At 70.9% G+C, this 55,502-nt stretch carries 53 protein-coding genes, 1 tRNA gene and 1 riboswitch (1 of these 55 running past the window's edge); of the genes, 31 read left to right on the top strand and 23 right to left on the bottom strand.

Translation table 11 applies throughout. From position 1 onward, the window contains the following. The first annotated feature begins 282 nt into the window (after positions 1–282). Positions 283–1,137 (top strand): collagen-like protein, encoded by an 855-nt coding sequence (locus ABZT49_RS26045; RefSeq protein ID WP_355290373.1) that lies wholly within the window; start codon positions 283–285, stop codon positions 1,135–1,137. Positions 1,138–1,364: 227 nt separating this feature from the next. On the opposite strand, the gene ABZT49_RS26050 is transcribed toward ABZT49_RS26045, so the two are convergent. Continuing rightward, a complete protein-coding gene (locus ABZT49_RS26050) occupies positions 1,365–2,594 on the bottom strand; it encodes a TIGR03862 family flavoprotein (protein WP_355290375.1) in 1,230 nt (409 codons plus the stop codon). A 219-nt stretch (positions 2,595–2,813) separates the two neighbouring features. Here ABZT49_RS26050 and ABZT49_RS26055 point away from each other — a divergent pair, with 219 nt between their 5' ends. After that, complete coding sequence (locus tag ABZT49_RS26055; RefSeq protein ID WP_355290377.1) at positions 2,814–3,860, top strand: TerC family protein; 1,047 nt, start codon at positions 2,814–2,816, stop codon at positions 3,858–3,860. A gap of 313 nt (positions 3,861–4,173) precedes the next feature. Here the strand turns inward: ABZT49_RS26055 and mgtE are convergent, their stop codons facing one another. Beyond that, positions 4,174–5,541 carry a magnesium transporter gene (gene mgtE, locus ABZT49_RS26060; RefSeq protein ID WP_355290379.1) on the bottom strand — a complete coding sequence of 456 codons (1,368 nt, stop codon included), beginning with the start codon at positions 5,539–5,541 and terminating at the stop codon, positions 4,174–4,176. 327 nt (positions 5,542–5,868) lie between these two features. On the opposite strand from mgtE, the gene ABZT49_RS26065 reads away from it, so the two are divergent. After that, positions 5,869–6,315, top strand: coding sequence for a low affinity iron permease family protein (locus ABZT49_RS26065; RefSeq protein ID WP_355290381.1), 447 nt, complete (start codon positions 5,869–5,871; stop codon positions 6,313–6,315). Positions 6,316–6,321: 6 nt separating this feature from the next. Here the strand turns inward: ABZT49_RS26065 and ABZT49_RS26070 are convergent, their stop codons facing one another. Further along, positions 6,322–6,765, bottom strand: a complete 444-nt coding sequence (locus tag ABZT49_RS26070) for a response regulator (protein WP_355290383.1) — start codon at positions 6,763–6,765, stop codon at positions 6,322–6,324. A gap of 379 nt (positions 6,766–7,144) precedes the next feature. Between ABZT49_RS26070 and pal the strand changes: the two genes are divergently transcribed. The 9 genes from pal to ABZT49_RS26115 all read left to right on the top strand — a co-directional run bounded on the left by pal (position 7,145) and on the right by ABZT49_RS26115 (position 18,360). Continuing rightward, positions 7,145–7,681: a peptidoglycan-associated lipoprotein Pal gene (pal, locus tag ABZT49_RS26075; RefSeq protein ID WP_355290385.1), complete on the top strand. Its 537-nt coding sequence runs from the start codon at positions 7,145–7,147 to the stop codon at positions 7,679–7,681. 208 nt (positions 7,682–7,889) lie between these two features. Beyond that, positions 7,890–8,846: a tol-pal system protein YbgF gene (gene ybgF, locus ABZT49_RS26080; RefSeq protein WP_355290481.1), complete on the top strand. Its 957-nt coding sequence runs from the start codon at positions 7,890–7,892 to the stop codon at positions 8,844–8,846. Between the two features lie 31 nt (positions 8,847–8,877). After that, positions 8,878–9,951 (top strand): tRNA lysidine(34) synthetase TilS, encoded by a 1,074-nt coding sequence (tilS, locus tag ABZT49_RS26085; RefSeq protein WP_355290482.1) that lies wholly within the window; start codon positions 8,878–8,880, stop codon positions 9,949–9,951. A gap of 147 nt (positions 9,952–10,098) precedes the next feature. Then, positions 10,099–12,021 (top strand): ATP-dependent zinc metalloprotease FtsH, encoded by a 1,923-nt coding sequence (gene ftsH, locus ABZT49_RS26090; RefSeq protein ID WP_355290387.1) that lies wholly within the window; start codon positions 10,099–10,101, stop codon positions 12,019–12,021. 200 nt (positions 12,022–12,221) lie between these two features. Then, entirely contained in the window at positions 12,222–13,565 is a 1,344-nt protein-coding gene (gene glmM, locus ABZT49_RS26095) for a phosphoglucosamine mutase (RefSeq protein ID WP_355290389.1), read from the top strand. 270 nt (positions 13,566–13,835) lie between these two features. After that, entirely contained in the window at positions 13,836–14,768 is a 933-nt protein-coding gene (locus ABZT49_RS26100) for an outer membrane beta-barrel protein (protein ID WP_355290391.1), read from the top strand. A gap of 173 nt (positions 14,769–14,941) precedes the next feature. Beyond that, complete coding sequence (locus tag ABZT49_RS26105; protein ID WP_355290393.1) at positions 14,942–15,781, top strand: outer membrane beta-barrel protein; 840 nt, start codon at positions 14,942–14,944, stop codon at positions 15,779–15,781. 374 nt (positions 15,782–16,155) lie between these two features. Further along, complete coding sequence (locus ABZT49_RS26110) at positions 16,156–17,544, top strand: M20/M25/M40 family metallo-hydrolase (RefSeq protein ID WP_355290395.1); 1,389 nt, start codon at positions 16,156–16,158, stop codon at positions 17,542–17,544. 111 nt (positions 17,545–17,655) lie between these two features. Then, on the top strand, positions 17,656–18,360 hold the full coding sequence (locus ABZT49_RS26115) for an aspartate/glutamate racemase family protein (protein ID WP_355290397.1): 705 nt from the start codon (positions 17,656–17,658) through the stop codon (positions 18,358–18,360). A 6-nt stretch (positions 18,361–18,366) separates the two neighbouring features. On the opposite strand, the gene ABZT49_RS26120 is transcribed toward ABZT49_RS26115, so the two are convergent. Then, positions 18,367–19,722 (bottom strand): 8-oxoguanine deaminase, encoded by a 1,356-nt coding sequence (locus ABZT49_RS26120; RefSeq protein ID WP_355290399.1) that lies wholly within the window; start codon positions 19,720–19,722, stop codon positions 18,367–18,369. 152 nt (positions 19,723–19,874) lie between these two features. On the opposite strand from ABZT49_RS26120, the gene uraH reads away from it, so the two are divergent. Next, entirely contained in the window at positions 19,875–20,258 is a 384-nt protein-coding gene (gene uraH / locus ABZT49_RS26125) for a hydroxyisourate hydrolase (protein ID WP_407943573.1), read from the top strand. A gap of 43 nt (positions 20,259–20,301) precedes the next feature. On the opposite strand, the gene ABZT49_RS26130 is transcribed toward uraH, so the two are convergent. Beyond that, positions 20,302–20,601 (bottom strand): hypothetical protein, encoded by a 300-nt coding sequence (locus ABZT49_RS26130; RefSeq protein WP_355290403.1) that lies wholly within the window; start codon positions 20,599–20,601, stop codon positions 20,302–20,304. A 395-nt stretch (positions 20,602–20,996) separates the two neighbouring features. Between ABZT49_RS26130 and ABZT49_RS26135 the strand changes: the two genes are divergently transcribed. From ABZT49_RS26135 to ABZT49_RS26145, 3 genes are all read left to right on the top strand, one after another. Continuing rightward, complete coding sequence (locus ABZT49_RS26135; RefSeq protein WP_355290405.1) at positions 20,997–21,305, top strand: DUF6894 family protein; 309 nt, start codon at positions 20,997–20,999, stop codon at positions 21,303–21,305. Between the two features lie 186 nt (positions 21,306–21,491). After that, positions 21,492–21,734: a hypothetical protein gene (locus tag ABZT49_RS26140; RefSeq protein ID WP_355290407.1), complete on the top strand. Its 243-nt coding sequence runs from the start codon at positions 21,492–21,494 to the stop codon at positions 21,732–21,734. 514 nt (positions 21,735–22,248) lie between these two features. Continuing rightward, positions 22,249–23,949, top strand: a complete 1,701-nt coding sequence (locus ABZT49_RS26145; protein WP_355290409.1) for a Cache 3/Cache 2 fusion domain-containing protein — start codon at positions 22,249–22,251, stop codon at positions 23,947–23,949. Positions 23,950–23,958: 9 nt separating this feature from the next. Here the strand turns inward: ABZT49_RS26145 and ABZT49_RS26150 are convergent, their stop codons facing one another. Genes ABZT49_RS26150 through ABZT49_RS26160 form a run of 3 tightly spaced genes read right to left on the bottom strand, consistent with a single transcriptional unit; the run spans position 23,959 to position 27,948 of the window. Further along, on the bottom strand, positions 23,959–26,148 hold the full coding sequence (locus tag ABZT49_RS26150) for a molybdopterin cofactor-binding domain-containing protein (RefSeq protein WP_355290411.1): 2,190 nt from the start codon (positions 26,146–26,148) through the stop codon (positions 23,959–23,961). Beyond that, the gene (locus ABZT49_RS26155) at positions 26,145–26,621 is read right to left on the bottom strand and encodes a (2Fe-2S)-binding protein (RefSeq protein WP_355290413.1); all 477 of its coding nucleotides are present in this window, start codon (positions 26,619–26,621) and stop codon (positions 26,145–26,147) included. The genes ABZT49_RS26150 and ABZT49_RS26155 overlap by 4 nt, the downstream gene beginning before the upstream one ends. A gap of 13 nt (positions 26,622–26,634) precedes the next feature. Further along, on the bottom strand, positions 26,635–27,948 hold the full coding sequence (locus tag ABZT49_RS26160) for a cytochrome c (RefSeq protein ID WP_355290415.1): 1,314 nt from the start codon (positions 27,946–27,948) through the stop codon (positions 26,635–26,637). Positions 27,949–28,317: 369 nt separating this feature from the next. On the opposite strand from ABZT49_RS26160, the gene ABZT49_RS26165 reads away from it, so the two are divergent. Together ABZT49_RS26165 and ABZT49_RS26170 are read left to right on the top strand one after the other, a co-directional pair. Beyond that, a complete protein-coding gene (locus ABZT49_RS26165) occupies positions 28,318–28,566 on the top strand; it encodes a hypothetical protein (protein ID WP_244539383.1) in 249 nt (82 codons plus the stop codon). Positions 28,567–28,635: 69 nt separating this feature from the next. After that, a complete protein-coding gene (locus tag ABZT49_RS26170; RefSeq protein WP_355290417.1) occupies positions 28,636–29,109 on the top strand; it encodes a GNAT family N-acetyltransferase in 474 nt (157 codons plus the stop codon). A 242-nt stretch (positions 29,110–29,351) separates the two neighbouring features. Here ABZT49_RS26170 and ABZT49_RS26175 read toward each other — a convergent pair whose 3' ends face one another. The 5 genes from ABZT49_RS26175 to ABZT49_RS26195 form a co-directional block, all read right to left on the bottom strand. Continuing rightward, positions 29,352–31,379, bottom strand: coding sequence for a TonB-dependent receptor (locus ABZT49_RS26175; RefSeq protein ID WP_407943574.1), 2,028 nt, complete (start codon positions 31,377–31,379; stop codon positions 29,352–29,354). Between the two features lie 143 nt (positions 31,380–31,522). After that, positions 31,523–31,710, bottom strand: a riboswitch (cobalamin riboswitch). A 107-nt stretch (positions 31,711–31,817) separates the two neighbouring features. After that, a complete protein-coding gene (locus ABZT49_RS26180) occupies positions 31,818–32,021 on the bottom strand; it encodes a Trm112 family protein (protein ID WP_093566809.1) in 204 nt (67 codons plus the stop codon). 49 nt (positions 32,022–32,070) lie between these two features. Next, positions 32,071–32,739, bottom strand: a complete 669-nt coding sequence (locus tag ABZT49_RS26185) for an LON peptidase substrate-binding domain-containing protein (protein ID WP_093566808.1) — start codon at positions 32,737–32,739, stop codon at positions 32,071–32,073. 156 nt (positions 32,740–32,895) lie between these two features. Continuing rightward, the gene (gene trxA, locus ABZT49_RS26190) at positions 32,896–33,804 is read right to left on the bottom strand and encodes a thioredoxin (protein WP_355290419.1); all 909 of its coding nucleotides are present in this window, start codon (positions 33,802–33,804) and stop codon (positions 32,896–32,898) included. A gap of 166 nt (positions 33,805–33,970) precedes the next feature. Further along, positions 33,971–35,278: an MFS transporter gene (locus ABZT49_RS26195; protein ID WP_355290421.1), complete on the bottom strand. Its 1,308-nt coding sequence runs from the start codon at positions 35,276–35,278 to the stop codon at positions 33,971–33,973. Positions 35,279–35,348: 70 nt separating this feature from the next. Here ABZT49_RS26195 and ABZT49_RS26200 point away from each other — a divergent pair, with 70 nt between their 5' ends. Together ABZT49_RS26200 and ABZT49_RS26205 are read left to right on the top strand one after the other, a co-directional pair. After that, entirely contained in the window at positions 35,349–35,963 is a 615-nt protein-coding gene (locus ABZT49_RS26200; RefSeq protein WP_355290423.1) for a TetR/AcrR family transcriptional regulator, read from the top strand. A 143-nt stretch (positions 35,964–36,106) separates the two neighbouring features. Beyond that, positions 36,107–36,979, top strand: a complete 873-nt coding sequence (locus ABZT49_RS26205) for a hypothetical protein (RefSeq protein WP_355290425.1) — start codon at positions 36,107–36,109, stop codon at positions 36,977–36,979. A gap of 60 nt (positions 36,980–37,039) precedes the next feature. Here ABZT49_RS26205 and ABZT49_RS26210 read toward each other — a convergent pair whose 3' ends face one another. Further along, on the bottom strand, positions 37,040–38,143 hold the full coding sequence (locus ABZT49_RS26210) for a lipase family protein (RefSeq protein WP_355290427.1): 1,104 nt from the start codon (positions 38,141–38,143) through the stop codon (positions 37,040–37,042). 768 nt (positions 38,144–38,911) lie between these two features. Between ABZT49_RS26210 and ABZT49_RS26215 the strand changes: the two genes are divergently transcribed. Genes ABZT49_RS26215 through ABZT49_RS26225 form a run of 3 tightly spaced genes read left to right on the top strand, consistent with a single transcriptional unit; the run spans position 38,912 to position 41,729 of the window. Continuing rightward, entirely contained in the window at positions 38,912–40,258 is a 1,347-nt protein-coding gene (locus ABZT49_RS26215; protein WP_355290429.1) for a dicarboxylate/amino acid:cation symporter, read from the top strand. A 7-nt stretch (positions 40,259–40,265) separates the two neighbouring features. After that, positions 40,266–41,189, top strand: coding sequence for an ROK family protein (locus ABZT49_RS26220; RefSeq protein ID WP_355290430.1), 924 nt, complete (start codon positions 40,266–40,268; stop codon positions 41,187–41,189). Positions 41,190–41,240: 51 nt separating this feature from the next. After that, positions 41,241–41,729: an Lrp/AsnC family transcriptional regulator gene (locus tag ABZT49_RS26225; protein ID WP_093566801.1), complete on the top strand. Its 489-nt coding sequence runs from the start codon at positions 41,241–41,243 to the stop codon at positions 41,727–41,729. 195 nt (positions 41,730–41,924) lie between these two features. Here the strand turns inward: ABZT49_RS26225 and ABZT49_RS26230 are convergent, their stop codons facing one another. Next, on the bottom strand, positions 41,925–43,712 hold the full coding sequence (locus ABZT49_RS26230) for a chloride channel protein (RefSeq protein ID WP_355290432.1): 1,788 nt from the start codon (positions 43,710–43,712) through the stop codon (positions 41,925–41,927). Between the two features lie 78 nt (positions 43,713–43,790). Between ABZT49_RS26230 and ABZT49_RS26235 the strand changes: the two genes are divergently transcribed. Then, positions 43,791–44,222 carry a helix-turn-helix domain-containing protein gene (locus ABZT49_RS26235; RefSeq protein WP_355290434.1) on the top strand — a complete coding sequence of 144 codons (432 nt, stop codon included), beginning with the start codon at positions 43,791–43,793 and terminating at the stop codon, positions 44,220–44,222. Between the two features lie 3 nt (positions 44,223–44,225). Here the strand turns inward: ABZT49_RS26235 and ABZT49_RS26240 are convergent, their stop codons facing one another. From ABZT49_RS26240 to ABZT49_RS26270, 7 genes are all read right to left on the bottom strand, one after another. Continuing rightward, the gene (locus ABZT49_RS26240) at positions 44,226–44,633 is read right to left on the bottom strand and encodes a DUF2000 domain-containing protein (RefSeq protein WP_355290436.1); all 408 of its coding nucleotides are present in this window, start codon (positions 44,631–44,633) and stop codon (positions 44,226–44,228) included. A gap of 33 nt (positions 44,634–44,666) precedes the next feature. After that, on the bottom strand, positions 44,667–45,536 hold the full coding sequence (locus ABZT49_RS26245) for an AraC family transcriptional regulator (RefSeq protein WP_355290438.1): 870 nt from the start codon (positions 45,534–45,536) through the stop codon (positions 44,667–44,669). A 280-nt stretch (positions 45,537–45,816) separates the two neighbouring features. After that, on the bottom strand, positions 45,817–46,857 hold the full coding sequence (gene trpS, locus ABZT49_RS26250; protein WP_355290440.1) for a tryptophan--tRNA ligase: 1,041 nt from the start codon (positions 46,855–46,857) through the stop codon (positions 45,817–45,819). Between the two features lie 106 nt (positions 46,858–46,963). Continuing rightward, on the bottom strand, positions 46,964–47,743 hold the full coding sequence (nth, locus tag ABZT49_RS26255; protein WP_355290442.1) for a Fe-S cluster assembly protein HesB: 780 nt from the start codon (positions 47,741–47,743) through the stop codon (positions 46,964–46,966). A gap of 116 nt (positions 47,744–47,859) precedes the next feature. Further along, entirely contained in the window at positions 47,860–48,483 is a 624-nt protein-coding gene (locus tag ABZT49_RS26260) for a septation protein A (protein WP_355290443.1), read from the bottom strand. Positions 48,484–48,643: 160 nt separating this feature from the next. Beyond that, the gene (locus ABZT49_RS26265; RefSeq protein ID WP_355290445.1) at positions 48,644–48,889 is read right to left on the bottom strand and encodes a hypothetical protein; all 246 of its coding nucleotides are present in this window, start codon (positions 48,887–48,889) and stop codon (positions 48,644–48,646) included. Between the two features lie 158 nt (positions 48,890–49,047). After that, the gene (locus ABZT49_RS26270; protein WP_355290447.1) at positions 49,048–50,097 is read right to left on the bottom strand and encodes a helix-turn-helix domain-containing protein; all 1,050 of its coding nucleotides are present in this window, start codon (positions 50,095–50,097) and stop codon (positions 49,048–49,050) included. A 260-nt stretch (positions 50,098–50,357) separates the two neighbouring features. On the opposite strand from ABZT49_RS26270, the gene ABZT49_RS26275 reads away from it, so the two are divergent. Continuing rightward, complete coding sequence (locus ABZT49_RS26275) at positions 50,358–51,026, top strand: metallophosphoesterase family protein (RefSeq protein WP_355290449.1); 669 nt, start codon at positions 50,358–50,360, stop codon at positions 51,024–51,026. 55 nt (positions 51,027–51,081) lie between these two features. Here the strand turns inward: ABZT49_RS26275 and ABZT49_RS26280 are convergent, their stop codons facing one another. After that, complete coding sequence (locus tag ABZT49_RS26280; protein ID WP_355290451.1) at positions 51,082–51,498, bottom strand: hypothetical protein; 417 nt, start codon at positions 51,496–51,498, stop codon at positions 51,082–51,084. An 88-nt stretch (positions 51,499–51,586) separates the two neighbouring features. Between ABZT49_RS26280 and ABZT49_RS26285 the strand changes: the two genes are divergently transcribed. The 6 genes from ABZT49_RS26285 to tsaA all read left to right on the top strand — a co-directional run. Beyond that, positions 51,587–52,342 carry a LuxR family transcriptional regulator gene (locus tag ABZT49_RS26285; protein ID WP_355290453.1) on the top strand — a complete coding sequence of 252 codons (756 nt, stop codon included), beginning with the start codon at positions 51,587–51,589 and terminating at the stop codon, positions 52,340–52,342. Positions 52,343–52,417: 75 nt separating this feature from the next. After that, positions 52,418–53,074: an acyl-homoserine-lactone synthase gene (locus ABZT49_RS26290; protein WP_355290455.1), complete on the top strand. Its 657-nt coding sequence runs from the start codon at positions 52,418–52,420 to the stop codon at positions 53,072–53,074. Positions 53,075–53,114: 40 nt separating this feature from the next. Continuing rightward, positions 53,115–53,396 carry a hypothetical protein gene (locus ABZT49_RS26295; protein WP_355290457.1) on the top strand — a complete coding sequence of 94 codons (282 nt, stop codon included), beginning with the start codon at positions 53,115–53,117 and terminating at the stop codon, positions 53,394–53,396. A 230-nt stretch (positions 53,397–53,626) separates the two neighbouring features. Then, a tRNA-Thr gene (locus ABZT49_RS26300) sits at positions 53,627–53,701 on the top strand. A gap of 158 nt (positions 53,702–53,859) precedes the next feature. Continuing rightward, positions 53,860–54,861, top strand: a complete 1,002-nt coding sequence (locus tag ABZT49_RS26305) for an asparaginase (protein ID WP_355290458.1) — start codon at positions 53,860–53,862, stop codon at positions 54,859–54,861. A 217-nt stretch (positions 54,862–55,078) separates the two neighbouring features. Continuing rightward, positions 55,079–55,502 carry the 5' portion of a tRNA (N6-threonylcarbamoyladenosine(37)-N6)-methyltransferase TrmO gene (gene tsaA / locus ABZT49_RS26310; RefSeq protein WP_355290460.1) on the top strand. 74 nt of this gene lie beyond the right edge of the window, so 424 of the gene's 498 nt are visible here — the first part of the coding sequence; its start codon is at positions 55,079–55,081; its stop codon lies beyond the right edge, outside the window.

Here is a 55,502-nt window from a genome sequence, read left to right on the forward strand (position 1 = left end):
CCCCCCCCCCCCCCCCCCCCCCCCCCCCCCCCCCCCCCCCCCCCCCCCCCCCCCCCCCCCCCCCCCCCCCCCCCCCCCCCCCCCCCCCCCCCGCCGCTCTAGGTGTCTGATTGTGCCGCATTTTCTGCGACGAACCGGTGTCCACTTCGTCGGAAAATGCTCTAACAAGTCGTTTACGGCGGGCATCTGCGCAGTTGACCGCAGCTTGACAGCGCCGCAAGGTGCGCCGCCCGCCACCTCTGCCCTGCGCGCGGGCCGTCCATCACGCCTCGAGGCTGAACGATGCGTCCATTCCGCGCCGCGTTGATCCTGTCCGCCTGCGCCGTCCTGTCCGGCCCGGCTCTCGCGCAGCCGCAGACACCGGCGGGGGGGCGCGCGGCCGCCCCGGCGCAGCAGGCCATCACGGTCTGGGACGCCCGGATCGAGGCCGGCGACCTGACCGTCTCCGGCAGCGTCGGCAAGGCCGGGGTGGTCGTCACCCTCGACGACGACATCCCGGTCACCTCGGACAAGCGCGGGCGCTTCACCCTGAAGGTGCCGTACGTGCCGCAGAACTGCGTCGCGACGCTCAAGGCCGGCGAGGCCTCGCGCGAGATCGCGGTGGCGAATTGCGGCGCCACCGGCGCGCCGGGGCCGAAGGGCGAGCCCGGCCCAACCGGGCCCCAGGGCATGGCCGGCCTCGCCGGGCCCCCCGGCCCGAAGGGCGAGACCGGTCCCAAGGGGGATCCGGGGGCCAAGGGCGAGGCAGGGCCGAAGGGCGACGCCGGACCCAAGGGAGAGACCGGGCCGAGGGGAGAGGCGGGCCCGAAGGGTGAGCCGGGGGCCCGCGGCGAGGCCGGGGCGAAGGGCGGGGCGGGTCCCGCCGGACCTCAAGGGCCGGCAGGGCCGCAGGGGCCGGCCGGATCGGCGGGAGCGACGGCCGCCACGGCCACTGCCGCCCTGCCGTTCCGGATGCTGCGCACCGACGGCTGCGCGAAGCCGCATTGCGAGCTCGTCTGCGACGAGGGCGAGACCTTCGTGTCGGCCTATTGCCTGCGTGGCGGCAACCCGAACTTCACCCGCCGCGAGAGCGGCGAGGCCGTGGCTTTGTGCCCGTCGGACAGCTCGGGCATGGTCGGCTTCTGCGCGAAGCTGTAAGTCTTCGTTGATCCCTCCAGCGGTTTTCCAACCCTCCGAGTCATCCCGGGGCTCGGCGAAGCCGAGAACCCGGGATCCATAACCGCTGACGGTTCAGTGAGAAGCGGAACGTTGGTCGCCTCATCCTGAATCGTCGGCGTTTATGGATCCCGGGTTCCGCTGCGCGGCCCCGGGATGACGTGGAGGATGTCAAAGGCCGTAGATACTTGCGAATGAGCGCCGCTCCGTCAGCGCTCGCCCAGCCACGCGATCACCCCCTGAGCCGCCGCCCGGCCGCTGGCGAAGCTCGCCTGGAGCAGGTAGCCGCCGGTCGGCGCTTCCCAGTCCAGCATCTCGCCGGCGAGGAACGTGCCGGGTCGGCTGCGCAGCATGAAGCGCGCGTCGAGATCCGCGAAGGCGACGCCGCCGGCGCTGGAGATCGCCCGCTCGATTGGCCGCAAGCCGGTGAGCCGCAGCGGCACCGCCTTGATCAGGGCGGCGAGCGCGCCGGCCTCCGCCGGCAGGTCGCGCGCCGCCTCGCGCAGGAGGCCGGCCGCCGGCGGGCTCAAGGATGCCGCCTTGCGCAGGATCGTGGCGCGGGATTCCTTCGGCCGCGCCCCGGCGATCCGGCGGGCGAGGGTGGCCTCGTCGAGGTCCGGCCGCAGGTCGAGGACGACCACAGCCTCGCCCGTCGCCTCGATCGTCTCGCGGATCGGCCGCGACAGGGCGTAGATCGCGCCGCCCTCGATCCCGTCGCGCGTGATCACCGCCTCGCCCCGCACCTGGTCGGCGCCGAGGCGCAACGCGATGCGCTTGAGCGGCGCGCCGGCGAAGCGCTCGGCGAAGACCGGCGACCATGCCGCGGTGAAGCCCGCATTGGCCGGGCGCAGCGGGCGCACCGAGATTCCTTGCGCTTCCAGCACCGGCACCCAGGCGCCGTCGGAGCCGAGACGCGGCCAGCTCGCGCCGCCGAGCGCCAGAACCGCCGCCTCCGCCGTCACGCGCTCCGGCCCGTGCTCGCCCGCGAGAGTCAGCGCGCCGTCGTCGTCCCAGCCGGTCCAGCGGGTGCGCGTGCGCAAGGTCACGCCGAGCCCGTCGAGCCGGGCGAGCCAGGCCCGCAGCAGCGGCGAGGCCTTGAAAGCCTGCGGAAACACCCGGCCGCTCGACCCGACGAAGGTCGGCTGGCCCAAGGCTTCGCACCAGTCGCGCAGGGCCTGCGGCGGGAACTCCCGGATCGCTGCGTCAAGGCGTCGCTCCGGCGGGGCGTAGCGGGCGAGGAAGCGCTCCAGCGGCTCGCTATGGGTGAGGTTGAGGCCGCCGCGCCCGGCGATCAGCAGCTTGCGGGCCGGCGACGGCATCCGCTCGATCACGGTGACCCGCAGGCCCGCTCCGGCCATGATCTCGGCGGCGGCGAGCCCCGCGGGCCCGGCCCCGATCACCGCGACGGTCGCGGCCCCTCGCGCACTCGGTGTCGTCATGCGCGCCCCAAGGCCGCGACGCGGGGCGCCCTGTCAACCTGCCGCTGAGGCAGGACCGCAAAAATAAGAGCGTGGCCGTCAGGCCGAGCCGCCCTTGATCCGCCGCCATCGGGGACATAAGTCGCATCCATCGGCTGCGGGCCCCTCTGGCGAGCTGCGCTTTTCGCGCTCGTGATGTCGGAGCCGATGCTTTCTTCCTCGAAGCATCACGGTCCCGCGATGGTCGATTTTCTGTACATGACGTGGCTCGGCAAGCCGATCTGGATGTGGCTGGGCTTCCACGCCGTCATCTTCATCCTGCTCGCCCTCGATCTCGGTCTCCTGCATCGCGACAAGAGCCGCGAGATCGGCGTGAAGGAGAGCCTGCTCCTCACCGCCTTCTACCTCACCCTCGGCCTGATCTTCGGCGGCTGGGTCTGGTGGTATATCGGCCCACAGGCGGGCCAGGAATACTTGGCCGGCCTCGTGGTCGAGAAGTCGCTGTCGATGGACAACGTCTTCGTCATCGCGGTGATCTTCGGTTACCTCGGCATTCCCCGCAACGCGCAGCACCGGGTGCTGCTCTGGGGCATCCTGGCGGCGATCGTGCTGCGTGGCCTGATGATCGGGCTCGGCGCCGCCCTCGTCCACCAGGCCGAGTGGGTGCTGACGATCTTCGCCGCCTTCCTGATCTATGCCGGCATCAAGATGCTGGTCTCAGGCGACGAGGAGGAGGGCGAGAACAAGTCCGCCGACCGCTTCACCGGCTTCATGCGCAAGCACATGCGGGTGACGGACGAGCTCGACGGCCAGAACTTCACCACCCGCCGGCCCGATCCGAAGACCGGCAAGCCGGTGCTCTGGCTCACCCCGCTGGCGCTCGCGCTGGTGCTGGTGAACGGTGCCGACGTAATCTTCGCGGTCGACAGCGTCCCGGCGATCTTCGCCATCACCACCGACACCTACGTGGTCTACACCTCGAACATCTTCGCGATCCTCGGGCTGCGCGCGCTCTACTTCGCGCTGGCGGCGATGGTCGACCGCTTCGCCTACCTGAAGACGGCACTCGCCGCGATCCTGATCTTCATCGGCCTGAAGATCGTGGTGGCGGACACGTTCGAGCTGGTCGAGATCCAGCCCTGGGTCGCCCTGGTGGTCACCGTGGTGCTGCTCGCCGGCGGCATCGTCTACAGCCTCTGGCGCACCCGCGGCGCGGCGGAGGTCCCCGCCGCCGTCCCGCCGGCGGCGGAGGTGCCGCGCGAGCGGTTGGGCAGCAGCCACGGGTGAGTGAAAGAGGGGGGGGGCGCTTATTGCGCTCCCTTTTTTGTCTTGGGCGTCACGGTTGCTGAACTCTCGCTTTGCCGACCCATGATCGGGCGGGCAGGTTCGAGGCTTTCCTGACACCTATCAACATTCCTCAGGGTCATTCCGGGGCCGCGTAGCGGAGCCCGGAATCTAGAACCGCGGATGGTTCAGGACGGGGCGGACAGCGTTCCGCTTCAGTTATTTCCAACTGAGTGTCTGGATTCCGGGCTCCGCTGCGCGGCCCCGGAATGACGCGGAGAATGTGAAATCTTCTGGAGCCCGATCCCAACCACCCCTACAGCAGCGTCCCCTTCAGGATCACCAGCGCCACCGTGAAGTAGATCACCAGTCCCGACACGTCGACGAGGGTCGCGACGAACGGGGCCGAGGCGGTGGCGGGGTCGAAGCCGACGCGCTGGAGGATGAAGGGCAGCATCGAGCCGGTGAGCGAGCCGAACAGCACGATGCCGACCAGCGCCGTGCCGACGGTGGCGGCGACCAGGAACCAGTGCTCGCCGTAATCGTAGAAGCCGAGCTTCTGCCAGATCACGATTCGCACCACGCCGATCGTGCCGAGGATCGCCCCGAGCGTCAGACCGGCGGGGATCTCGCGCAAAGCCACCCGCCACCAATCGGCGAGCCGCACCTGATGCAGCGCGAGCGCCCGGATCAGCAGTGAGGTCGCCTGCGAGCCCGAATTGCCGCCCGAGCTCATGATGAGCGGGATGAACAGGGTCAGGACCAGCGCCTTCTCCAATTCGCCCTCGAACCCCTGCATCGCGCTGGCGGTGAGCATCTCGGAGAGGAACAGCACGCAGAGCCAGCCGGCCCGCTTGCGGATCATGGTGAGGAAGTTGATCGACATATAGGGCTCGTCGAGCGCCTCCATACCGCCGAAGCGCTGCACGTCCTCGGTCTGCTTCTGGATCATCGCGTCGATCACGTCGTCGACGGTGACGATGCCGACGACGTGGTTGGTGGCGTCGACGACCGGGATCGCCAGGAGGTCGTATTTCGAGATCAGGCGGGCGGCCTCGTCGCGGCTGGCATCGGCCGAGACCACGACCGGGCGGCGGTTCGGCGCCACCGACAGGATGTTGTCCTCCGGGTGGCCGGTGATCAGGCGGCGCAAAGGCACCGCTTTGGCGAGTGCCCCGGTGCGCGGATCGAGCACGAAGATCGAGTAGACGGTCTCGCGGGTGCGCTCGACCTTGCGGATGTAGTCGAGGGTGAGACCGACGGTCCAGGTCGTCGGCACGGCGACGAACTCGGTCGTCATGATCGAGCCGACGCTCTCCTCCGGATAAGCGATCAGCGTGTCGACGGCGCCGCGGGTCTCGGCGTCGAGGCGGGCGCGCAGGTCCGAGCGGCCCGGCTCCTCGACCTCTCGGATCACGTCGGTGACCCGGTCGGCCGACATGCCCGACAGGAACGAGGCGACGCGGTCGCGCGGCAGCATCTCGATGATGTCGGGGGCGCAGTCGAGCTCGGGCTGGTCCAGCACCTCGACGGCGCGCTCGTGCGGCAGGCTGAGCAGGATGGCGGCCGCGACCTCCGGCGCCTCCCGGTTCAGGGCCTCGACGATGTCGGGGGCGCTCTCCTCGGCGAGGCGCGCGGCGAGGGCGGCGGGCTCGACGGGGGCGTCGATCACGGTGTCGGTCATGGCTCACCTTCGGGGCGCTGGCGTCGGCCGGCCGTCCCCGGCCGGTCGCGGTGAGCCGCCGGGTGGCGAAGCGCGCGGGACCTCAGGCCGGAGACGGCAAAGGCGGTCGACTGTGACTGTCGCTCGGCATGGGGTTGCGGTTGTCCGGGGATGCCGCCGCGCGAAGGCGCGCCGCGAGCGGCCCGTCACTGCGCCGCGCCGCGCCTTGCGTCAAGAGGGGAACCGCGGGCGCCGGATCGGAATTCGTACCCGGGCACTCACCAGCCCGGAGCCCCCTGGAAACGTTAGGGAAATCTTCCAGGAGCCCGGGCCGCCACGGGGGGCACGATGGCCACGACGCACGTCCGCACTTTCTCGGATTTCGCCGCCGCGGTCGCCCGGGCGGCGGGGCGTCCGGGCACCTTCGCGGCCAGCCTGGTCCTGATCGTGGTCTGGGCGCTGACCGGCCCGCTGTTCCACTATTCGGATACTTGGCAGCTGATCATCAACACCGGCACGACGATCGTGACGTTCCTGATGGTCTTCCTGATCCAGAATACCCAGAACCGCGACGGGGCGGCGATCCAGGCGAAGCTCGACGAGCTGATCCGGGCGAGCGCGGCCCAGAACGCCTATATCGGCATTGAGCACCTGACCGAGGAGGAGCTCGACTCGCTGCGCGCCCGCTGCGAGGCGCGGGCGAAGGACTTTCGCCTCAGCGACGCGGCCGACGCTGCCGAGGAGACCGCCAACGCCAAGGCCGCGGCGGCGGCCCGGGCTGCAACGGGGGCGTGAGCGGGTTCATGCGCAGCGCTGGCGAGGCGTCCCGGCCTGTGAGGCCTCGATCTCGTTGGACATCATCCGGGCGAGGCGCAGGATGTCGGCGATTACGAAGGGCTTGGTGACGAAGATGCTGCCGGGCACCGCCGGGTGCCTCAGGTTGGCGGTGGTCGAGGAATAGATCACCGGCCGGTGGGGCTGGATCTGCCGGTAGGCCTCGGCCACGCCCCAGCCGTCGACGAGGCCGGGCAGCCGGATGTCGGTGAGGAGCCAGTCGATCCGCGGACCGTGCTGGCGTAGCAGGGTCAGCGCCGCCTCGCCGCTCGACGCGGTCAGCGTCGCGACGCCGTGCTGCTCGCACAGCGTCACCAGCAGCTCGAGCAGCATGTAGCTGTCCTCGACGATCAGGACGCAGGGCTTGTGACCCGGCTGGGACATCCGGGGCGGGGGCAGGGTCTCGAGCATCGCTTTTCTAGAGAATCTCGATCGTCGATTCTGCGACGGTCGGCGCTCTTGGTTAACGAAGCGTCAACGGCGATGGTGTTGCGCGATTGCAACATGAATCCGGCGCGCGCGGCGATGGCATCCCGCGCCGCAGCGTAGCCGTATTTCGGCGGTGTCTGGAGGTCGCCGCGCACTCGTCGTCGGGGCTCGGCCTCAGGGCGGCGGGAGCCGTGCGGTCCCACCGGGGTCGAGGCTCCGTCAAGGTTGACGGAACCTTCGCTTAACCTGCCGGGACTATGGACGAACACGTGTCGTGAAGCGGCGTCGCCGGGCTCTTCGTGCGGCTCGGACCTCGCCGGGTGCGGTCTCGCCTCGAGACCGCCAGAGGAGTTTTACGTCGATGCCGCTGCCGCTCGCGCCCCTGCGCGCGCTCAAGATCACCGCCGCCTTCGGTCTCGCCCTGTCGATGGCGGCCTGTGCGAGCAACAACGACCTCGCCGACGCCTCGGCGGCCTACGGGGCCGGCGGCGCCGGGGGCATGGGCGGCCGCGGCGGTCCCGCGACGCCGGGCAGCGCCCAGGACTTCGTGGTCAATATCGGCGACCGGGTCTTCTTCGATTCCGACTCGACCGACCTGAACCCGACCGCCACCGCCACCCTCGACAAGCAGGCGCAGTGGCTGTCGCGCTACCCGCGCTACACGTTCCTGATCGAGGGCCATGCCGACGAGCGCGGCACCCGCGAGTACAACTTCTCCCTCGGCGCCCGCCGCGCCCAGGCGGTGCGGGACTATCTCGCCTCGCGGGGCATCGGCTCGAACCGCATGCGCACGGTCTCCTACGGCAAGGAGCGTCCGGTCGCGGTCTGCAACGACATCTCGTGCTGGTCGCAGAACCGCCGCGCCGTCACGGTGCTGGACGGCGGCGCCGGCTCGTGAGGCCGAGGCGGCGTGAGCCGCCCCGTTCTCAACAAAGGAGGAAGCGGCGCGAGCCGCCCCAGTTCCAAGGGGGGGAGGGGCGCCGGCCCCCGATCCCGCCTGGACGGCGCGGCCCGCGCCGTCCCTTTTGCCCGGAGCCGCGGCATCTGCTAACCCGCGCTCCCGAGTGCGGACCCGCCGCCTGACCCGAGCCGTGATGCGCCCCGCCATGCTTCGCCGCCTGCTCCTCGCCTCCCTCGCCGTCTCAGGTCTGGCCCTCGCCGCCGCGTGCCCGGCCGCGGCCCAGGACGCCGCCGAGTTCGTCGTGCGTCTCAACCGGCTGGAGAACCAGTCGCGCCAGATGGCGGGCCAGATCGAATCGCTCCAGTACGAGAACCGCCAGCTCAAGGAGCAGCTGCGCAAGTTCCAGGAGGATGTCGAGTTCCGCTTGCAGGAGCAGAAGGGCGGCCAGAAGCCGGCGGCCGCGACGCCGTCGCAGAAGCCCCAGAAGCGCAGCGATGCCTTCGACCCGTCCCAGAATCCCGGCGCTCCGGGCGCGCCGCAAGCGCTCGGCAGTACGCCGGGCTCGGGCGCCGTTACGCCGGCGCCGCGCGCCGCGGCGGCCGCCCCCGCGACCCCGAACACCACCGCCGCCCTCGCACCGCCCCGTGCGGCGATCGAGGACGACACGCCCGATTACGGCGAGCCGGTGGACCTGCGCCCCCCGTCCCGCCCGGCCGCCACCGCACCGGTGGCGCCGCCGCGGCCCTCGGCCAGCGTTGCCGCCACCGGCAGCGGCGACGCGAAGGCCGATTACGAGACGGCCTACGCCTACGTGCTGCAGCGCCAGTACGAGCAGGCCGAGATGAGCCTGCGCCAGTTCATCCAGTCGCATCCCCGCGACGCCCTGGTGCCGGACGCGACCTACTGGCTCGGCGAGAGCTACCTGCAGCGCAACCGCACCCGCGAGGCCGCCGAGCAGTTCCTGAAGGTCTCGACCGATTATGCCCGCTCGCGCAAGGCGCCGGACGCGATGCTGAAGCTCGGCGCCTCGCTCAACGCGCTCGGCGCCCGAGAGCAGGCCTGCGCGACCCTCGCCGAGCTGGAGCGCAAGTTCCCACAGGCCTCCTCGACGGTGAAGCAGGGCGTCGACCGGGAGCAGCGGCGCGCGCGTTGCGCGGCGTGAGCCGAGGTTCGTGAGCCGCCCTGACGGGGCAATCTCCGACGCTCCCCTCGATCCGGGGGAGGGCGCCGCGCTCTTGAATCTCTGGATCGGCCCCGGCGCGCCCTACCGGGGTGCCGTGCTGGCGGTGTCCGGCGGGCCCGATTCGACCGCGCTCATGGGCTGCGCCGCCCTCGCCGAGCGCGACGTCCCTCTCGTCGTCGCCACCGTCGATCACGGCCTGCGACCCGGCTCGGCCGCGGAAGCCGACGGGGTCGCAGGCCTCGCCGCCCGGCTCGGCCTGGCGCATCGGATCCTCGCCTGGACCGGTCCGAAGCCGGCGGCACGCCTGCAAGAGGCGGCGCGGGCGGCGCGCTACCGTCTTCTCGCCGATCTCGCCCGGGAGACGGGCGCCGACCTCGTCCTCACGGCCCACACCCTCGACGATCAGGCCGAGACCGTGCTGATGCGCCTCTGCGCCGGGTCCGGCCCCGCCGGCCTCGCCGGGATGGCGCCGGCCCGCGCCCTCGACGGGCTCACCCTCGGGCGGCCCTTCCTGAGCGTTCCGAAGGCCCGCCTCGTCGCCACCTGCGAGGAGCGGGGCTGGCCCTTCGTGCGCGACCCCTCCAACGCCGATCCGCGCTTCGGCCGCGCCCGCCTGCGGCGCCTGCTGCCGCTGCTGGCCGAGGAGGGCCTGACCGCGGAGCGCCTCGCCCGCCTCGCCGGGCGCCTGCGCCGCGACGAGGCGGCGCTGAGCGACGCCGCCAGGGCGGCTTTGCGCGATCTCCGCCGATCCGGTCCGAGCGGGGAGGGGCGCCTCGTCCTCGACGGCGCCGGCCTCGCGGCCCTGCCGGAGGCGGTGGCCCTGCGGGCGGTCGGCCTCGCCGTCGCGGCCGTGCAAGTCGCGGCCGTGCAAGTTGGCGCCGTGCAAGTCGCCGCCCAGCAAGAGGAGGCCTCGTCCTACCCGCCGCGCCTGGAGCGGCTGGAGCGGATCGTGCTGGGCGAGATCCTGCCGGCCCTGCGGGCGGGCGCTCCCTGCCGGCGCACCGTCGCGGGCCTCCTCCTGGCGGCGGGCGGCGGCAGGCTGGCCTTGAGCCCGGCGCCGCCGCGCCGCCCGCCCCCGTCATGACGTTCGGGTGAGCCGGGACGCGCGCGGCGCCGCAGGCGCGGGCGATTACTTGGCAAGCACCGGGTGGGTGCCTACATTGCGATCCGAGTGCCGGTGCCCACCCAGCACGCCCGCCCGGTACCGCGCTCCTCAGGGATTGACTCTTCGATGAACCCCAATTTCCGCAATTTCGCCCTGTGGGTCGTCATCTTCCTGCTGGTGCTGGCCCTCGTGACCCTGTTCCAGAACCCGGGTCACCGCTCGGGCGGCGGGGAGATCGCCTACAGCCAGCTCCTGAACGATGCCGAGGCGGGCCGCATCCAGAACGTGGTCATCTCCGGCCAGGAGGTGAGCGGCACCTACACGAGCGGCGGCACCTTCACGACCTACGCGCCCAACGATCCCTCGCTGGTGTCGAAGCTCCAGGGCAAGGGCGTGACCATCACCGCCCGTCCACCCTCCGACAACACGCCGTGGTTCATCGCGCTGCTGGTCAACTGGCTGCCGATCCTGGTGTTCATCGGGGCCTGGATCTTCCTGTCGCGGCAGATGCAGTCGGGCGCCGGCCGGGCGATGGGCTTCGGCAAGTCCAAGGCGAAGCTCCTGACCGAGGCCCATGGCCGCGTGACCTTCGAGGACGTGGCGGGCGTCGACGAGGCCAAGGAGGACCTGCAGGAGATCGTCGAGTTCCTGCGCGACCCGCAGAAGTTCCAGCGTCTCGGCGGCCGCATTCCGCGCGGCGTGCTGCTGGTCGGCCCTCCCGGCACCGGCAAGACCCTGATCGCCCGGGCGGTCGCGGGCGAGGCCAACGTGCCGTTCTTCACCATCTCGGGCTCGGACTTCGTCGAGATGTTCGTCGGCGTCGGCGCCAGCCGCGTCCGCGACATGTTCGACCAGGCGAAGAAGAACGCCCCCTGCATCATCTTCATCGACGAGATCGACGCCGTCGGCCGGCACCGCGGCGCGGGCTTGGGGGGCGGCAACGACGAGCGCGAGCAGACCCTGAACCAGCTCCTCGTCGAGATGGACGGCTTCGAGGCCAACGAGGGCGTCATCATCATCGCGGCGACCAACCGCCCCGACGTGCTCGACCCGGCCCTTCTGCGCCCCGGCCGCTTCGACCGCCAGATCATCGTGCCGAACCCGGACGTGATCGGCCGCGAGCGCATCCTGCGCGTTCACGTCCGCAAGGTGCCGCTCTCGCCCGACGTCGACCTGAAGGTGATCGCCCGTGGCACCCCCGGCTTCTCGGGCGCCGACCTGATGAACCTTGTCAACGAGGCGGCCCTGCTGGCGGCCCGCCGCGGCAAGCGCATCGTCACGATGCACGAGTTCGAGGACGCCAAGGACAAGGTGATGATGGGCGCCGAGCGGCGCACCCTCGTCATGACCGAGGACGAGAAGCGGCTCACCGCCTATCACGAGGGCGGCCACGCCATCGTGGCCTTCAACGTCCCGGCGACCGATCCCGTCCACAAGGCGACGATCATCCCCCGCGGCCGGGCGCTCGGCATGGTCATGCAGCTGCCGGAGCGCGACAAGCTGTCGATGTCCTTCGAGCAGATGACCTCGCGCCTCGCCATCATGATGGGCGGCCGCGTCGCCGAGGAGATGATCTTCGGCCATGACAAGGTCACCTCCGGCGCCCAGTCGGACATCGAGCAGGCGACCCGTCTCGCCCGCATGATGGTGACCCGCTGGGGCTTCTCGCCCGAACTCGGCACCGTCGCCTACGGCGAGAACAACGACGAGGTCTTCCTCGGCATGCAGGTCAACCGGCAGCAGAACGTGTCGGAGGCCACCGCCCAGAAGATCGACGCCGAGGTCCGTCGCCTGGTCGAGGCCGGCCTGCAGGACGCCCGCCGCATCCTCGACGAGCGCAAGGCGGATCTCGAGGCGCTCGCCCGCGGCCTGCTCGAGTACGAGACCCTGTCGGGCGACGAGATCCGCGATCTCCTCGACGGCAAGCCGCCGGTGCGCGACGCCGGCGACTACCCGACCAACCCGACCCGCGGATCGCCGGTCCCCTCCGCCGGCCGCGGCCGGCCGCGGGAGAATGACGGCGGGTACGAGCCGCAGCCGCAGGCCTGACGCAGGGTCAACGTCCACACGGCCCGGTTTTCACAACCAGGGGCGGCGGGAGCAATCCCGCCGCCCTTCGCCCGTTGCGGGACAGCCTCAAAATAACCCAGACCACGTGTGACGGCCGTTCGGAACGGCGGCACCGGCCTTGCGCGGCGCCGCCCGCCGGCGGCCGGGATGGCCCGGAACGGGACAGGGAGAAGACAGCCGTGCGCAAGTATTTCGGGACCGACGGCATCCGGGGCCGGGCCAACGGCGTCATCACGCCGGAACTCGCGCTCAAGGTGGGGCAGGCCGCCGGCCTCGTGTTCCAGCGCGGGGACCATCGCCACCGCGTCGTGATCGGCAAGGACACCCGCCTGTCGGGCTACATGATCGAGACCGCGCTCATCGCCGGGTTCACCTCGGTCGGGATGGACGTGCTGCAGCTCGGCCCGATGCCGACGCCGGCTGTGGCGATGCTGACGCGCTCGATGCGCGCCGATATCGGGGTGATGATCTCGGCCTCGCACAATCCGTTCGAGGATAACGGCATCAAGCTCTTCGGCCCCGACGGGTTCAAGCTCTCCGACGAGGTCGAGCGCGAGATCGAGCGGCTGATTGATTCGAGCCTGCACACCCGGCTCGCCGGCTCCACCGATCTCGGCCGGGCCAAGCGGATCGAGAGCGTGCACGCCCGCTACATCGAGTTCGCCAAGCGCACCCTGCCGCGCAACCTGACCCTCGACGGGCTGCGGGTGGTGGTCGATTGCGCCAACGGCGCCGCCTACCGGGTGGCGCCCGAAACCCTCTGGGAGCTCGGCGCCGAGGTGATCGCCATCGGCACCGAGCCGGACGGCTTCAACATCAACCGCGACGTCGGCTCGACGGCGCCCGAGGCCCTGGTCGCCAAAGTGCGCGAATTGCGCGCCGATATCGGCATCGCGCTGGACGGCGACGCCGACCGGGTGCTGGTGGTCGACGAGAAGGGCCAGCGGGTCGACGGCGACCAGCTGATGGCGGTGGTCGCCCGCTCCTGGCAGGAGGACGACCGCCTGTCGAAGAACGGCATCGTCGCCACCATCATGTCGAATCTCGGCCTTGAGCGCTATCTTGGGGGCCTCGGCCTCGGCATGGTCCGCACCGCCGTCGGCGACCGCTACGTGCTGGAGCACATGCGCGAGCACGGCTACAACCTCGGCGGCGAGCAATCCGGCCACATCATCATGTCCGACTACGCCACGACCGGCGACGGGCTGGTGGCGGCGCTCCAGCTGCTCTCGGTGGTCCAGCGGCAGCAGCGCCCGGTGAGCGAGGTCTGCCATTGCTTCGACCCGCTGCCGCAGGTGCTCAAGAACGTGCGCTACGGCGTCGGCGGCGAGCCCCTGCGCCAGGATTCCGTCGTCACCGCCATCGAGGGCGCGCGGCAGCGCCTGGGCGAGGGCGGCCGCCTCGTCATCCGGCCCTCCGGCACCGAGCCGGTGATCCGGGTGATGGCCGAGGGCGACGACCGCGACCTCGTGGTGCGGGTGGTCGACGACGTCGTCGAAGCCCTGCGGAAGGTCGCGGCCTGATCGAGAACGGAGCGGGACGGAGGCGGTGTCCTCCGTTCCCGCCGCTACACCCGCAGCGCGAGCGATTGACGGGCCTGCTCGCATGACTTGCGCATCCCGCGGCCGCGTCTTCGGGCTCGGTCTGACGGTGCAGCCCAATCAATCAAGAGCAACACTTTCTCAGCCCTAAGGCTTAACGTTAAGCGCGGGTTTACCGAACCCGGCGACAGTCGTGACGTCTTCCAGAACGGCCGCCCGCCCTCCCTGCGGCCCTTCACACAAGGAACCGTCATGGGCCGCAGCAAGCCACTCGCGCTGGCGCGCATCTTCACGCTCGCTGCGAGCGTGGCCGCGCCGGGGCTCGTCCACGCCGCCGACCTCCTGCCGCCTCCGCCCCCGCCGCTGCCGCCCCCGCCGGTCGAGTTCGGCGGCGGCTGGTACCTGCGCGGCGATGTCGGCGCCAGCATCTACACCCGGCCGAAGCTCTCGACCGTGCCGAGCCCGGACGTCGTCAACTACTACAACACCGATCTCGGCGGCGGCGGCTTCGCCGGCATCGGCGTCGGCTACCAGTTCAATTCCTGGCTGCGCGGCGACGTGACCGGCGAGTACCGCTTCTCCAGCGGCTTCCGCACCAACGACCGCATCAAGTCGTCCTACTCGACCTACGACGAGGCCGGCCTGCGCCGCGACCACGACGAGACCACCAACGAGACCACCAACGGCAACTACTCGGCCGCGGTCGTCCTGGTGAACGGCTACGCCGATCTCGGCACCTATTACGGTGTCACGCCGTTCATCGGCGCCGGCGTCGGCGCGGCGTTCCACCGCTTCTCCGGCCTGTCCGAGACGAGCCAGATCACCGGTAGCTACACCTACGCGGATTATCCGGATTATGGCAAGTTCGGATACCAGAACATCAGCGGCGGCACCTACAAGACTCAGATGAAGACGAGCTTCGCCTGGGCTCTGCATGCCGGCCTGTCCTACGCCGTCACGCCGAACCTGAAGCTCGAACTGGCCTACCGCTACCTCAACCTCGGCGAGGGCAGCACCGGCGTGCTGAACTGCTTCTGCGGCAGCACCCTGACCCCGATCAAGGTCAAGGACATCGAGTCTCACGATATCAAGCTCGGCATGCGCTGGATGTTCGGCGCCCCGGTGCTCGCCGCCACCTACGAGCCGCCGCCGCCTCCGATGATGCCGCTGGTGCGCAAGTACTGAGGCCCACGACCTATTTCCGGCGCGTCCGCGCCGGAAATAACGGCGGCAGATGATCAGGATTAAGTCGCCGCTCATCTTCTTACGTTACGTAAGCCATCGGACAAACGGTCCCACTCCTAGTTTCGCGTATTTCGCCCCGGCCGAGGAGCCGAAGGGGCAGGAAAGGGCGCCCCATGTCACGGTTCGGTCTCTCTCTTCCGGTCGCGGCCCTTGGGCTCGGCCTCATCGGCGCGCCCGCGCTCGCCGCCGATCTGCTGCCGCCTCCGCCCCCTCCGCCGCCGCCGCTTCCGGCCCCGGTGGAGATCGGCTCCGGCTGGTATCTGCGCGGCGACTACACGATGAGCGACTTCCGCCACCCGAAGGACGACACCCTGCCGGGCACCGACGGTGCCAAGCTCGTCGGCTTCCGCCTCGGCAACACCGACGGCTACGGTGGCGGCATCGGCTACCGCTTCAACAGCTTCCTGCGGGCGGACGTCACCATCGACGGGCGCACCCGCAGCCGCTTCCGCGACTATTCCTCGCGCACCAACTTCGTCGAGGGCTTCAACACCGAGGCCGGCAAGCTCGACGTCCTGACCGGCCTGTTCAACGTCTACGTCGATCTCGGCACCTGGTGGGGCTTCACCCCCTATATCGGCGCCGGCGTCGGCATGGCGAGCAACCGCTTCCACGATGCCTGGACCGGCACGACCTGCTTCACCACCGCCTGCGGCAGCGGCGTCGACGGCAGCTACAAGATCGGGGCGCAAGGCTACGACGCCCGCGCCAACCACACGGCGATCGGCCTCGCCTGGGCGGCGATGGCGGGCATCTCCTACGAGATCGGCGCCGGCGTGAGCATCGATGCGAGCTACCGCTACCTCGAGGTCGGCAAGGCCCGCACCGGCTTCGACGCCTACAACCAGAATACCCGCATCAAGGACATCGCCGCCAACGAGTTCCGGGTCGGCCTGCGCTGGGCCTTCGGCAACGGCCTCGCCCTGCCGGGCCTCGGCGGCCTGACGTACTGAGATCCTTGCAGCTCGTCGCGCCGGTGATCTGGCGCAGACGCCGATCTCTCTCAATGTCATCCCGGGGCTCGACGACGTCGAGAACCCGGGATCCATAACCGCTGAGGATACCGAACCAGGCGGTGCGCGCTCAGCCTTGTGTTGCACTCTCGGCGGTTATGGATCCCGGGTTCCGCTGCGCGGCCCCGGGATGACGAGGAGGGTGGTAGACCCGGTGGAGGCCAAGCCGGCAGGCTCGCATGAGCCCGCCCATCGTCCATGCACCGGCCATGCGCCTTCGGCTGTGCCTGACGGCTTCTGGCCGCCGGCCCGCTGCGCTAGTGATGGCGCGGTGAGCGCCGGGCCAGGGGGCCCGGCCAGACCGGAGACACCGCATGGCCGCGCTTGACCGGATCCTCAACGACATCGACCGCGACCTCGACAATTCCCTGGAGCGGCTGTTCGCCTTCCTGCGCATCCCGTCGATCTCGACCGATCCGGCCTACGCGGCGGAGTGCCGGAAGGCGGCTGAGTGGCTCAAGGGCGACCTCGCTGCCATGGGCTTCGAGGCGTCCCTGCGCGAGACCGGCGGCCATCCGGTGGTGCTCGGCCACTACCCCAAGCCCGGCGCGCCGCACGTGCTGTTCTACGGCCATTACGACGTGCAGCCGGTCGATCCCCTGGACGAGTGGGAGACGCCGCCTTTCGAGCCGCGCATGGCGGTGCTGGCCGACGGCCGCAAGGTCATCAGCGCCCGGGGCGCCTGCGACGACAAGGGCCAGGTGATGACCTTCGTCGAGGCCTGTCGGGCCTTCAAGGCGATCGACGGCGAGTTGCCGGTCGGCGTCACCCTCCTGATCGAGGGGGCGGAGGAGGTCGGCTCGAAGTTCCTGCCCGAATGGGTCGCGGCGAACCGGGAGGAGCTGAAGGCCGACGTCGCGCTGGTCTGCGACACCGGGATGTGGGACCGCGACACCCCGGCCATCACCTCGTCCCTGCGGGGCCTCGCCTATTTCGAGGTCACGGTCGCTTGCGCCGACCGCGACCTGCATTCGGGCCTGTTCGGGGGGGCTGCCGCCAACCCGATCCGGGTGCTCTCGCGCATCGTCGCCGACCTGCACGACGACCAGGGCCGGGTGACCGTGCCGGGCTTCTACGACGGCGTGCACGAGACGCCGCCGGAGGTGCTGGAGCAGTGGCGCGGCCTCGACCTGACGCCTGAGAGCTTCCTCGGCACCGTCGGCCTGAGCGTGCCCGCCGGCGAGCGCGACCGGATGCTGATCGAGCAGATCCAGTCCCGCCCGACCTGCGACGCCAACGGCATCATCGGCGGCTACACCGGCGAGGGCACCAAGACGGTGATCGCCGCGAAGGCGAGCGCCAAGATCTCGTTCCGCCTCGTCGGCGACCAGGATCCGGAGGCCATCGACCGCAACTTCCGCGCCTTCGTCCAGGAGCGCATCCCGGCCGATTGCGAGGTCGAGGTCGTCACCCACAAGGGCTCGCGGGCGCTGGCGCTCCCCCACGGCATGCCGGCGCTGGAAGCCGCCAAGGGCGCGCTTGCCGAGGAATGGGGCAGGGCGCCGGTGACGATCGGGTCGGGCGGCTCGATCCCGATCGTCGGCGATTTCAAGCGCACGCTCGGCCTCGACACCCTGCTCGTCGGCTTCGGCCTCGACGACGACCGGGTGCATTCCCCGAACGAGAAGTACGACCTGCAGAGCTTCCACAAGGGCACCCGCTCCTGGGCACGGATCCTGGCGGCGCTCGCGAAGCAGGGCTGAGTCACCTGCCGCCGGACGACCGGCGGCAGTTCTCGTGCGTGGACACCTTGCCGCCGGGCGACCGGCGGCAGGCCTCTCCGGCACGGATCGTCGATCGCGAGGAGACCGGACATGCAGCAGAAGGTCATCGGCCTGATCGGCGGGATGAGCTGGGAGAGCTCGGCCGAATACTACCGCATCATCAACGAGACGGTTCGCGCCCGCCTCGGGGGCCTGCGCTCGGCGCGCTGCCTGATGTGGTCGTTCGATTTCGGCGAGATCGAGGCCCTGCAGCATGCCGGGCGCTGGGACGAGGCAACGGACGAGCTGGTCGCGGCCGCCCGGCGGCTGGAGCGGGGCGGGGCGGACTTCGTGGTGATCTGCACCAACACCATGCACCGCATGGCCGACCAGGTGCAGGCGGCGATCGGCCTGCCCTTGCTGCACATCGCCGACCCGACCGCCGGGCGGATCCGCGCCGCCGGCCTGTCCCGGGTCGGCCTCCTCGGCACCGCCTTCACCATGGAGCAGGATTTCTACAAGGGCCGGCTCGCGGCGCGCCACGGCCTCGACGTCCTGGTGCCCGAGGCCGGCGACCGGGCGGAGGTGCACCGGGTGATCTACGAGGAGCTGGTCCAGGGGCACGCATTGCCGGCCTCGCGCGAGGCCTACCGGGCGGTCATCGCCCGGCTGGTGGAGCGGGGCGCGCAAGCGATCATCCTCGGCTGCACCGAGATCATGCTGCTGGTGCGGCCGGAGGACAGCCCGGTACCGCTGTTCGACACCACGGCGCTGCATGCCGAGGCGGCGGTCGAGCGGGCGCTGGCGGACCTCTGATCCCCGCTACGCGCCGTCGACGAGGCGCCGGCTCAGAGCATTGTGCCGCTCAGCCAGCGCGCGCACGTCCAGCGTCAGCAGGTGCCCGTCCCGCACCACGACCCGCCCGTTGATCACGCTCAAGCCTACGCCCGGCGGCGCGCAAAACACCAGGGCGGCGACCGGATCGTGCAGGGCGCCGGCGACGCCAAGCCCCCGCGTATCGAAGGCGACGCAATCGGCGGCCATGCCGACTTTCAGGGCCCCGATATCGTCGCGCTCGAGCACCCGGGCGCCCCCCAGCGTCGCGATCTCCAGGGCCTCGCGGGCCGTCATCGCCGCGGGCCCGAAGCCGACGCGGGCGAGCAGCATCGCCTGGCGCGCCTCGCCGAGCAGGTGGCCGCCATCGTTCGAGGCCGAGCCATCGACGCCGAGGCCGACGGCCACGCCCTCGCAGCGCATCCGCGGCACCGGAGCGATGCCGGAGGCGAGCCGCATGTTCGAGCACGGGCAATGCGCGACCCCGGTGCCGGTGCGGGCGAACAGCCGGATCCCGTCCTCGTCGAGCTTGACGCAGTGGGCGTGCCAGACATCCGGCCCGACCCAGCCGAGATCGGCCGCGTACTCGGCCGGCGTCATCCCGAAGCGGGCGCGGCTGTAGGCGACGTCGTCCTGGTTCTCGGCGAGATGGGTGTGGAGCGAGACGCCGTAGGCCCGCGCCAGGGCGGCTGAATCCCGCATCAGGCCTTCGCTGACCGAGAAGGGCGAGCACGGCGCCACCACGATCCGGCGCATCGCGTAAGGGGCCGGGTCGTGCCAGGCCTCGATCAGGCGGCGCGTGTCGGCGAGGATCGCGGCCTCGTCCTCGACCAGCGCGTCGGGCGGCAGGCCGCCGGCGCTCTCGCCGCGGCTCATCGCCCCGCGGGCGGCGTGGAAGCGCAGGCCGATCGCCTCCGCCGCCTCGATGCTGTCGTCGAGGCGGCAGCCGTTCGGATAGAGGTAGAGGTGGTCGCTCGACGTGGTGCAGCCCGACAGCATCAATTCGGCCATCGCGGTTTGCGTCGAGATCCGCACCATCTCCGGCGTGAGCCGGGCCCAGATCGGATAGAGCGCCTTCAGCCAGCCGAACAGGTCCGCGTCCTGCGCCGCCGGCACGGCGCGGGTGAGCGACTGGTACATGTGGTGGTGGGTGTTCACGAGGCCGGGCAGCAGCACGTGGCCGGCGAGGTCGACCACCGTGTCGGCGGTCTCCGGCGCCGCCTCGGGCCCGCCGACCGCGACGATCCGGTTCGCCTCGATCAGCACGAAGCCGCGTTCGATCTCGCGCCGGTCGTCGTCCATGGTGACGAGGCGGTCGGCGTTGCGCAGGAGAAGCGTGGCCATGCGGGACTCCGGCAGGATCGGGCCGCATGCTGGGCGCGCCGGCCGGCACGGGTCAAGCCGCGCTTGACCGAGCGGCAGCCCTCGGGCACCCCCTGAGCCTCCAGGCAAGAGGCCAAGGCATGAGGCCGAGAGCGGAGATCCGAGCGATGTCGATGCCCTTAAGCTCCGGGACCATGAGCCCCGCGACGCCGCGCCTGACGACCCACGTGCTCGACACCGCCCATGGCCGCCCGGCCGCCGGGGTGGCGGTGCAGCTCTGGCGCCTCACCGACGGCACGCGGGAGCAGGTCGCCCGGACCCTCACCAACGCGGACGGCCGCTGCGACGCGCCCCTGCTCGCCGGCGCGGCGCTGGCGCCGGGCATCTACGAGATCGTCTTCGCGGTCGGCGCGTATTTCGCCGGGCAGAGCGATGCCGGCGCCGGCGATTTCCTCGACGAGGTGCCGGTGCGCTTCGTGGTCCGGCCCGGCCTGGACCACTACCACGTGCCGCTGCTGATCGCGCCCTACGCCTACAGCACCTATCGGGGCAGCTGACGGAGTCTCCCGCCGGAAGGACCTTCGAGACCGGGGACCTGGATCAGGCGCCCGGCTTCTGCCAGCCGCGCCGGCGCTCGGCGAGGCCGTGCTCGCGGTAATGGAGCAGCGGGTTCACGCCCGCCCGCTCGACGTCCGGATTGGCCGAGAGGTAGCCGCTGGTGCTGAACTCGGCGGACGGATCCCGGCCCTCGCGCCAGCCGAAATGCAGGTAATGCTCGAGGGGGTCGCAGCCCTCGGCCGCCACGTCCGGATTCTTGCCGAGATAGTAGATCGGGTCGAACCCGCCGACGAGAAAGGGCGCGGACGGCTTGCGGCTCCAGTGGGTGATGCGCCACAGCATCGGACGTTTCGAGGCTCCCTTGGGCGAAGCCGAGCGGCGCCGGTATTCGATGACCTAGCGTTCCGTCGCTTTCCCACGCTCAGGAAAGCTGAATCGCGAGCCCGGCGCAAGAGGACGATAGCCGAGGGAATCACCCTCTTGCCGCTTTTCGGCGTCACTCGCGCGGGGTACTCGGCGCTGGATTGCACGCAAGGCCTCATCTCCGCCACAAGTTGCAGCCTCACTGGGTCCGGGCGGCGGGGCGCGTTGCACAGGAGCCGACGATGGGACTCGTCATTCTCGATCCCCAATCGGGGACACGCGTCGAAATCGGCCTAGCATCCCCCGATCAGGGGACTGGTCCCGGAGGGGCGAACAGGGCAGGTAGGATGAATGTCCGGCCGGAAGGATTGCCCATGCCTCGATACTTCTTCAACACTCACATCGGCGAGGACGTGATCACCGATCTGAACGGTGAAGAACTGCGCGATCCCGATCACGCCTGGGAGGCCTCGCGCGCGATCATCCGCGCGATGATGGACGATCCCAAGATGAGCCATAGCGGGAACCAGGACCGGCTGCTCGCCGCGAGCCTCGTGGTGACCGACGAGGCCGGCGAGGTGGTGCTGGAATTCCCCTTCGCCGAGGCCCTGGCGGGCGATGCGCCCGAGGACCTGCGGCATCAGGAGGAGCCGCGGCACCACGAGGGGCCGAACGCCCAGTGAGGCGCCTCCGTCGCGGCCGGTGGGGCGGTCGTCCTCCGGCCCGGCCGGGGCCGAATGCATGACAATTGTCCGCCGCGCCCTATATGATGAGAGGGCGCCGGGGGCGGGCCGCACACGGCGGCCCGTTCGGCCCGGCGCCCTCTCCGAGGCTGCGGCTCGCCCGCGCCTCGCAAGAGGGATGACGTCATGGCGACCCAAGACAGCACCGCGCGCGGACAGGCCGAGACCCGCGCGGCGCGGGCCCAGATGCAGGCCGAGATGGCGGCGCAGGCTTGGTCCGACCTCGCCAGCGCAGAGCGTAGCCGCGACGACAACATGGCCCGCCTGAAGGCCCTGCGTCTCGCACGCGAGGCCGAGGAGGCTGAGACGGCCGCGGCTGCCAAGGCCGCCAAGGCCGCCCCCAAGTCGAGGGCGAAGAAGAAGGCTTGAATCTCCTCCGCGCCGACAGGCGCGGGCAGAGAAGGGTTGTGAGTCCGCGCCCGGGGCGCGGGACGGATGAGCCGAGCTCTCCGAGGCGGGGCCCGAGGTGCCCCGCCCACCCTCGAGCGGCCACGCCCGGCACGCGCGCGTCGACGGCGGCATGGAGATCCCTCGCGATCCGGGATTGCCGTCGGCGAGGTTCGGTCGCCGCCTCCCGCTGTATTCACCGGGCCGCACGGACGATCGCAGCACCGGTCCCGCCTCGGTCGCCAGTCTTCGGCGGCGCCGGAAAGTCCATGGCGGCCGTTTCGTCTCGGCGCTGAAACTATCGATATCTAGGAAAATTTTCTAAGCCCTGCGACCCGGCCGCAGTGGGCCCGCTCTCGTCAATGCTTCATCATGCTACTATGACTGACAATATTTCATTGTAATATCTATCATCATGCAATGTATCGGCGCGTTTCAGCGATACAAAATGTCAATGTCTCTCGGATAACCGTTACCTGAATCAGAGGAACGGCATATGAAAAATCGCGTCGGAATGACGGCGAAGCTGGTCATGATCGTCGCCTGCGCGATCGTCATGACGACGGCGGCGATGTGGATGGCGGCATCGCGACAGGTCTGGCGCGACCTGCAGCGGCAGGACCTGGAGCGGGCGCAGCAGAACGGCCGCACGCTCGCCCTGATCTTCGCCGGCCGGGTGCCCGGGGCGACGGCGATTGTCGAGGGCGGGCAGGTGAGGGCGGTGACCGCACCGGCCCTGACCGACTTCGCCGACGCCTCGGTGGTCGACGAGTCCGTCGCCTATGTCGGCGGCAGCGCCACGGTGTTCGCCTACGATTCCACCAAGGACGCCTTCATCCGTCGGGTGACGACGGTGCGCCGGGAGAACGGCGAGCGCGCGGTCGGCACGGCCCTGGCGGCGGACAGCCCGGCGCAGGGCGCCTTGCGCCGCGGCGAGGCGTTTCGCGGCGAGGTGACGCTGTTCGGCCGCCCGTTCCAGACGATCTACCAGCCGATCCGCGACGCCGGCGGCCGCGTCAGCGGCGTGCTCTATGTCGGGGTGCCGGTCGAGGAATCCTACGCGACCCATGCGGCGGCGATGCGCGCCATCACCCTCGCGGCGGGGGTGATCGCGCTGCTGGCCTGCCTGGTGGCGGCCCTGGTGGCCCGGCGCCTCGTGCGGCCCCTCGTCGACATCGCGGCGCGGGTCTCCGGCCTTGCCGCCGGCGACCTCGCGACCCCGATCCGCCATGCCGGGCGGGGCGACGAGATCGGCGCCGTCGCCAAGGCCCTCGAGACCCTGCGGGAAACCAGCCGGCGCGCCCTCGCCCTCGAGGAGGAGGGCCGGCGCGGGAGCGAGGCCGCGGAACGCCGGCGCACCGCGCGCGACGCGGCGGTGGCGGCCTTCCGGGGCGAGGTGGCCTCCCTGGTCGCGGCCCTCGGGCAGCGCGTCGCGGGCTTGAGCGAGCGGGCCGGCGCGATGACGGCGCAGGCCGAGGCGTCCGAGAGCGCGATCGCGGCGGCCTCCGCTCGGTCGGAGGCCGCGGCCGGCAATGTCGCCACGGTGGCGGGCGCCGCGGAGGAGCTGTCGGCCTCGGTCGGCGACATCACCGGCCAGGTCGCCCGGGCGCGGGAGAGCACCGCCTCGACCCTCGTCGAGGCGCAGGCCGCGGACAGCCGGGTTGGCGAGCTGGTCCGGGCCTCGGCCCAGATCGGCGACGTCGTGGCGCTGATCGACGCCATCGCCGCGCAGACCAACCTGCTCGCGCTCAATGCGACGATCGAGGCGGCCCGGGCGGGTGCGGCCGGCCGCGGCTTCGCGGTGGTCGCCGCCGAGGTCAAGGCGCTCGCCGGGCAGACCGCCCAGGCGACCGAGGAGATCACCCGGCAGGTCAGCGGCCTGCGCGGTGCCACCGAGGAGACCGCCGCCACCCTGGCGCGGATCCGCGCCCGGATGCACCACATCGACGAGACCACCGCCGGCATCGCCGCGTCGGTGACCCAGCAGGGTGCGGCGACGCAGGAGATCTCCCGCAGCGCCGGTGGGGCGGCGGAGGCCTCCCGCGCCATGGCGCGCGACTTCGCCACGGTGATCGGGGCGGCCCGCGACACGGCCGGCGCCGCCGGCACGGTCGACGCCGCCGCCCGCGAGGTCGACGGGCTCACCGCGCGGCTCGACGCCGAGGTCGAGCGCTTCCTGCGGCAGGTCGCGGCCTGAGCCGCCGCGTCACACCCCGATCGCCGCCTTCACCAGTTCCGGCCGCATCGGCAATTCGCGCAGGCGCACCCCCGCGGCATTGCGGATCGCGTTGGCGAGCGCTGCGGCGGTCGGGCCCTGCGCGACCTCGCCGGCGCCGAGGAACGGCTGGCCGGGGCGGTCGATCAGGTGGACGTCGAGGCGCTCGGGAATGTCGGGGAAGCGGGCGATCGGGTAGGTGCTCCAGTCGCGGCTCGTCGGCCCCTCGGCATCGTGCCCCACCGCCTCGAACAGGCTCCAGCTCATCGCCTGGATGATCCCGCCCTCGATCTGGTCACGGATGCCATGCGGGTTGACGACTTGGCCCGCATCCACCGCGGCCTGCGCCCGTACCAGCCGGACCCGGCCACTCTCGTGCGCCACCTCGACCTCGACGGCGAGCGCGCAGAAGGCCGCGAGGTTCTTGTAGCGGGCGAAGGCGAAGCCGGCGCCGCGGCCCTTCGGAAGAGCCTTTCCCCAGCCGAAGCGGCCGGCAGCCTCCTCAATCACGGCCCGCGCCCGCGGATCGTCGAGATGGTCCAAGCGGAAGGCGACCGGGTCGGCGCCGGCGGCCTCGGCCAGCTCGTCGACGAAGCTCTCGATCGAGAACACGTTCATGTAGGCGCCGAGGCTGCGCAGGGCCGAGACCCGCAGCGGCATGTCGATGACGAAGTCGTGCGCCACCCGGGCTTTGGGAAAGCGGTAGAGCGGGATGGCGTTGCGGTCGCCGCCGCCCTCGGGCTGCGGCAGCGCCTTCGGGGGCGGGGCCGGAAAAGGTTTTTCGAGCATCCGGGCCGAGAGCAGCTGGCCGGCGCCGGGCGGGCGGGTGAGGTGGGTCGGGCTGCGCACCGCGTAGTCCCAATCAATGACGCGCCCGTCGGGTCCGAGCACCGCCGAGGCCTCGGTCAGCATCGCGCCGCCATAGGGCTCCCACAGGTGCTCCTGCTCGCGGGTATACTGCACCCGCACCGGCCGGCCGGGGAGGGCGCGGGCGAGGAGCGCCGCGTCGCCGGCCGCGTCGTCGGCGCCGTTATGGCCGTAGCAGCCCGAGCCCTCGACATGGATGCAGCGCACCTGCTCCTCGGGCAGGGCCAGCATCTCGGCGAGCGCCTTGCGCAGGGGGAACATGCCCTGCGCGTGCGACCACACGGTGAGCCGGTCGCCGTCGAACTCGGCCACCGCGCAGGACGGGCCGATCGAGCCGTGCATCTGGTAGCGCCGGCGATACTGCGCGGTGATCCGCCGGCCCGCCGGCACCGGCGCGTCGGCCCCGGCCTCGTGGATGATCGTCCGCGTCGCCGATCGGCCCGCGAGGTCGGAAAAGAGCGCGTCGGGCTCCGGCACGCTCGCGCCGCCCTGCCAGACCGCGACCCGCGCGAGCGCCCGCATCGCCGTCACGGCGGCGTATTCCCGCTCAGTGAGCACCGCCATGAAGTCGCCGTCGCGATGCACCCGGATCACCCCGGGGCGGGCGGCGACCGCCTCCGCGTCGAGGCCGACGAGGCGGGCGCCGGGGCGGGGCGGGCGCAGGATCCGCGCATGCACCAGACCGGGCGCGCGGATGTCCTGGACGTAGGCCGCGCCGCCCGCGACCTTGGCGGGGATGTCGACCCGCGGCAGAGGCCGGCCGACCACATTGTAGGTCGCGGGATCCCGCAGGGCGACCGCCTCGGGCACGGCTGCATCGAGCACGACCTCCGGGGCGATCTCGCCGAGCGCGAGGCGCCGCCCGTCTGGGGCCGCGACGCCGCCGCCCTCGATCCGCAGAGCGGCGGGCGGCAGGCCGAACCGGCGCCCCGCGGCCTCGACGACCAGCGCCCGCGCCGCCGCGGCGGCGTGCCGGATCGCGGTGGCCGAATCCTGCATCGAGTGGCTGCCGGCGGCGTAGCCCTCGTTCGGGGTCAGCTCGGTATCGGCGGTGTGGAGGCGCAAGGAGGTGGGCTCCAGCCCCAACTCCTCCGCCGCGACTTGGATCAGCGCCGTCTTGATCCCCTGGCCGAGCTCGGCCTTGCCGGTGAGCACCGAGACGGTGCCGTCCTCGCCGATCCGGATCCAGGCATCGATCCGTGGCGCCTGCCCCAGGCTGCCGGGCAGGGAGGCCGCCTCGACGCGTCGCGGCAGCCCGATCCCGACGAGGAGCGCGCCGCCGACGAGCAGGGTGCGGCGGGTGAGGGCGGTCACCGCGTCGCCCCCGTGGTGGCGGGCTCCCCGGCGGCGCGCCGCACGGCGGCGAGGATCCGCATATGGGTGCCGCAGCGGCAGAGGTTGAAGCGCAGCGCGTCGCGGATCTCGGCGTCGCTCGGATGGGGGACCGCGCGCAGCAGGGCGTGGGCCCGCATCACCATGCCGGCGATGCAGTAGCCGCATTGCGCCGCGTTCTCGGCGATGAAGGCGGCCTGGAGGGGGCCCGGATTCTCCGGGCTTCCCAGGCCCTCGACGGTGGTGACGGATCGGCCCTCCAGCACGCCGATCGGGGTGAGGCAGGACAGGATCGCGCGGCCCTCGACCTCGACCGTGCAGGCGCCGCACTGGCCCAGCCCGCACCCAAACTTGGCGCCGTTGAGCCCGAGCTCGTCGCGCAGCACGTAGAGGAGCGGGGTCTCGGGTGCCGCCTCGACCGCCTGGATGCGGCCGTTCACCGTCAGGGTCGGCATCGGCGTCTTCTCCTCAAGGCCCCGCCTCGGCCCGGGCGCCGGGGCGGGGGGCGTCGCGCATCATGTCCCGCACCGTCGCGTCGAGGTTCGGCCACGGCCCGTCGGGGCTGAACCGGGCGCGCAGGTAGGCGGCGAGGTCGGTGACTTGACCGGGTGTCAGCATCGCGCCGTAGGCCGGCATGATCGGCCCCGGCGCGCGCTCCCGCGGGGCGATGCCGTCGCGCAGGACCAGGATCAGGTTGCGCGGGTCGGGCGCCCGCACGGTGGTGCGGTGGCCGAGCGAGGGCGTGGTGTAGGGCACGCCGCCGGCGGCCCCGCCGCCGCTCTCGTGGCAGGTCGCACAGGCGCCCGCATAGGTCGCTGCGCCCCGGGCGAGGGCGGGGTCGTCGCCGGGAATCGCACGGTCGACCGGCCCGGTGCGGCTGCCGGCCGGGCCGGGGCCGTAGAGCGTGGCGACGTAGGACGCGAGCGCCCGGATCTCGCCGTCCGGGACGGTCCTGTGGGCGTCGACCACCGGGCGCATCGGCCCGGCGGCCCCGCCATGTTGCGGATCCCACTCGGCGAGGTAGCGGGCGAGGCTGTCCCGGTCCCAGGCGAGCGGCGAGGGCGAGGAGCGGTCGAGGGGCGGGACCCACCAGCCGTCGGCCTCGCCCCCGGAATAGGCCTTCGATCGCACCTCGGCGCCCAGGAGGTTGCGCGGGCTGTGGCAGGCGCCGCAATGGCTCAGGGCCTCGGCGAGGTAGGCACCGCGATGCCACTCCGCGTCGCGCTGCGGATTCGCCGGGATCTTGGGCTCTCGCACGAAGAGCAGCTTCCAGCCGGCGAGGAGCGGGCGCCAGGAGAGCGGGAAGGGAAGGGCGTTGGGCGTCGCCTCCTGCCGCACCGGCTCGCGGGTCATCGCGAAGGCGTAGAGGGCGGCGACGTCCGGATCGGTCAGGCCGGCATAGTGGGTGTAGGGGAAGGCCGGGTAGAGGTGGCGCCCCTCGGCATCGACGCCCTCGCGCATCGCCCGGGTGAAGGCGGCCAGCGAGTAGCGGCCGATGCCCGTCTCCGGGTCCGGCGTGATGTTGGTGGCGTAGATCGTGCCGAACGGCGTGCCGATGCCGCGTCCGCCCGCGTAGGGCCGGCCGCCTTCCGCGGTGTGGCAGGAGGCGCAGTAGCCGAGCGACGCGAGCACTGCGCCCTTGCGGACCAGCTCCGGCGCGGTCTCGGCCGGCGTCGCACCACCCGGTGCGAGGGCGGGGCGCCACGCCGCGGCCGCGAACCCTGCGGCGGCAAGGACGAAAGCGCTTCCCAGCCAGACGGCGATCCGGCGACGTCCCCCCAACCGGCTCCTCCCGCCACGCGAACCCCGACGCTGCGAAGGCTCGCACCGCCGGTGGCGAGACAACCGATGCTCCTTGCCACGGTTCCGGCGGACCCTTCCGCGCGCGCAGGCCTGCCTGCCCCCCGCACAGTCTTGCCGCAATCCCGCGAAACAGTGATATCGTCCGATCGGCGGAGCGACGCCGGTTTGGCTTGGCCGTATCGGTCGAGCGGCGGAGCTTCCGCATGGTTCGACCCCGAGCGGACGGTCTCCCGCCCGCCCGCTTCCTCCGTTCAGCCCGGTCCCGTTCTTGCTGATCCCGCGGGGCCGACGGGCGATCCGTCCCGGGATCGTTTCGGATGCGGCTCACCCGCACGAGACCGACGCCGCATGGCCCAGCAGAGTTTCCACGCCCGCCTCGGGCCACCGTCGATGAGCGCCGACGACGCGGCCTGCCGGGCCTGCTGCGGCCAGATGCGCGCCCATTGGCAGGAGCGCCCCCACGCCCGCCTGATGGTGGTGGCCTCGACCCCGGTGGTCGAGGCGTTCGGCGGCGGCGTCGAGACCCGCTACCTCTGCCTCGAATGCGGGCACACCCTGATGCACTCGACCGGCCGGTTCGGCCAAGGATGGCATTGAGGCAAGGGTGGCATTGACGGGTTCGACCCGGATCGGCGAAGGACGGCCCGTCCCGGGGAGCCGTGTCCGATGCCTCACGCGATCGTCACCCTGGCAGAGCGGCCCGACCTCGTGCCGGTCACCGCGCGCTGGCGCTGGGAGGCCTTCCAGCAGGGCCAGGGCCGCAGCTTCGCCGAGGTGATTGCGGCGGAAGCCGTGGGCGCCGCCGCCGCCTCGCTGCCCCGCACCTTCGTGCTTCTGGTCGACGACGAACCCGTCGGCATGGCGAGCCTCGCCGCCCACGACCTCGACACGCGGCCCGATCTGACGCCCTGGCTCGCCGGCGTCTTCGTCGCGCCCCACGCCCGGGGCCGCGGGCACGCCGCCCGGCTGGTCGCGGCGGTGGAGACGGAGGCGGTCGCCCGCGGGATCCCGACCCTGTGGCTCTACACGCGCAGCGCCGAGGGGCTCTATGCCCGGATCGGCTGGCGAACGGTCGAGAGGGTATCGTACCGGGAGAAGATGTACGCGCTGATGCGGCGGGATTTGTCAGCGTCTGCTTGACTTGCTGTGCCGGTTAATCCGGCCCCGTGACTGACAAGTCTCAACGTCATCCCGGGGCTCGACGAAGTCGAGAACCCGGGATCCATAACCGCCAAGGGTTGAGAACGAAGCGAAAGACGTTCCGCTTCATCCTGGAGCGTCAGCGGTTATGGATCCCGGGTTCCGCTGCGCGGCCCCGGGATGACGTCGAGACTTGTCAGAATGCGTGCCCGATCGACCGGCGCAACGGATCATACGGGCCGTCAGAACCGCCCCGCCAGCGTCAACCGCACGGCCGTCGGCTCGACCGGGTGGAAGTGCCGGTCGGCGACGCCCGCCGCCTCTCCGGGCAGGCGCGATTCATAATAGTAGGTGATCTGGTCGGCCCGGGCGTTCGTCAGGTTGAGCACGTCGAGGGCGAGGCTGACGCCATTGTCGAAGGCGTAGCCGATCCGGCCGTTGAGCAGGGCGGTCGGCTTCGAGCGCACCGAATTGTCCTCGATCAGGGGCCGCGGCCCGAAATAGCGGAAGCGCAGGGTCCCGAACCAGCCCTGGCCCTCGCCGAAGGTGACGCCCGCCGAAGCGATGGTGGTCGGTGCCTCCGGCACCCGCCGGCCGACCGGGTCGCGGTCGGCGAAGCGGGCATTGGTGAGGGTCAGGTCGCCCTCCAGCCGCAGCCAGGGCGTGACGGCGTAGTGGTTGCTCCACTCGATGCCGAAGCGGCGGGTCGGCCGGCTCGGCTCGGTGGTGCCGGTGTCGCCCTGGAACAGGTTCTCGGAGGCGAAGTCGAGCCTGAACAGGGCGAGGCTGGTCTCCAGCCCGGCGATCGAGCGGTTGCGGATCCCGACCTCGTGGCCCGTCGAGGGGACCAGGAACGGCGAGCGGGCGATATTGAACAGAGGGCTCGCCGGATCGACCGTCGCGGTGACGCCGCGGGCGTCGTTCGAGTGGAAGCCGCCGCCGTAATTCAGGTAGATCTCGGTATCCGCCCACGGCCCGAACACCGCGCCGAGCTTCGGGTTGACGATGCCGTCACGGGCTTTCCCTGAATTCGCGGCTGTGTCGGAGCGGACGTTGGCATAGTAGCCATCGGCCCGGAAGCCGACGCTGGTGCGCAGCCAGTCGGTCCAGCGCACCCGGTTCTCGTAGTAGAACGCCGCGCTCGCCTCCAGCACCCGGTCGTCGAGCACCGTCGAGCGGTATTGTCGGGCGGTGGTGTTGAACAGGCCGACCCGGATGTCGTCGGTGCGGGTCTGCACGCCGATCTCGTTCTCCATGGCCAGCCCGAACAGGTCGCCCTGGAAGACACGGCTGATTTCGCCGCCGCCGAGCACCCGGGCGTCGCGCTGGCGGAACTGATCGCCGTTGACCGGATCGTTCAGAAAGTAGGTGAAGTTGTTCCAGAGGTTCATCTGGTAGCGGATCACGTAGGCCGAGGCTCGCGTGATGCCGCCGGCATCCGACTGGCTCCAGCGCCCGGAGAGCGAGAAGCGCCCGGTGTCGCCGCCGTCGGTCGGATCGAGGCTGCCGTAGCGGCCGATGATCCCCTCCGCCACCGCGTGCTCGGGGATCTGGTTGGTGGCGTTCCACTTGGCCCAATAGGCCATGCCGGTGACGGAAAAGCCGTCCGTCGCCGTGCCCTGGCTGTAGCGGGCGACGCCGTTGAGCTTGCGCAGGGCATCGGGCACGACCCATGGCCCGTCATAGGCCTGCGCCTCGCCCGCGACGAGAAGGTTGCCGGCGCCGAGCGGCACCGAGGCCGCCGAGAGTCCGCGCCTGAAGCCGAAGCTGCCCAGCGTCGTCAGCGCGATGTTCCTGTCCAGTTTGTCGAGGTAGTCGATCCGCACCGAGCCGGCGGAGGCGAAGTCGCCGTCGCGGACGAAGTAGGGCCCTTTGTGGAATTCGACCGCGCCGACGAGCTCGGGGATCAGGAAGTTGAGGTCGGCGTAGCCCTGGCCATGGGCGTGGGTGCGCATGTTCACCGGCATGCCGTCGACGTGGATGGCGATGTCGGTGCCGTGGTCGAGGTTGAAGCCGCGCAGGAAGAACTGGTTGGCTTTGCCCTCGCCGGAATGCTGGGTGACGATCAGGCCCGGCACCGCCTCCAGCACCTCGCCCGGGCGGGTGACGGGCAGGCTGTTGATGACGGCCCCACTGACGATGCCGGCGCTCGCCGCCTCGACCGGGCGCAAGGCGCCGCCGATGCCGGTGATTCCGCCGGGATAGCCGGCGCTGGCCGCCCCCGGTGCGGCGGGGGCCGGCGCCTTCACCTCGATCTGGTCGAGGGGGATGGCGTCCTGGGCGTGAACGGCAACGGGCAGGCACGCGGCCAACGCCGCAAGGAACGGGAGACGGGAGACAGGCACGGGCGAGCCTTCACGGGCTGTGGCACGTCACCGTGGAGGCACCGACACACCCCGGCCGGCGCGGCCCACATGTGACCACGGCTGACGGCAGGTCTCCTGACTCGCGGGTCTCAGCCCTCGATCGTCTTCCCGGGTTCGCGGCCCAGTGACGTCGGTGATGGAGGGCTCGCCGCTCACAGTTGCGGGGGCAGCCGCGGCTTCTCGGCACCGCGTTCCCTTTTGATCCCCGAGGGGAACCGTCCCGTCGAGGTGTAGGCGGGACCGGGGCGGGCGCCAACGGGGCGCGCGCCGATTTGTCGGGCGTGTTGCCGGTTGTCGACGGGACACCGCGCGGGGTCCTGCTTTCCGCGCGACGCCGTCGCCTCAATCCGCCAGCGGCCGCGCCTCTTCCGGCAGCATGATCGGAATGCCGTCGCGGATCGGGTAGGCGAGCTTGGCCGAGCGGCTGATTAGCTCCTGGCGCGCGGAATCGTAGTCGAGCCGCTCCTTGGTCAGGGGGCAGACCAGGAGCTCGAGCAGCTTCGGGTCGATGCGGGTGGCCTCGAAGGAGGCGGGGGAATCGCTCACGGGACGTCCTTCCGAATGGTCCGGCGAAGGCCTTAGCCCAAAGCGCCGCCTATTGCAGCGTCGGCTCGGCGCCCGAGGCCCGCACCAGCTCCATCTCGGTCACGGCGATCAGCACCTCGGCCCGGGTCTTGAGGTCGGGCGCCTCCAGCATCGCCTGCTTCTCGCGCGGGCCGAACGGGCTCATCATGCACAGCGCATTCACCAGGGCCTCGTTCGGCGCCTCCTCGATCCCGGCCCAGTCGACCTTGAGGTCGTTGGCCTCGACGAAATCGCGCAGGGCCTTCAGCACGCCGGCGCGGTCCACCGCCTCTTCGCCGGCCCGGGCGTGGAAGTCGCTCTCGAACGGCGCGAAGGTGACCTTGCAGCGGCGAAAGCCCGTGGCGTTCGGCAGCTCCTCCTCGATCCGGAACCGGGCGATGCCGGTGAGCGAGATCAGGTAGCGGCCGTCGCCGGTCTCGGCGAACTGGGTCACGCGGCCGGCGCAGCCGACCCGGAAGAGCTTGGGCGAGAGCGGGGTCTCGCCGGATTCGGAATCCGGCTGGATCATGCCGATCACCCGGTCGGTGCGCAGGGCCTCGTCGATCATCGCGAGGTAGCGCGGCTCGAAGATGTTGAGCGGCATCTGGCCCCGCGGCAACAGCAAAGCCCCGGGGAGGGGAAAGACCGGGATCTCGGTCGGGCAGTCGGCCGGCCCCTTGTAGGCGACGTTCATGCTCATCGGCGTCGCTCCAGCGCGGATCGGAGGGGGCCCCGGGCTCCGTCGTCTCGGGCCCGGGGTCGCAAGCTGGATCTAGGGCGCGGCCCGCCGGCGTGGATACCTGACCGGCGTAATGCCGCGCCCGGGATGCACTTCGCGATTCACGTGGCCGCGTCGTCAGGAGAACATCAGGGTCGACAGCTTGCGCCGGCCGCGGATGGTCATCGGATCCATCGGCCCCCAGGCCTCGAACAGCTGGAGCAGCTGCTTGCGGGCGCCGTCGTCGTTCCAGGACCGGTCGCGGCGGACGATCTCGATCAGCTGGTCGACCGCCTCCTGCTGCTGGCCCTTGGCGTTGAGGCCGAGCGCGAGGTCGAACCGGGCCTGGTAATCGGCGGGATCGGCCTCGATCCGGCGCTGGAAGCCGGCGAGGTCGCCCAGCGACGCCGCCTGCTCGGCGAGCTCGATCGCGGCCTTCACGGCGGCGATGGCCGGGTCCTTGGCGGCCTCGGGCGGCGCGGCCTCGAGGAAGCGGCGCGCACCCTCGACGTCGTCGCGGTCGAGGAGCAGGCGGGCGAGGGCCGCGATGGCGCCGGCATGCCCCGGCTCCTGGCCCAGCACCGCGGCGTAGATCTCGGCGGCGGCGTCGGGATCGCCGGCCTCGGCGGCGCTCTGCGCCTCCGCCATCAGGTCCTCGACCGCGGTCGGGCCGAGGGGGCCGACCAGGCGCTCGATGAAGGCCTTGATCTGAGCCTCGGGCAGGGCGCCCATGAAGCCGTCCACCGGCTGGCCGCGCTGAAACGCGATCACCGCCGGGATCGACTGGATGCCGAGCTGGCCGGCGATCTGGGGATGCTCGTCGATGTTCATCTTGACGAGCTTGACCTTGCCGCCTGCGTCCTTGACGGCCTTCTCGATGATCGGGGTGAGCTGCTTGCACGGCCCGCACCACGGCGCCCAGAAATCGACCAGCACCGGCTGCTGCAGGGATTCCTGCATCACGTCCTGGCGGAAGGTCGCGGTGGTGGTGTCCTTGATCAGGGCGCCCGCGGGGGGCTGGCCGGCCGCGGGAGTGTCGGTGAGCATCGATGACCTCGGGAGAACGGCCTTCACGTCGCGGGCCTGGACGGCCCGCCGATCAGATGGGGTAGACCGGCCGCCCCGGCCAGGGCAAGGCGCGGAAAGCCTGAAAAAGAACGGAAAAACCGCAAAGCCGGACGCCGGGCCCGCGGGCCTGGCGTCCGGCGCTCCGTCACGCTGCCGCCGGTGCGGCCTGGCGCATCCGGCCGATCATCAGCGACATCAGCGCGGCCATCAGGGCGGTGAGGCCGGCGGCCAGGAACGCCTCGAGGTAGCGCCCTTCCGAGGCCCGCACCAGGCCGGCGCCGAAGGCGGCGGTGGCGGCCCCGAGCTGGTGGCCGGCGGCGATCCAGCCGAACACGATCGGGGCGTCGCGCTCGCCGAAGGCCTCGTTGGCGAGCCTGACCGTCGGCGGCACCGTGGCGATCCAGTCGAGGCCGTAGAACACCGCGAAGATCGACAGGCTGTAGAACGAGAAGTCGGTGAAGGGCAGGGCCATCAGCGACAGGCCGCGCAGGCCGTAATAGACGAACAGGAGCTTGCGCGGGTCGTAGCGGTCGGTGAGCCACCCCGAGCCGGTGGTGCCGATGAGGTCGAACACGCCCATCAGCGCGAGCAGCCCCGCGGCCCGCACCTCCGGGATGCCCTGGTCGGCGCAGAACGAGATCAGGTGGGTGCCGACCAGCCCGTTGGTGGTGAGGCCGCAGATGAAGAAGGTGCCGAACAGGAGCCAGAAATCGCCCTTGGCGCTCGCCCGCACCAGCCCGTCGATCGCCGCCTTGAACGGATTGGCGCGCCGGGGCGGCTCGGAGACGGTACCCGGCGCCGCCCCGTAGGGGGTGAGGCCGATATCGGAGGGCCGCTCCGGCAGGAGCCAGGCGACGAGGGGGATCAGCGCCGCGATGGCGCAGGCGACGGTGAGCACCACCGGCTGCCAGCCGCCCGCCTGCGCGATCGCCGCGAGTCCGGGCAGGAAGACCAGCGTGCCGGTGGCGGTGCTGGCGGTGAGAAGGCCCATGAACAGGCCGCGGCGCACGGCGAACCAGCGGTTCACCACGGTGGCGCCGAGCACGATGGCGACGCAGCCGCTGCCGAGGCCCGACAGCACGCCCCAGGTGGCGATGAGGTGCCAGGGCTCGCTCATCAGCGCGCTCAGCGCCGTCGAGGCCGCCATCAGGGCGAGCGCGCAGAGCAGGGTGCGGCGGATGCCGAAGCTCTGCATCAGGGCCGCCGCGAAGGGCCCGACGAGGCCGTAGAGGAAGATGCCGAGCCCGGCGGCGAAGGAGGTGGTGCCGCGGCTCCAGCCGAAGGCCTGCTCCAGCGGCAGGATCAGGACGCCGGGCGAGGCCCGCAGGCCCGCCGCCGCGAGCAGGCACAGGAAGATCACGCCCACCACCACGAAGGCGTAGTTCTGGCCGAAGGGCCGCGGTCTCGGAGCGGCAGGGGAGGCGAGGCCCCGCGGCGACACGGTCGAACTCATGCTGGGACATCCTCCCCGAATCGTGCTAGGACGTTACGTACCAGTCAGTAACATCGTCAAGGGTGAAATCATGGCGGAGGGGCATGACGGCAGCGCACCCGTCCGGGCCGGCGACCGGATCCGGGCCGCCGCCCGCGATCTGTTCTACGACCGCGGCTTTCGCGGCGTCGGCGTCGACGAGATCGTGGCCCGGGCCGGGGTGACGAAGCCGAGCCTCTATCGCGGCTTCGCCTCGAAGGACGCGCTCGTCGTCGCCTGCCTGGAGGATTACGACCTGCGCCTGCGCTCCCGCCTCGACGAGGCGCTGGCGGCCCATCCGGACGATCCGCGAGCCGGCCTCGTCGCCTTCGTCGACGGCATCGCGACGCGCAGCGCCCGGCCGGGCTTTCGCGGATGCGGCCTCTCCAACGCCGTGGCCGAGTATCCGGAGGCGGACCATCCCGTCCGCGCGGCGGCACGGGAGGGCAGGCGCGCGCTCCATGCCCGCCTCGCCGAGGTCGCGGGCGCGCTCGGCGCCGAGGCGCCCGAGCGCCTCGCCGACGCCATGCTGCTCCTCGTCGAGGGCGCCTTCGCCTGCGGGCAGATCTTCGGGCCCGACGGGCCGAACCGCTCGCTGTCCGGCGCCGCCGAGATCCTGATCGCCGCGAGCCGGCCCGGAGCGTCAGCATCGCGCGGTGCACCATAGAATTCCGGCAATAAATCGGGGGGCGGCGGCAGCACGGCCTTGATTCCGTCGCCGTGATCGGTCGATACGCGAGAGTTGACGCCGATCGCGGCCCATCGCCTCTCAGGCAGAGTCCGGGCCGCGACCCCCGTGGAGTAGAGCGTATGACCCTCGTACGACGTTTCCAGGTCGCGCCGGCGCTGGTCCGCCTGATCCGCAAGGAGCGCGGCTCCTCCCGCATCACCGAAGGGTATTTCCCGCCCCAGTCCGGCCGGACCTCGTTCGTGCGCGTCGATGGCGGCCAGTGCCACCTCGTCCTCGTCACCTCCGACGGCGGCGCCTCCAGCGAGGAGCGCACCGAGGTGCCGCGCGCCCACGGCGACGCGCTGCTCGACGTCTGCGCCGGCCGCGCCGCCTACGACCGGACTCAGGTGGCCCTCGGCAACGGCCGCGACGCCCTGATCGACCGCTACGTCGCCCCCGGCCACGTCGATGTCGTCGCGGTGGTGTTCGACAATCCCGACGAGGCCAACGGCTTCCCGGTGCCGCCGTGGTTCGGCCCCGAGGTCACGACCGATGCCGCCTACGAGGGCCGCAGCATCGCGCTCCAGGGCGTGCCGCAGCCCGGCGAGATCGGCCTGTCCAACGCCGCCCTCGACGCCGTGCTCGACCTGATCGAGCCGCGCTACGGCTTCGGCCGCTACGCCGCGCCGAGCCGCAACGGCGAGGAGACCGGGGTGGTCAATGCGCTCCGCCGCATCTCGACGCCGCCGCAGCCCGAACCGCCGCCGCCTCCGCCGCCGGAGCCCGAGCCCGTCCACGAGGCGCCGCCCCCGCCGCCCCAGGCCGAGGCCGCTCCCGAGCCGCCGCCGCCCCCGCCGGAGCCGCACCCGGATACCCGCATCGACGACGTGATCGAGAGCCTGTCCCAGGCGCTCGGCGCCGCGGTGCCGGGCGGGGATGCCGCCCGCGACGACGGCACCCCCGCCTTCGAGCGCTGGACCGTGCGCCCGCGCCGGACCCAGCCGACGCCCTGATCATCCCGCCGGTCTCCCGCCTGCCGCTTGCGCCGCCGCGGGAGACCGTCGATCGGGACGCTACTCCGCGGCTTCGACGCGGTCGGGCTCCTCGACCCGCGACGCCGATCCGAACAGCGTCGCGAAGTAGTTGAGCAGCTCGGTGAGGCTCTCCCGCTCGACGCCCGAGACCAGCGCGTTCTTGTCCTGCGGCAGCGGCGTCATGCCGGCGAGGACCACGTCCGAGTAGGCCATGCCGTGCTGGTAGAGGGCCTGGGCGGCGAAGCCGATGGAGTCGTGCGGCGGAACCCGCACCGGCAGTCCGACGAGGCTGCCGCGACGCTCCGGGACGAAGTGGACGGTCTGGCCGGGGAAGCTGGCGCCCTGGACCGGCGTGTAGGTCACCTGCGACCCCTGCGACCAGCCCAGCAGGCGGGACGAGAGCGCCGCGACGTCGGCGGGTGTGGCGACCGCGTTGGGCGGCAGCGGGGTACGATCGACGTTGCCGTAGATCACGTTCACGTTGTTGAGCGTGCGGATCGTCGGATCGGCATCGGCGGTGCCCCAGGCCTGCGGGACGACGTCGAGCGTATTCCAGATGTCGAGGTTCCATGACTGCCACGCCACCGGACCCGGCACGGCGGGAAGCACCTTCGCGAAGGTCTGCGCGAACACGTCGTTTCCGGGCGAGGCGCCGGCCGTCGGATAGACGTAGGTCGTCGCGATGCCCGGCGCCGCCCCGGTCTGCGCGAGGTAGAGGCCGAGCGCGGCCGACAGGGCGCCGCCGAGGCTGTGACCGGTCACGACCAGGATGTCGGCCTCGCTCGTGGCGAGATGCTCGACCAGCGTCTGCTTCGGCGTCGTGGACGAATCGACCATTCCGAGCAGGGTGCAGAGCCCGGTGGCGGTGCCGACGGAGATGTAGGCCTCGTCCGCCGCGGGCGGGGAGGCCGGGATCTCGGTCGGTGTCTTGAGGAAGTCCGCCCAGGAGACGACGCCCGTGATCGCCGTCCCCTTGCCGCCGCCGGCGCCGTCCTCGTCGGTCCAGTCGAAGGTCGACTCCGCCGCCGTGCCCGCGATGGCGACGACGACCATCTTCTTCACCGTCTTGTCCGGGAAGGTCACGTCGCTGCAGGCCACCAGCATTGCGTTGTCGGCGACGCCCGAACCGGGATTCTGAAACACGACCGGTCCCCAGGTGACCGTCCACGCGCCGATCAGCCCCTCGACGCTCTGATCGGATGGCGCATTCCCCTTGTAGGTCAGATACAGCTTGAGGTGATTTTCCAGCTCCCGCTGCAATAGATCTTGCTTTCCCTTCATTCTGATGAGATGGTTGCTCATCATTGAGAGCGAAAATACCTGCTGATAGACGTCGTATGTTGGCGTCATTTCATGAGATCCTTGGTCTACCACTGCGTCATAGCGATAAAAATAACAGAGGTCGACTTTCAATATTTTTATTGTTCAGCATTGACATGAAAATATACTGTATTTTCAAGGGCATATCAAAAATATATTTTGTGCTTGAAAATCGTGATGGCGAGCCGTGCGGTTCCGGCGAATCGCCGTTGCGGAACGTCGGCGCCGGGCGCGGCGGAACGCGTCGCGAAACGGCCCAGCACGAATGAACCACCCCGCGCAATCCATCGGACCGTTGACGCCGCCGCGCGCGCGCGGCATGCCGCTTCTGGCCCGGCGCGCGACAGGTCGTGCGAGGGGTGTCGCGCGGCGGGCGAGCGACCAGGCCGCCCCGGTTCCGGGTGTCGCAGAGGCATCGGTGCCGGGACGGGACAGGCGAAGGGTCTTTACGATTTTCTACTTGGACGTCGCGGCGCGGACTTCCTACACTGTCCGGGCCGCGGCCTGTTCCACACGACAGACACGCGGCGGAGGCCGCACCGCGACGGCCGATCCCAAGGCGGCGGCCGGCACCTCGGGGAGAGAACGAACATGCAGCACGCCACGCCGTCCGCGACGGCCACGGGCTCGTCGCAGCCCTGGTACAAGGTCCTCTACATCCAGGTTCTGATCGCCATCGCGCTCGGCGTCCTGCTCGGCTACGTCGCGCCCGACACCGCCAAGGCGATGAAGTGGCTCGGCGACGCCTTCATCGCGCTCATCAAGATGATGATCGCGCCGATCATCTTCTGCACCATCGTGCACGGCATCGCGTCGATCGGCGACCTGAAGAAGGTCGGCCGCGTCGGGCTGAAGGCCCTGATCTACTTCGAGGTGGTGTCCTCTCTGGCCCTCCTCATCGGCGTGATCGTCGGCGAGATCGTGCAGCCGGGCGCCGGCTTCGGCGTCGATCCCTCGAAGCTCGATGCGAAGGCGGTCGCCGGCTACGCCGCCAAGGCGCAGGCCGATTCGACGGTCGCCCACATCATGGCGATCATTCCGAAGAGCTTCTTCGACGCCTTCGCGGGCGGCGACCTGCTGCAGATCCTGCTGATCGCAGTGCTCACCGGCGTCGTCATCACGGGTCTCGGCGAGCGCGGCAAGCCGGCGATCCACGCCATCGAGGCGGCAGGCGAGATCTTCTTCCGCATCATCGGCATGATCGTGAAGCTCGCGCCGATCGGCGCCTTCGGCGCCATGGCCTACACGATCGGCGAGTACGGCATCGGCAAGCTCGGCAACCTGATCGGCCTCGTCGCCACCTTCTACCTGACGAGCCTGCTCTTCGTGCTCGTGGTGCTCGGCCTGATCGCCCGCTTCTCCGGCTTCTCGATCCTCAAGTTCCTGGCCTACATCAAGGACGAGCTCCTGATCGTGCTCGGCACCTCCTCCTCGGAGACGGTGCTGCCGCACATGATGCAGAAGATGAAGCGGCTCGGCGCCTCGGATTCGGTCGTCGGCCTCGTCATCCCGACAGGTTACTCGTTCAACCTCGACGGCACCAACATCTACATGACGCTGGCGACGTTGTTCCTGGCGCAGGCCGTCGGCGCCGATCTCAGCTTCGGGCAGTACGCCACCATCATCGCGGTCGCGATGCTGACCTCGAAGGGGGCGTCGGGCGTCACCGGCGCCGGCTTCGTCACGCTCGCCGCGACGCTGGGGGCGATTCCCGGCAACCCGGTGCCCGTCGCCGCGATGGCGCTGATCCTCGGCATCGACAAGTTCATGTCGGAGTGCCGCGCGCTCACCAACCTCGTCGGCAACGGCGTCGCCTGCGTGGTGGTCAGCCGCTGGGAGGGCGAGCTCGATCCGGTCAAGCTGCGCGAGGTGATGGCCAACCCGCTGGCGATCGGCACCGAGATCGCCGACGAGAAGCCGGTCCCGGTCGCCCCCTGACCGCGCGATGACCGCCCTGCGCATCGGCATCGATCTCGGCGGCACCAAGATCGCCGGGATCGCCCTCGATCCCGACGGCCTCGTCCGGGCCGAGCGGCGGATCGCGACCCCGCGGGGCGATTACGACGCCTCGCTGCGGGCCATCGCGGCCCTCGTCGCGAGCCTGGAGGCGCAGGGCGGCGGCCCCGGCAGCGTCGGGATCGGCATTCCCGGCGCGCTGGTGCCGGCGACCGGCCGGGTCAAGAACGCCAACTCGACCTGGCTCAACGGCCGGCCGCTGGGTGAGGATCTGGAACGGGTTCTCGCCCGCCCGGTGCGGCTGGAGAACGACGCCAATTGCCTCGCGGTCTCCGAGGCCGTCGACGGGGTGGGGCAGGGGCATGCCCTCGTCTGGGCGGTGATCCTCGGCACCGGCGTCGGGTCCGGAATCGCGCTGTCGGGCCGGGCCCTGTCCGGGCGCCAGCGCATCGCCGGGGAATGGGGCCACAACCCGCTTCCCGCCCCCCGCGACGACGAGCGCCCGGGCCCGGCCTGCTATTGCGGCCGGACCGGCTGTCTCGAGACCTGGCTCTCCGGCCCGGGCCTCGCCGCCGACCACGCCCGCCGCACCGACCGGGCGATGACCGGCGAGGCGATCGTCGCGGCGATGCGCCGGGGAGATGCGGCGGCGCGGGAGACCTTCGCGGCCTGGCTCGACCGCCTCGGGCGCGGCGTCGCCGCGACCGTCAACCTGCTCGACCCGGACGTGATCGTGCTGGGTGGCGGCCTCTCGACCATTCCGGAGATCTACGACGCCTTGCCTTCGCGCGTCGCCCCGCACGTCTTCGGCGGCGGCTTCGACACGCCGATCCTCCAGAGCCGCCACGGCGACGCCTCGGGCGTGCGCGGGGCGGCGTGGCTGTGGAACGACCCGGATACCTCTGCCGCCTGAGGCGTGCTAGGCGGTTGCCTCGACCGCCTTTCCGTCGCCGGGAGACAAAGCGTGCCGGCCAGACCCGTCGACCTCGACCCGGCCTCGATCCGCATTCTCGAGCACCTGCAGCAGGACAGCGAGATCGGCATCGGCGACCTCGCCGAGGCGGTCGGCCTCTCGACCTCGCCGTGCTGGCGCCGGGTGGCCGACCTCAAGGCGCGCGGCATCATCCGGCGCTGCGTCGCGGTGGCCGACCCGCAGGCGCTCGGACTCCACGTCAACGTCTTCGTCCACGTCTCGCTGGAGAAGCAGAACCAGGCCGCCCTCCAGGCCTTCTCCGATGCCATCCGTCACCGGCCGGAGGTGATGGAGTGCTACCTGATGAGCGGCGAGGCCGATTACATGCTGCGCGTCGTGGTCGAGGACCTGGCTCAGTACCAGCGGTTGATCGTCGATCACCTGACCCGGATCCCCGGCGTGGCGAAGATCCGGTCGAGTTTCGCGCTCGACCAAGTGAAGTACACGACGGCGCTGCCGCTGGACCATCTGAAAGAATAATTCAGCGTTGAGCCCCTCTCCCCTCCTACCTACGACCTTATCTGAGGTGTCAGTCGATTGAAGATCGACTGGACTCGAAGGAGGGCCCCAGAAATCTCAGCGATCCCTGGAGGTCTCCTTCGAGGCTCAGCGATTTTCGATCGCCTCGCACCTCAGGACGAGGTCGCGGGCGGGAAGCGGGGGCGTGTGCGCCGCTCACGCGCTCCGGACCGCCTTCGCCCCGCGCGAAAAATACGCCCGCCGTTCCCCCTCCGCCCGGCTGAACGCCGCCCGCACCTGCAGCAGGTCCTTGCGGGTGAGGAGCCCGACGAGTTGGCCGCTCGCCGGATCGGTGACCGGCAGGCGGCCCTGGCCGGTCGCCAGCATCAGGTCGATGGCATGCGCCGTGACGTCGTCGGGATGAACGACGCAGAGCGAGGCATCCGAGACCCGCTCGTCGAGGCGCTCGCCCTCGTGCCCGCCTTCTGTCGTCCACAAGAGCGCATCGGCCCGCGAGACGAGGCCGACCGGGCGCCCGGCCTCGTCCAGGACCGGGTAGATCCGGTGCCGTCCGGCTTCCAGCACCGCGACCGCCTCCGGCACCGGCAGGGCGCCCGGCAGGGTGTCGACGCCGCGCACCATCACGTCGGCGACGCGGGTGAATTCATGCGGATCGATGCCGTATTCGCGGGTGACGTGCTGGCCGCGCCGGGCGATCTTCTCGGTGAGGATCGAGCGCTTGAGCAGCAGCACCGTCACCGCGTAGGCCGCCGCCGAGGCCGTGAGCAGGGCCGGCAGCGCGGGCAGGTTCCCGGTCAGCTCGACGGCGAACAGCGCGCCGGTGAGCGGCGCCCGCATCGTGCCCCCCAGCATCGCCGCCATGCCGAGCAGCGCCCAGAAGCCCGGCTGGCCCGGCAGCATCGTGCCGATGAGCCAGCCCATCGCCCCGCCGAGGATGAGGAGCGGCGCCAGCACGCCGCCCGACGTGCCCGACGACAGGGCGACGAGCCAGATCGCCGCCTTGACGCCGAGGATCAGCAGCACGGCCTTGAGCGCGGGATGGCCGCCGAGCAGGTCGGCGATGACGTCGTAGCCGACGCCGAGGGCCCGGGGCTCGATCAGTCCGCCGAGGCCGACCGCGAGGCCGCCGAGGACCGGCCACCACATCCAGTGGATCGGCAGGCGCTCGAACGCGTCCTCGCAGGCGTAGAGCAGCCGCGTGAGAAATCCCGACAGGAGCCCCGCCGCGATTCCGAGGCCGGCGCAGGCGAGAAGGCCCCACCACGGCAGCGCCGGATCGGCCGCGACGGGAAACAGCGGTCCCTCGCCGAACAGGGCCGGGCGCAGCATGGTCGCGGTCATGGCCGCGGCCGCGACCGGGATGAAGCTGCGCGGGCGCCACTCGAACAGCAGGAGCTCGACCGCGAGCAGCACGGCGGCGACCGGCGTGCCGAAGATCGCCGTCATGCCGGCGGCCGCGCCGGCGACGAGCAGCGTCTTCCGCTCGGCGGCACTCAGGTGGAAGAACTGCGCGAACAGCGAGCCGAGGGCACCGCCGGTCATGATGATCGGCCCCTCGGCGCCGAACGGCCCACCGGTGCCGATCGAGATCGCCGAGGAGACGGGTTTCAGCACCGCGACCTTCGGCAACATCCGGCTGCCGCCGATCAGGATCGCCTCGATCGCCTCCGGGATGCCGTGGCCGCGGATTTTTTCCGAGCCGAACCGCGCCATCAGGCCGATCACGAGGCCGCCGAGCGGCGGCAGGCAGACCATCCACAAGGAGGGCGTCGCCGTCGCCAGGGAGGCGGGGCCGGCATCGAACCGGCCGAACCAGGCGAGGTTGGTCACGAGCCCGATCAGGGCGAGAAGCCCCCAGGCCGCGACGGTGCCGGCGAGGCCGATCGCCAGCGCCATGGCGACGAGGACGAGGAGGCGCCGGTCGGCGCGGAAATCGGCGAGGGCGCGGGGCCGGACAGGCGCGGGTGTGCGGGAATCGGACATACGGCGAGGGTCGAGAGAGGCTGCGATGCCGTGCAATATATATCGTATTACGATATTTTCAAACGGGGCTGAGACGCGATGAGAGAGGATTCGGACGAGAGGCTGTCGCGGGAGGAATACGCGGCGATCGCGGCGTTCCGGCTGGAGCTGCGGCGGTTCCTCGCCTTCAGCGAGGCGGCGGCCGCGAAGGTCGGCCTGCCGGCCCAGCAGCACCAGGCACTCCTGGCGATCGCCGGCCATGACGGCCCGCCGACGGTCGGCTTCGTGGCCGAGCAGCTCCTGGTGGCGCCGCAGACCGCGGCCGAACTGGTCTCGCGCATGGTCGAGGCGGGGCTCCTGACGAAGGCCGCCTCGCCTCAGGACCGTCGGCGCCTCGCCCTGACGCCGACGCCGAAGGCCGAGGCGCTGCTGGCCCGGCTGACCGCGGCGCATCTGGAGGAGTTGCGCACGCTCGAGCCGGCGCTGACCCGGGCGCTCGGCCGCATGCGCCGCTGCAGTGTCGAGGAGTGACGGTCAGGGGTGCAAAGCGGCGCCCTTGGTGGCCTTGTCGACATCCTTCTTCGGGCCGTGGAGCGCGAGGCCGACGAGGTCCGGCGCGTCGGCGGGCTCGGCTGCGAAGACCGCGCGGTTGGCCGCGTCGTGCCCGGTCTCGAACATCGCCCGGACATAGGCGCTGCGGGTGAGATCGCGCTGGATCGCCTGCTGCCAGGCCCGCTGCAGCACCTCCGCGGAGGCCGCGAAGATGAGAATCGGCTGGCCCAGCAGCCGGGCGTGAGGGCGTCCCGCCGCGTCGCGATAGGGCTCGCCCATGGCGTCGGGCACGGCGCCGGCGATGCCGGTCGCCAGGAACGCGGTGACGTTCAGCTTCTGCCACACGGCGAGGTCGTCGCGGACCAGGATGGCCACCTTGGTGTCGAACATCGGGGATCTCCCTGCGGGTGCTGGACCGCAGGGCTAGAGAGGCGCGAGGGCGGCGTCTGGAACGTTCGTGCGCCCGCGGCGATACACGGCCGGGGTGAGGCCGTAGGCGCGGCGGAACCGGCGGCCGAGATGGCTCTGGTCGGAAAAGCCGGCCGCCAGCGCGGCTTCCGCCGGCGGCATTCCGGCGCGCAGCAGGGCGCGGGCCCGGGCGAGGCGGATCTCGATCAGGCAGGCATGCGGCGAGGAGCCGAAGCGCTTGCGAAAGGCGCGGGCGAGCTGGAACCGGTCGGCGGCGCCGGCCGCTTGCGCGAGCGCGTCGAGCCCGAAGGTCGTCGCCGCGTGCGCCCGGATGAAATCCATCGCCCGCTCGGCGACCATCGGGTCGCGCCCGGGCGAGGACCTCGGCATTCCGGCGTCGAGATGGCGGCGCAGATGCGCGGCGAGTTCATCCAGGGCAGCGTCGGTCTCAAGGAGCGGGGCGGCGCCGAACACGGCGCGACAGGCCCGGTCGATCGCCCAGCCGAATGCGGGGTCGTCGGCGAGGGTGCGGCGAAAGCCGATCCGCGCGTCGCTGCCGCCCATCTGCCGGCGCAGCCAGGCCTGCGGCAGGTACAGCATGCTGTAGCGGAAGCCCGGCTCCCGGACCGCCTGCCCGTCGTGGCGCTCACCGGGCTCGATCAGGATCAACCGGCCGGGCGTGCTCTGCCGGCGCGCGCCGCGGCAGTAGAAATCCTGGACCCCGTCCTGCGTCACGCCGACCAGCCACTCGTCGTGGTGGTGCATGTCGTAGGCATGGCCGAGGAACCGCGCCGTCACCGCCTCGACGCCGCTCGAGGGCTCCCGCCGGAGATGGACGAAGTCGCGGGGCCGGGCGGCGCGGGTCTCGGCGGGAGCCTGGGTCATGGGTCGATGTTTGGCTGATCAATCCGCTCTGCGCGATTGCCTCTGAGAGCTTGCTCGATTGGCTCCCAAAGGATTCACTCTCTCCACGTCATTCCGGGGCCGCGAAAGCGGAGCCCGGAATCTAGACGCTCAGGTGGCCCAGAACGAAGCGGACCGCTCACTGCTTTATCCTGAACCCCCTGCGGTTCTGGATTCCGGGCTCCGCTTTCGCGGCCCCGGAATGACACGGAGGGTATGATAACTGTCGAGGGGAGCCGAACTGTCTCGCGCCCTCCGCCCGTCAGCGCCGGCGCACGAAGCCGACGATGTCCTTCACCGCGGCGACGTTGGGCGCCGCGATGGCCTCGGCCCGTGCCGCGCCGTCGGCGAGCACCGCGTCGATATGGGCCGGATCGGCGACGAGGCGCTTCATCTCGGCGCCGATCGGCCCGAGCTTGGCCACCGCGAGGTCGACCAGCGCGCCCTTGAAGGCCGAGAACTGGGCGCCGCCGTATTCGCGCAGCACGTCCTCGCGGCTGGCGTCGTTGAGCGCCGCGAAGATGCCCACGAGGTTGTCGGCCTCGGGCCGCTTCTCGAGGCCGGCGATCTCGGAGGGGAGGGGCTCGGCGTCGGTCTTGGCCTTGCGCACCTTCTGGGCGATCGCGTCGGAATCGTCGGTGAGGTTGATGCGCGAATAATCGGACGGGTCCGACTTCGACATCTTCTTGGTGCCGTCGCGCAACGACATCACCCGGGCGGCGGGCCCGCCGATCAGCGGCTCTGTGATGGGGAAGAATCCCTCGCCGTGGCCCTGGGCGGCGATGGCGCCGGCGAAGTCGTTGTTGAACTTCTGGGCGATGTCGCGGGTCAGTTCGAGGTGCTGCTTCTGGTCCTCGCCCACCGGCACGTGGGTGGCGCGGTAGGCCAGGATGTCGGCCGCCATCAGCACGGGATAGTCGTAGAGGCCGACGCTGGCGTTCTCGCGGTCCTTGCCGGCCTTCTCCTTGAACTGCGTCATGCGGTTGAGCCAACCGAGGCGGGCGACGCAGTTGAAGATCCAGGCGAGTTCGGCGTGCTGCGGCACCTGACTCTGGTTGAACACCACCGAGCGGGACGGATCGATGCCGGCCGCCAGAAAGGCCGCGGTGACCTCGCGGATCTGCCGCGTCAGCTCGCCCGGGTCCTGCCAGACCGTGATCGCGTGCAGGTCGACGACGCAGTACAGGCACTCGAACTGCGCCTGCATGGCGACGAAGCGCTTGATCGCGCCGAGATAATTGCCGAGGTGCAGGTTTCCGGTCGGCTGGACGCCGGAGAAGACCAGTTCCTTGAACGCGGGCATCGTGATCGTCGTCCCTTGGGTCAAGCCGTCCCTTGGCCGAGGGCTGTCACAATCCCGCGGGCGCGGCGTTCTGGACCGTTCCGGGAGGGGGGTCAAGCGGGCCGGATCAGGGGTGCAGCGCCGCCGTGTCGCGCAGGGGCCGGGCCTCCGTCCGGGCCTGTCCGGTGGGGCAGAGATCGAGCACCGCGCACCGCCCACAGGCCGGGTTGCGGTGGAAGCAACAGCGCTGGCCGTGCAGCATCAGGATCTCGTGGTTGTCGTAGAGCGTCTGCGCGTCCCAGTCGGCCGGCAGCTGGGCGCGCAGGATCGCGTGGGCGGGTCCGACATCGACCTTCGGGCCGATGAGCCCGGTGCGCTGCGCCACGCGGTGGTGGTGGCTGTCGACCGGAAGCGCCGGCATCCGCAAGGTGCTGAACGACAGGACCGCCGCGCTGGTCTTCGGACCGATGCCGGGGATCGCCTCGAGCCAGGCGCGCGCCGCCTGCACCGGCATGTCGCGCAGGAAGCCGAGATCGAGCCCGCCGGCGCGCTCCTGCACCGCGCGCAAGACCGCCTGGATCCGCGGCGCCTTCAGCTCCGGCCAGGTCACGCCGGCGATGAGCGCCTGCACCTCCTCGGTCGGCGCAGCGACGAGGGACTCCCAGTCGTTGAACCGCGCCCGCAGGGCCTTGAAGGCGCGGCCCGACTCCGCGTTGCGGGTGCGGTGCGACAGGAGCGAGGAGATCAGCTCGCTCACCGGGTCGAGGTCGTGGAAGTAGGGGATCGGACAGCCATAGACCCCGCACAGCCGGCGATGGATGGCGAGGGCCTTTCCGGTGAGATCGTGTCCGGCGAGATCCGGCCTCGACAGGTCTTGTCCCGGATGGTCTTTGGATGCGGGGCTCATGACGGGGTGAATCGTCGAAGTCCCGCCCGCGTTCCGGCTGCGGCACCGCGTCCCGTCCATGCACGTCCCGAGCCTCCCGCGGCGCTGCCGCCGACCGGGAGTTGCGTGAGAGACAATCAGGCCTGATCGGACCGGGTCTCGTCCTTCTTGCGCTCGTGGCGCAGGAGCAGCGGGGTCTGGGCCAGCGCGAAGGCGAGGGTGAGCGGCATGATGCCGAACACCTTGAAGCTGACCCAGAAATCCGTGGTCTGGGTGCGCCACACCACCTCGTTCACGGCCGCGAGAAAGAAGAAGAACAGGCCCCAGCGGAAGGTGAGCTTGCGCCAGCCCTCCTGGGTGAGGTCGAACACGCTGTCGAGCACGAGGGCCAGCAGCGGCCGGCCGAAGGCGAGGCCGCCGAGCAGCACCGCCCCGAACAGGCTGTTGACGATGGTGGGCTTGAGCTTGATGAACAATTCGTCGCGCAGGAGCAGGGTGAGCCCGCCGAACACCACTACCACGACGCCGGAGACGAGCGGCATGATCGGCAGCCGCCGCACCCAGACGTAATGGACCGCGAGCGCCACCAGGGTGGCGACGATGAACAGCCCGGTCGCCACGAACAGGCGCTGGTCGGCGGCAAAGCCGAACCGGTCGGCATAGGCGTTGCCGAAGAAGAACACCCCGAGGGGGCCGAGCTCCAGGGCGAGCTTGGCGAGGGGCGGCAGGTGGGCCTGCGGCGGGACGGCTTCGATCTGCATGGGGCGGGGGCGACGCTCCTGTTCAGGCGCCTGTGCGGACGCCACCTCCCGGGCAGGTGGGCCCGCGCGGGCGCCAGCGCAACGGAAGCGACGCCATAGACCGGCGCGGCCGGTCCATCCAACCCCAAAACCCGCCCCTCCGCGAAGTCCGGCCGCTCCTTTACCGGGCCTCGGTCTCCACCCCGGGGCGGAGCGCGGCGGTGCGGCGGCGCTCGCAGGCGACCTTGAGATAGGTCTCGCCCCCGCGCAACAGACCGCTCTGCGCCGCCAGGGTCTCGCCCTGCATCAGGCAGGTGAGCGGCGTCGGCGCCGGGGCGACCGCTACGTCGAGCGCCGTCTCGCGGGAGCAGTCCGGCGCCGCCAGCGCGCTGGCGCAGACCAGGGCGACGGTAAGAAAATCCGCCATGCCACCTCCACCGGCCGCTCGCGATGCAGATTGGGCGGCGATCCGGACCGGACGGATGCTCGCGCTTCACCGAGTGGAGCGATTCGCGTGCCAGTCTTGGACCAAGGTCGAATGCCGCCACCTCGTGTTGCAGTGCAGCAACGCGCGGGCCGGCAGGGTCAGCGCAGGGAGTTCCACCAGTCGGCGAAGCTCTCCGGGCCTGGGGCGCCGGTGTCGCACGCCTCGCGACCGAGGCGGCGGAACGCACCCGGCGACAGGCCGAAGGCCGCCTTGAAGGCTCGGCCGCCGTCGGACTCGCTCGAGAAGCCGCTGGCGAGCGCGAGATCCGCGATCCGGGCGGTCTCGTCCGGACGAACCAGCAAGCTGCGCAGCCGCGCCAGCCGGCGGCTGCGGATAGCGCGGGCGACGCCGCCGCTCGGTTCGAAGGCCCGGTAGAGCACCGAGCGGGACACGCCGATGGCCCGGGCCACCGCGTCGGGGGTGGTTGCCAGGTGGGCGTCGATGTAGTGGCGCGCCCGCCGGCGGCAGGCGGCCGCGGCGGCCACCTGCAGGGCCGCCTGTCCGGTCTCCGAAGGCCCGGCGGGCTGGCGGCCCAAGGCGTTCAGGCCCGACAGCGTGAGCGCCAGGAGCTCCGAGGTCGCCCGCGCCAGGCGCTGGCGGTCGCCCGGGCCGTGACCGTGCAACTCGTCGAGGATCGAGCCGAGGAAGAGGGCGAGGAGCCGCGCCCGGTCCTGCGGCACGATGGCGCCGTGCAGGCGCCCGGTCTCGTGCACCACCGTCTCGATCTCGGCGCGGGGGATCGAGAGGGTGAGCACGCGGGCGCGATCCGCGCGGGTCTCCATCGGCCGACTCATGTCGATGAGGGCGATCTCGCCCGGTGCGACGACCCGGCTGCCCCCGGGCGTGTCCACCGTGAGGGCGCCGCCCAGGACGAGTTGGGCCGTGAAATGGTCGAAGCCATCGCGCAGGACCCGCCGGGGCGCCCGGGCATGGGCGACGCCCCGTAGCCGACGGTCGAACAGGATCATGCCGTCGAGACGCTCGGCCGTGACCTCGACCGCGAAGGTCTCGTCGAGCCGGCCTACATCCGCCGCCGACGCGTAAAGGTCGTGATAGGCCTCGAACCCGTCCTGGCCGGTCTGCGCGGCAACATCGGTCGAGAACCGCAATCCCGCCTTGCGCCGGATCGTTGCGTCGTCGTCGGGCATAGACCGCCAAGCCAAGTCGTCGTCACCCCGGATTTCCGGCATGCCGGGTCAACGTAAAAATTTCGTCAGGCTAAGGCTGTCACGTCTTACCCATTGTCAACCATCGAACAAACGCGATCCTGAGCATCGCAGGGCGGACTATGCAATCCATCCCGATGTCTCGCCGGGTCGTCCCGATCGGCCGCTGCGGCATCGACAGCGACGATCCGGTCCTGCTCGGGTCCCCACCTGGACCCATCATTTCGCAGAGCCAGCCATACATGGACGGACTGACCTATGCCATCGGGGATATCCATGGCTGTGCGAACGCCCTAGAGGACCTCCTCGACCGGATCGAGGCTCATCGGGCGGGCCGGTCCCGGCAACTGGTCTTCCTCGGCGATTATATCGACAAGGGTCCCGAGAGCGCCCGCGCCGTGGCCATCGTCAGGCGGGTGCAGGAGCGGGCCCCCGACACCGTCGTGTGCCTGATGGGCAACCGGGAGGCCGCCCTGCTGCGCGCCGCGCACGATTCCCGCCGTGAGGCGGCCTGGCTCGCGACGGGCGGTGACCGGACCCTGTCCTCCTACGGCGTCGCCGGGATCGCGGATCTTCCGACCGATGCGCTGTCCTGGATCGCCGGGCTGAAGACCGTGCACGAGGACGCGTTGCGCTACTACGTCCATGCCGGCTTCCGGCCGGGCCGGCGCGGCATCGATCCGAGCGTGCAGGCCCGCCTCTGGATCCGCGAGCCGTTCCTGTCCGTCGACTACGATTTCGGCAAGCACGTCGTCCACGGGCATACGCCGTGCTACGCGGGGCATCCCGACCGCCACCCGTACCGCACCAACCTCGACACCGCCCCGTTGCGGACCGGCCGGCTGACCGCCGCGGTGTTCACCCGGACCGATCCCGCTCCGGTCGCCTTCCTGCAATCGCAGCCCGGCTGACGGGGCCGGGACCGTCCCGGAGCCGAGGCCATTGCCCGGGGCTCCGCCGGGAGCCTCACGACCCGGACCTGTCGGCCTCCGCATCCGCGCCCTGCGCCGCGAGCGTCAGGATCAGGCGCGCCACGCGCAACCGGAACTCCGGAGGGGTGATCCGCCGGAACGCCGCCAGGACCGCCTTGTCGTCGAGACAAGCCGCCTCGTTTGCCACGGGATCGCTCCCGATCGCGCCGATGTCCGGCAGGATGAAGAACGAATCGACCGGGCACCGCAAGACAGGACAAATCTTCCAGAGTATGCTGGCGCTTACATTGTCCTGCCCCAGCTCATACTTCATGATCTGGTGATCGGAGACGCCGATCAGGATGCCCAATTTCAGCCGCGAGACTCTCCAGCTCAAGCGAAATTCTCGGATCTTTTGGCCGACCGCGCGCTTCGTCGCGCGTTCGTCAAAATATATATTTTCTTCGATCAATTGTCATGCCTCGCATGAACATTCTCAGATCTCTCGATCGATAAAGTATGGCGCAACGCGCGCCGATACCATATTTTCCTAACCGACCATGATCAAGGCGTCCGGAGCCATGACAAATTTTACGCAGATCAGCTTCGATCTGATATCGGAGATCAAGCAAAGCAACTGCCTCGATCAGATACATTCCATACTTGATAAATCTGCGAACATCTTTGGATACAACACGTTCGTTATCGCCGAAGCGCCGCTGAAATCACGCGACATGCTGCAGGACCGGCTCATGCTGGCGCGGTGGCCGGAGCAATGGTCGGAGCGCTACGGCGAGCAGGGCTACATCCATCACGATCCCGTCGTCGCCCATACGCGGCGGATGACCGGTCCGTTCCGCTGGTCGGAAGCCCCGATCGGCCGCGACGAGCGCCTCGCCCGGATCATCATGGGCGAGGCCTCCGAGATCGGATTGCGCGACGGCTACTGCATCCCGATCCAGGATCTGACGTGCACGCGCATCGTCTCGTTCGGCGGCTCGCATCTCGATCTGCCGGACCAGGCCGCCTCCGGCCTGCACATGCTGGGAATCTACGCCGACCTGACCTTCCGCGCGCTCACCTCGGCCGCCGCGAAGCGGCGAGAGGCCGCGCCGGGCGCGCCGCGGTGCTCGCCGCGCGAGATCGAGTGCATCAAGTGGGCGGCGGCCGGCAAGACCGGGTGGGAGACGTCCGAGATCCTGTCGCTGTCGCATCGCACGGTCGAGAGCTACCTGAACACGGCGGCCCAGAAGCTCGGGGCGGCCAACCGCGTCCACCTCGTCGCCCAGGCCCTGCGCCAGGGCATCATAGACTAACGCCGCAACCGTAAAATCACGGGATACCACAACAGCTAACAAATGCCTTATCCGCTCTCTCCAGGAGGAGCGGACATGATCACTGTCATCGACTCAGCAAATTATCATCAAAGCGCCCATCTTCTCGATGCCATGTATCAATTTCGGCATCGCGTCTTCGTCGACATCATGAAGTGGGAAGCGTGTCGCAAGCCGGACGGGCGCGACATCGATCAGTTCGACGGGCCGGACTGCATCCATGTCGCGGCGCTCGACGGCGAGGCGGTCATCTCGTACTCCCGCCTGCTCCCGACGACGCGGCCGCACCTGCAGAGCCACGTCTATCCGGAGCTGCTGCAGGGCCGGACGGCGCCGACCGGGCCGCACATCCTCGAATGGACGCGCTGTGCCGCCGCGCCCTGGCGCCGGCCGAACAGCCTCGCGGCCGATCCGAATGCCGGGCGCCAGTTCCTCGCCGTCACCGAGCTGACGCCGGCCCTCGGCTTGACCGGCTACCTGGCGCAGGTCCATCCGACCATGATCACGAAGCTCACCACGATGGGCTGGGACGTCGAGCCCCTGGCGCTCCCGACCCGCTACGACGGCCACCTCGTGGTGCCGATCCACATGATCTGGACGCCTCAGACCGCCGACGCGACCCGGCGCGCCTTCGGGCTCACCGGCACCGCCTACGACGTGCTGCCGCACGCGCTGCCGGCGCCGCGCAACCACCCCACGCACTACGCCTCGTAGACACGCGATCCTTCGACCTGCGACCAGCCGAACCCGGGCCATGAACCAGCCGCACACCCCACCGACCATCGACGACATCGCCGTGATCCTGCCCGGGCTCGTCCGGGCCCTCGGGCTCATCATCGAGCAGATGGAGCCCCTGCTGGATCTGTCGTGCCACGCAACCAACCTGCCCGAGGAGACGGCGGACAGGATGGCCGATATCGGCCAGACCCTGACCGAGCACGCCCACACCCTCATGCGCGAGGCGGCCCGCCGGCGGCAGGCCGGACCGGGCCGCCTCGCGCTCGCGCCCGGTCCGGCCGAACCGCCCGCCGTATAGAGCGGCCGCGAAGACGCGGCGCGGGCTGGCCGCGCCGCGTTTGTGCCTTGACGAGACGGGCTCGAACGCTGTTTATGTCGCCGAAGGGCAGCGGTGATATGCCAGGACGGCAATCGTTTGAGCCACTTAGAGCACGTCACGATCGCGCTGTAATCGTGAAGCTCTCTAAGACTTTGTTTTGTCGCATTTTCTTCGACGAACCGGTGTCCACTTCGTCGGAAAATGCTCTAGCCGGTGTAGCACAGCGGTAGTGCAGCGGTTTTGTAAACCGAAGGTCGGGGGTTCGATCCCCTCCGCCGGCACCACTCATCCCGGACCGGATTCGGGACGGCTCGACCCCAGGGCGGCCCAAGTTGCGGGGGCGTCCCTGCTCCGCGCTCTCGCTCTGTCCCACGCGCCCGACTGCGGCGACGCTGGCCCGATCCCTGCAAGCACGGGCGCGAGCACGAGGTAACGAAGCAGCATGACGATTCGTCCCAAGGTCGCGTTCATCGGCACCGGCGGCACCCTCTCGTCGGTGGGCCGCGATCCCCTCGACATCCTCGACTACACCGCCACCGGCGAGCGCCTGGAGGCGGAGGAGATCCTGGCCCGGGTGCCGGAAGCCGCGAGCGTCGCCGAGGTGGTGCCGATGCGCTACCGGGCGGTGACGAGCCCCGGCATCGGATTCTCCGACTGGAAGGAACTGGTGCTGCTCTGCGAGCGGCTGGTCGCCGAGCATCCGGACCTCGCCGGCATCGTCATCGGCCACGGCACCGCCACCCTGGAGGAGACCGCCTACGCGCTGAGCCTCACCCTGACGGTCGCGGTGCCGGTGGTGCTGGTGGGTTCGCAGCGGCCGATCAGCGCCCTGTCGAGCGACGCCCCCCTCAACCTCGTCGCCGCCCTGCGCACGGCGGCCGCGCCGGAATCCCGCGGCCGCGGCGTGCTCGTGGTGCTCAACGACGAGATTCAGGCCGCCCGCGAAGTGACCAAGACCTCGGTCGCCCGGCTCCAGACCTTCCGGACGCCGGATTTCGGCGTGCTCGGCCAGGTCGACGGGCCGCATGTGCGCTACTACCGCCGGTCCGAGCGGCGCCACGCCCCCGGCACCCCATTCGACATCCGCGGCCTCGACGCCCTGCCGCGGGTCGACGTCTCCTACGCTTATGCCGACGCCGACGGTACGGCGGTGCGGGCCTTCGCGGCGGCGGGCGCGCGCGGCATCGTCTCGGCGGGGCTCGCCCCAGGCATGACGCCGCCGGCGGAGGCCGAGGCGCTCGGCGCGGCGGCCGCCGCCGGCATCGCCGTGGTGCAGTCGACCCGCGCCGGCAGCGGCGTGGTGCCGGACACCAACCGCCTCGCCGAGCTCGGCATCCTCAGCGCCGACAACCTGACGCCGCAGAAGGCCCGCATCCTGCTGGCCCTTGCCCTCACGGTGACCCGTGACCCGGCGGCGTTGCGGGACATCTTCGCGACCTATTGAGGCATGAGCGCGCGGGATCGACGGCTTGACCCGCCCGGCAATTGCCAGGCCCGCCGGCCCTGATCTAGGGTCTTACGGCCACGCCCGACGACTGCCCCCGCGGGTCGGGCCGGCGGCAGGTCGGGCCGGCGCAGTCTGAACACCTTCGTCAGCGCCCGACCTGCACGATGGGGCAAGAATCCGGGGGAACACATCCCCCGGGGGGAGACGACGCCCGATGGTGCGCCTCAACAAGATCCGGGCCGGCGAGGTCGCGGTCGCGCCGCCCGCCGCGGACGATGCCGGCCTCATCTTCATCGGCCGCATCCGCACCCCCTGGACCGACCGGCTCGGCTGCCCGCGCCAGGGCCGGGCCGACGGGCCGGCCTGCCGGATCGAGGTGTTTGCGCCCTGGCGCGAGGCCCTCGACGGCGTCGCGCTCTACGAGCGCCTGGAGGTGCTGTACTGGCTCGACCGCTCGCGCCGCGACCTGGTGCGCCAGAGCCCGGCCGATGACGGCACCACCCGCGGCACCTTCTCGCTGCGCTCGCCGGTGCGGCCGAACCCGATCGGCACCAGCATCGTCCGGCTGATCGGGGTCGAGGACGGGATCGTGCACGTGCGCGGCCTCGATTGCCTCGACGGGACGCCGCTCCTCGACA

Origin of the sequence: Methylobacterium sp. EM32 (assembly GCF_040593685.1) — a bacterium.
Classification (GTDB): Bacteria; Pseudomonadota; Alphaproteobacteria; order Rhizobiales; family Beijerinckiaceae; genus Methylobacterium.

Excerpts from the sequence above, each read along its gene's own strand:
- ABZT49_RS26045 (WP_355290373.1), top strand. The coding sequence starts at position 283 with ATGCGTCCATTCCGCGCCGCGTTGATCCTGTCCGCCTGCGCCGTCCTG.
- ABZT49_RS26050 (WP_355290375.1), bottom strand. The coding sequence starts at position 2,594 with ATGACGACACCGAGTGCGCGAGGGGCCGCGACCGTCGCGGTGATCGGG.
- ABZT49_RS26055 (WP_355290377.1), top strand. The coding sequence starts at position 2,814 with ATGGTCGATTTTCTGTACATGACGTGGCTCGGCAAGCCGATCTGGATG.
- mgtE (WP_355290379.1), bottom strand. The coding sequence starts at position 5,541 with ATGACCGACACCGTGATCGACGCCCCCGTCGAGCCCGCCGCCCTCGCC.
- ABZT49_RS26065 (WP_355290381.1), top strand. The coding sequence starts at position 5,869 with ATGGCCACGACGCACGTCCGCACTTTCTCGGATTTCGCCGCCGCGGTC.
- ABZT49_RS26070 (WP_355290383.1), bottom strand. The coding sequence starts at position 6,765 with ATGCTCGAGACCCTGCCCCCGCCCCGGATGTCCCAGCCGGGTCACAAG.
- pal (WP_355290385.1), top strand. The coding sequence starts at position 7,145 with ATGCCGCTGCCGCTCGCGCCCCTGCGCGCGCTCAAGATCACCGCCGCC.
- ybgF (WP_355290481.1), top strand. The coding sequence starts at position 7,890 with ATGCTTCGCCGCCTGCTCCTCGCCTCCCTCGCCGTCTCAGGTCTGGCC.
- ftsH (WP_355290387.1), top strand. The coding sequence starts at position 10,099 with ATGAACCCCAATTTCCGCAATTTCGCCCTGTGGGTCGTCATCTTCCTG.
- ABZT49_RS26100 (WP_355290391.1), top strand. The coding sequence starts at position 13,836 with ATGGGCCGCAGCAAGCCACTCGCGCTGGCGCGCATCTTCACGCTCGCT.
- ABZT49_RS26105 (WP_355290393.1), top strand. The coding sequence starts at position 14,942 with ATGTCACGGTTCGGTCTCTCTCTTCCGGTCGCGGCCCTTGGGCTCGGC.
- ABZT49_RS26110 (WP_355290395.1), top strand. The coding sequence starts at position 16,156 with ATGGCCGCGCTTGACCGGATCCTCAACGACATCGACCGCGACCTCGAC.
- ABZT49_RS26115 (WP_355290397.1), top strand. The coding sequence starts at position 17,656 with ATGCAGCAGAAGGTCATCGGCCTGATCGGCGGGATGAGCTGGGAGAGC.
- ABZT49_RS26120 (WP_355290399.1), bottom strand. The coding sequence starts at position 19,722 with ATGGCCACGCTTCTCCTGCGCAACGCCGACCGCCTCGTCACCATGGAC.
- uraH (WP_407943573.1), top strand. The coding sequence starts at position 19,875 with ATGCCCTTAAGCTCCGGGACCATGAGCCCCGCGACGCCGCGCCTGACG.
- ABZT49_RS26130 (WP_355290403.1), bottom strand. The coding sequence starts at position 20,601 with ATGCTGTGGCGCATCACCCACTGGAGCCGCAAGCCGTCCGCGCCCTTT.
- ABZT49_RS26135 (WP_355290405.1), top strand. The coding sequence starts at position 20,997 with ATGCCTCGATACTTCTTCAACACTCACATCGGCGAGGACGTGATCACC.
- ABZT49_RS26140 (WP_355290407.1), top strand. The coding sequence starts at position 21,492 with ATGGCGACCCAAGACAGCACCGCGCGCGGACAGGCCGAGACCCGCGCG.
- ABZT49_RS26145 (WP_355290409.1), top strand. The coding sequence starts at position 22,249 with ATGAAAAATCGCGTCGGAATGACGGCGAAGCTGGTCATGATCGTCGCC.
- ABZT49_RS26155 (WP_355290413.1), bottom strand. The coding sequence starts at position 26,621 with ATGCCGACCCTGACGGTGAACGGCCGCATCCAGGCGGTCGAGGCGGCA.
- ABZT49_RS26165 (WP_244539383.1), top strand. The coding sequence starts at position 28,318 with ATGGCCCAGCAGAGTTTCCACGCCCGCCTCGGGCCACCGTCGATGAGC.
- ABZT49_RS26170 (WP_355290417.1), top strand. The coding sequence starts at position 28,636 with ATGCCTCACGCGATCGTCACCCTGGCAGAGCGGCCCGACCTCGTGCCG.
- ABZT49_RS26185 (WP_093566808.1), bottom strand. The coding sequence starts at position 32,739 with ATGAGCATGAACGTCGCCTACAAGGGGCCGGCCGACTGCCCGACCGAG.
- trxA (WP_355290419.1), bottom strand. The coding sequence starts at position 33,804 with ATGCTCACCGACACTCCCGCGGCCGGCCAGCCCCCCGCGGGCGCCCTG.
- ABZT49_RS26195 (WP_355290421.1), bottom strand. The coding sequence starts at position 35,278 with ATGAGTTCGACCGTGTCGCCGCGGGGCCTCGCCTCCCCTGCCGCTCCG.
- ABZT49_RS26200 (WP_355290423.1), top strand. The coding sequence starts at position 35,349 with ATGGCGGAGGGGCATGACGGCAGCGCACCCGTCCGGGCCGGCGACCGG.
- ABZT49_RS26205 (WP_355290425.1), top strand. The coding sequence starts at position 36,107 with ATGACCCTCGTACGACGTTTCCAGGTCGCGCCGGCGCTGGTCCGCCTG.
- ABZT49_RS26215 (WP_355290429.1), top strand. The coding sequence starts at position 38,912 with ATGCAGCACGCCACGCCGTCCGCGACGGCCACGGGCTCGTCGCAGCCC.
- ABZT49_RS26220 (WP_355290430.1), top strand. The coding sequence starts at position 40,266 with ATGACCGCCCTGCGCATCGGCATCGATCTCGGCGGCACCAAGATCGCC.
- ABZT49_RS26230 (WP_355290432.1), bottom strand. The coding sequence starts at position 43,712 with ATGTCCGATTCCCGCACACCCGCGCCTGTCCGGCCCCGCGCCCTCGCC.
- ABZT49_RS26235 (WP_355290434.1), top strand. The coding sequence starts at position 43,791 with ATGAGAGAGGATTCGGACGAGAGGCTGTCGCGGGAGGAATACGCGGCG.
- ABZT49_RS26240 (WP_355290436.1), bottom strand. The coding sequence starts at position 44,633 with ATGTTCGACACCAAGGTGGCCATCCTGGTCCGCGACGACCTCGCCGTG.
- ABZT49_RS26245 (WP_355290438.1), bottom strand. The coding sequence starts at position 45,536 with ATGACCCAGGCTCCCGCCGAGACCCGCGCCGCCCGGCCCCGCGACTTC.
- trpS (WP_355290440.1), bottom strand. The coding sequence starts at position 46,857 with ATGCCCGCGTTCAAGGAACTGGTCTTCTCCGGCGTCCAGCCGACCGGA.
- nth (WP_355290442.1), bottom strand. The coding sequence starts at position 47,743 with ATGAGCCCCGCATCCAAAGACCATCCGGGACAAGACCTGTCGAGGCCG.
- ABZT49_RS26260 (WP_355290443.1), bottom strand. The coding sequence starts at position 48,483 with ATGCAGATCGAAGCCGTCCCGCCGCAGGCCCACCTGCCGCCCCTCGCC.
- ABZT49_RS26265 (WP_355290445.1), bottom strand. The coding sequence starts at position 48,889 with ATGGCGGATTTTCTTACCGTCGCCCTGGTCTGCGCCAGCGCGCTGGCG.
- ABZT49_RS26270 (WP_355290447.1), bottom strand. The coding sequence starts at position 50,097 with ATGCCCGACGACGACGCAACGATCCGGCGCAAGGCGGGATTGCGGTTC.
- ABZT49_RS26275 (WP_355290449.1), top strand. The coding sequence starts at position 50,358 with ATGGACGGACTGACCTATGCCATCGGGGATATCCATGGCTGTGCGAAC.
- ABZT49_RS26285 (WP_355290453.1), top strand. The coding sequence starts at position 51,587 with ATGATCAAGGCGTCCGGAGCCATGACAAATTTTACGCAGATCAGCTTC.
- ABZT49_RS26290 (WP_355290455.1), top strand. The coding sequence starts at position 52,418 with ATGATCACTGTCATCGACTCAGCAAATTATCATCAAAGCGCCCATCTT.
- ABZT49_RS26295 (WP_355290457.1), top strand. The coding sequence starts at position 53,115 with ATGAACCAGCCGCACACCCCACCGACCATCGACGACATCGCCGTGATC.
- ABZT49_RS26305 (WP_355290458.1), top strand. The coding sequence starts at position 53,860 with ATGACGATTCGTCCCAAGGTCGCGTTCATCGGCACCGGCGGCACCCTC.